This window comes from Fodinibius sediminis, from assembly GCF_900182555.1.
Classification (GTDB): Bacteria; Bacteroidota; Rhodothermia; order Balneolales; family Balneolaceae; genus Fodinibius; species Fodinibius sediminis.
This window is the reverse complement of record NZ_FXTH01000021.1, coordinates 1-53,968: the sequence shown is the minus strand read 5'-3', so window position 1 is coordinate 53,968 and position 53,968 is coordinate 1. Positions and strand designations below refer to the sequence as shown.

Below are 53,968 nucleotides of genomic sequence, written 5' to 3'. Positions count from 1 at the left end.
AATTCCGTTTTAATCATCGAAATAAAAACTTATATAACGTCTTACTGGATAAGCTCCGAGAGGACCCCCTTTGAGAGCTTAACTTCATAAGACCCTTATTAATTTATTCCTTTTAGACTTATTTGAGTTTGCGATTTTATCATCCTTTCCTTTAAAGAATTCCTTCTCCTGTAGTTTAATGCGTTCCCAAGGCGGATTCCCTAAAACAACATCAAAACCATTCTGGGCTTGCACTTCGGGGAATTCCAGCGGCCAGTGGAAATAGTTATCCTTCTGGGCTAACGAGTCCATTTTTCCCAAGAATCTGGCATCGGCCCCTCGGGGATTTGCCACATAAGAATGCAGTTTACGGCTTGTTGGTATCAGTTTATTGTCAAGGTTTTTCTGGGTTTTCTGTACAAAGAAAGCCCCTGTCCATATATTAGCGGCATGCAGGGCATCCCTGTATCCTTGTTCCTTTTTGAAGTGATTATAAGCTTTGGCTTTTTCATTAATATCTTCAACCGTTTGCTCTGGCATTTGGTCAATCTCTTTAAGTCGCTTCGCGAATTGATCCAATGCCTGTATCGCTGAACCTGAAGAAGCCTGTAGTTCCGTTTGCTTACCAGACTTTCTTTCTTTTCTATTTCGCTTCTTTAGCTTCTTAGCAATTCCTTTATCATCACCAATAACCGTCTCAAATGCACCGTCCGGGATTCCCTCATCCAATCGATCAAGATCATCAAGTCCCACCAAACTATTACCGCATTTGATATGATGATCGAGGAATGTCAATGGATATCCTACTGAATGGCTCTCTAACCAAAGGGCAACCTTACAAAGCTCCACGGCCATGGGATTCATATCCACCCCATAAATGCAGTGCTGGATAACCTCTCTGCGAGCCTCCTTGTGAGCATCAGGTCCCGGCTGATCTTCTCCCGTCCGTTCTTTGGCTAAATATTCGGCAATCTTTCGTGCTGCGGCCAGGAGAAAGTGCCCCGATCCCACCGCGGGATCGCAAATTTTCAGGTCGAGTAGCGTCTGAATTCGCTCATCTTTACTGTCTGCTTCTTCCAGCCGCTCTTCAATAACCGGAACAAGTGCTGATTTTATCAGTTCCTGCACCAGCTCGGTTCGTGTATAGTAAGAACCCGTTGTTTTGCGTTCTGTACCCTCAGCAAATTGAAAAGCCCATTCACTTCCTAAAGAAACATTAACGCCCTTCTTAATTTTGGGATCATAGTCCAGTAACGCTTCATAAACCGATCCAAACTCTTCCACGTCCAGCCCGCCGTAATTAACACGCGTTAACTGTCCGCTCTCGTTTTCAAAACGGGCAATAGCATCCAAGCTCCGTAGCAGTACATCATTCGTGAGCTTACATTCAGAAAGCGGATCTAAGGCCGCCGGGCTAAACAGGTCTCCGTTTAGTGCCTGAATACCTAAACGCTGACCAATGGCTTCTTTTTCAAAAAGAGCAAAGGTCTGTTTTAAACTTTCCCAGAGATCTTCCTCATCGGTATTGAGCTGATGTTTTCGCTCCGCTAACGACCGCAAGCGGTTAATGCTGTAATAGTTGTTATAAATAGCTCGATATTCCTGCAGCAGCTCCGCGTCCCAGTCAGTCTCCTTCGGTTTGGGATATATCATATTGCGCTCTTCCGATACCATCAAAAACAGCAGGCGGTAAATAATTTTCAGCAGTTTTCCATAAAACTTGGTGGCGTCTATTTCACCATCGGCAATAAGCTGACGAAGCTCTTCATTATCGGGATGTTTCAGAAAACCATTACCCAGCGTCTGCAAACTAATCTCAACGCTTCCACGCAACTTTTCACGAATGCGCGCCCCAGACTCAATTGCATCCTGGTGATATTGCTCAATAATAGAATCCGGACTCTCTTCGGGCTGTGTGGGCATTCGGCTAGCATGGATGAGTCGAAACATAACAGCAAAATCACTGTACAGTTCATCTTCAAACATGGCTTCCAAATCGAACTCTACATATGATAGACGCGAAAGTCGGGTAGAGTCCCGAAGAAGACGTAATTTAGAACCGTTCGTTACCAGTCCATAAAGGTGTTCAGTAAGATTCAGGTATTCCTGTACCAATCCGTGTGGAGACAGCCGGGATCCGCCATAATCACGCTTTTGTTCCAGCTTGTCTTTCGTACTCATGATATGAACCGGAAACCCGCCGCGATCCATACCACGATGACTGATATTATAGCTCTTGCCGTTCACCATTTCTGCTTTTTCAAAACTCAGCTCGTATCCCAGCGAATCCAGCAACGGTAGCATCCAATAGTTTCGGGTATCCGAGGTACCCCATTCCGATTCCTCCCAACGTGATTTCTTTTGCTTAAAAATTTCCCACTGCTGGCGGGCTAAACTATAGGCAAACTGAATTTCATCACGGAGTTTCTGATTTTCGCCCAATCCAAAGTCTTCAGGAGTTTGATAGTCATACCCCTCTTGACTCAGTTTTGAAAGTATTTCAGCACTTAGTATTTGGCCTTCAATAGTTATGCTTTGAAAGGAATCCATAAAATTAATCGTTGCTTAAATCAATGATACTTACACTGCCGGAAGTAGGATATACATACCCATCACATCGGGAGGCAGAACAGGTTCAACTCCCGTATATCTTCCCCCTCCTACAGCTTCATGATATTGGTCATGCGCCTCAATTAACTCTTCCGTTCGTTCACGGGTAAGTTCTTTTAAACTTTCTTCCATTTTTTCGCTTTTAAAATCTCGCAATTCAGCTTCTGCAAAATACTTTTTTTCCTGCTGAGAGAGGTTTGCGACTGCTTTTACTTTGTTCAGTAACTCTTTCACATGGTCATGATTCAGGAAATCCTCGTCCTCAGGATCCCCTCTATATCCCCAGAGCACCATTTCTTCAGCTACCAACTCATTATTTCGCTTTTTCTTGGAAATAACATTACGTACCCGGAGTAACAAAAGGGTTGTTTTAACATCTACCTGGTCCGTTCGGACAACCGACATTCTTGAAAACGGTGACTCCTCGTCCTGAAATGTCAGTCCCATAATTTTTTGTGATAATTGTTCAATAAAAGGATGGTTACGTCCCAGGTAATAGACATCTTCGGGCAAGGGCGCTTCAAATCCTACCTTAATTTTCTCTTTTTCTGGCAATAGTTCTCTAAGACGTTTTGAAAGCTGTGTCGTATTCAGATAGTACTGATCGGATTTGTTTGGTACCGGCCGTAGTTCAATCCCTATATAATCGGCGGCATCCTTTACGAATTTTTCTACATCAGCCGGACTTCCAAGAGCTTCATCAGAATCAACCAGGTACTCTTTAATTTCTTCTGGCTTGATAGCTCGCTGAGCAAAAATACTCCTGGTCGCTTCTTCACGACTTTTGGCACGCTCTATAGCCAAGCTTGCTTGATCCGCTCCCTTTTTAACCACCTCATTCTGGAATCCAAGCTGCAACTGGCTCATATCCGTATTCACGGAACCGGGATTCAGTAATACTGCATTTAAAACGGCTTCCATAATGGATTTACTGTCATCAGGAAATGGAATAGAAATTCCCGTATCCTTTTTAATCTGTCGGGCTTTTCTCAGTAGAACCTTTAACACCGTTGCATCAATTGGATTCCCTCCTCCATATAAGAGCGCTGTTTTTACCCTGGGAGCTATTTGTCCAAAGCGATCCACCCGACCTTCTCTCTGTTCAATTCTATTAGGATTCCAGGGTAAATCATAGTGTAATACAGCCGTAAAGTGATCCTGCAGGTTAATTCCCTCACTAAGGCAATCAGTGGCAACCAACACCCGATATTTCTGCTTGCCTAAAGCCTCAACCTTTTCTTTTCGCTGCTCATCAGCTAATTCACTGGTAACCGATTCGACTTCGGTATCACGAATATAGCCTGAGGGCAAGTTATCCCGAATTTGATCGGCCACATAGTGAGCAGTAGAAATATACCGGCAAAATATAATCGGATTGTATCCGTCCTGCAGCCACTCCCCAACGATGTCAATCGCTGCCTTCACCTTGTTATCCTTAGATGGCTTGCCTAAGTCTTCAAGTCGATTGGCATAATTTCTCAATCGTTGGGCTTCAGCTTGCTTTACTTCAAGTGATGAGGTCACGGCCGTCGGTTCCACATCTTCATCCTGCTCGTCATCATCTAAGACCAACATTTTGGCCGTTTCATCATCGACCTCGTCCAACTCATCTTCTTTTTTATTAGCTCGTTTTCGCAACATAGAAACCCCTGCCGTGGGACTTGAGATGATACCACGCAGCAATCCAAGTGCTGTCCAGTAATGAATATGCTTCGACTCGGTATCTGCCTGTATCATCTCTTTTGCATAACCAAGGAAATCTGTAAAAAGAACTTGGTAATCATTACCTAACTGGTACTCCAGCTCTTCAAAATCTCTATCAGGAAATTGCGTTTCTTCCCCCATCCATTTAGTAACATCACCACGCCTTCGCTGGACAAAATACTTTGCCAATTCTCTTCGGGTTTTTTGATCCGAGTTTGCTATCTCAACATCGGAGAATTCAGGTTTCAGCATTCCCAATATTGATTGGAAGGATGTTTCAAATCCCCGGTGAGGTGTTGCAGTAAGAAGTAATAATTCCTGTCCCTCCTTATTAGAAATATCCTTGATTAGAGAATGACGCATCTGTGTATTTCGGTGTTCTCCTGGTGGCTCTGCACAAGTATGGGCTTCATCAACAACCACCATTTCCGGACACTCATTGATAAAAGTCTGCCGATATTTATCCTGTTTTATATAATCAATAGATATAACCTGATACGGAAAATAATTAAAAATAATTGTATCGGGTGGCATCTTGCGCTCCAGGTAGGAGATAGACTCCGAGCGAATGACGACTGGATCGATATTGAATTTTTCTTCGAGTTCTTTAGCCCACTGATCACAAAGGTGCGGTGGACAAACCACAGAAAAACTATCGATATCCCCTCGTTCTAATTTCTCCTTAACAACGAGAAGGGCTTCGATGGTCTTACCAATACCCACATCATCAGCAATAAGTATTCGCGTTTTTTCTTGTCGCAACGCCATAATTAGAGGCACCAACTGATAGGCTCTGGGTCTAAAGGAGAGTTTACCAAAAGAACGAAACGGACCCGCTCCATTTCTAAATGATAATCTTATTGCATTGTACAATACATTGGTAGAAGAGATATCTCCAAACTTATCAGGTGAAGGTAACGGGAATTGAAATGGCTTGGGACGATCCTTCGCATCCAGCAATGGAAGGTAGATTCCCGTTTCTTCTGTTTCTGTACCACCAAGGGGACGTAATTTTAAAAGTTGTTCATTATTTGATGGCTGTACTACCCAATTCCTGTTTCGTACCGATACTAAGGTACCTGGTTTATAATCCATTCTTTGCTATTACTTAAAATCTAAATTTGAACTTCTTGAAATATATCCGGACGGCTTTCTACAAATGTATTAAGATCTTGATCATAACGATATACCAGTACCTGATATCCTTTTTTGCGAAGGGCTTTACGTTTCTTCTCGTCCCCACTCTGTACACCAGGCTTATCATGAACATTACCGTCAATAAAAATGACTACATTGGGTTCATAAAAGAAATCAGCATTGACATATAGTTCGCTCACATCATATTGGGCCTTATCAGGTAGAGAAAGACCGTTATCTGCAAGATAATCTAAGAACTCTTTTTCAAGGCTCGAGTTTGGATCTATTCGCTCCCGAAGGTATTCCAATTGCTCTGAATAATTTCTATTCGTTCCTTTCTTTTTCGGATCCGGCTCAGCCACTTTAAGCAGTTCCAAAGACCCTTTTATCTTATGACGATCTAATAGCTTATGATGGTATTGGTTATAATAGCTTAGCAAATCATCGTAAGATGCCTGAGGCAGCTCCTTTTCCTCTTTTTTAGGTTTGGTAAAGTGGCAAATTTCATATGCCTTTTCTACTACTTCCCTAAATTTCTTGGGTTGATCAGCCAGTGTTTTTAAAACACCTAAACTTCCTTCTGATGCTTCATACACAAGAATATTGGGAGCTTCTTTATCTCCCATAAGTTCCACACGAATTTCATTGGGCTCTACTCTAAACACTTGCTCAATAGCATTTTTTAAGGCGTATTGGAGTGTTATTACCCCTTCATATTCCAAACCAAGAGTTGAAGTAGGATGTAAATAAATAGCATCCGCAGTATCCCTTACATAAAGCTGTACATTCGCAAACTCATCAACTGATTCTTCTTTTTCTTTATCAGCTTTATTTCCTTTAGCCCATTCTCCCGTAGTTAGGTTAAGCAGGAATCCTTTCTCTGTAGATGTGCGCCACTTTCTATTAATAAAATAGAGTTGAGCTGCAGGAATGTATCTCATAGTCATTAAATTACCTTCACTGCCTTTAAGCTCAATATTTTTAACGCGATCCATACTTCCATCTACCTTAAAGTAGGTATCAATTTCATAACCGCGAGATTGTCTTTCTTCCTCATTACAAGAAATTCTTTTACGTGGCCTCGTTTGTACCTCTCCCATGTGGGTCAAATTATTGATAATCTCTCTGGAATTATCATCGTCAAGCTGTTCTTTCGTAAAGGGACAAAGCTCGTTTTCAAAATCTTTCCCATCGAGAATATAACCACTCTTCTTTGCTACTTTTGCCCTCGTTAGTTCTTTGGATGCATCATTGACATTCATCCTTGTAACTGAATAGGTAGAACCATTGTGATATATAATGTTTCCGGGTCCGAACTCCCTTAAAGCAATATTCCTTGGTCGAGACAAGTAGTCACCCTCCATACTAATGTCGTTTGAAGGCATATAGGCTCGAATAGGAAGTCTGGTAAAGTTATATCCCGGTAAAAACCCTTCTGAGGCTAAGTAGCGATAAGGATAAAACTCCGAAAGGCTCCCACCTTTGCGATATTCATTTTTCAGCAAAGAAATTTGTCGCCTTGCTTGATCTTCATTTATTCCTGCTAATTTCTTTTCGCTACTTCCTGCTTTATACGTAGGATTATCGAGGATATTTTGAGCCCTTCTCCGTTGTGAAACGGCATCTTTATATAGTGATCGCCATCGTTCCAGGGCCTCATTAAACCTGCCAAAGACATTATTTATCTTACTTTCCAACCATTCTTCAGAATACCAAGCTAAGTCATCTTTTATATCAGATATTACAAAATTGAATAGCTTTTTAATGTTACGTTTCTTTTTGTCAGATAGATCAAACTTTAACTTTACCTCTTCCTTTATCGGTAAAACATCTTCATCTCCCAAGTCAAGGACATTTGCTATTGAATCATTTAAATCTCTTAAACCTACCTCAGATAAACAGATAGCATTTAGATGACTCATTACAAGCTCCTCATTCTGCATATCCATACGAGGAGGCAACACTTCTCCAGCCACCATATCTTTTGAGTTTTTAAAATAGTGGCGATCGTGTGAAGAATAGTTTGCGCAGTAGGTGAATGCTAATGCTGCTTGTCCACTCCGGCCAGCACGACCACTTCTTTGTGCATAGTTTGCCGGGTTCGGTGGCACATTACGCATATGAACTACATTAAGATCAGCAATATCAATCCCTAACTCCATAGTGGGGGAACAAAAAAGAGCATTTATATCGCCTTTTTTAAATTCTCCCTCTCTATTTTGGCGCTGTTCATTATTAATTTGGCCAGTATGCTCAGAGCCGTTAAAAAATAGATCATAATTCAATTGGTTCTTATACAAGTCACGGAAATAGGTGTTTATCTGATCTTCCGTTTCTTTGTACGATCTGTTATGAACAGGGTCATCCATTAATGTTTCACCATCACCAAGTTCCCAAACTATAGGATCAGCCAACAACTGATAGAGTTTTTTCGTCTCTCCAGAACCTCTATCAGTAACCTCCTTAACAGAAAAATACGTACCACGGAGCTTATCTAATAGAGTCCCTAATAAGTTCTCATAAGAATCTTTATCAGTTATGTGATCTTCTAATTCAGGTAATTCTTTAAGATAGCGTCCTAATCTACTGAGATATCCAATACTTTCGGTGGGTATTTGACTGGGTTTTCTATCAAATGGACGAAAACGCATCCAATTTGGCCTTTCAATACGTTCACTCTTATCAAACCCCCATTCTTCGTTCAGAGTGTTTTTAATTTTCTTCTCGTTCTCTTCTATTGTGTCAGGATTTAATGCTTCATGGGCAACAGCAAATTTCTTTCTGAAATAGTCTAAAATTTGATATAGAATTTCGCGCCGTTGCTCCGGTATCATTTCAGAAAATCCGGGAATATCCTTCCATTGTTCTTGTTTACTTATTTCCTCTAAATGACCGTAGTCAATTTTAAGCAATCCACACTGTTCAAGGTTGGGTAATGTTACTTTCCATCCATACTTCAGATCATAAAGTAAATCATACAATAACTTCGTTTTAAGAGCCTCTTCATTCCTATTAACTACGTGAAAGGCATCAGGATCTATAGGATTAACAGCATACTCTTCCTCCCTTAAGTTTAGTGCTTTAAAAACAGATTGAGCTATAACAGCATGATCTAAAGTATTATTATCAGCTTCCTTTAATGCTTTGTGAATTGCTGCTCTTAAACGTATTGTTTTTGTAAAGTCATTAAAATGACCGGCCTGCAAAGAGGCATCTTGACGAACATCAGTAAAGCTTAATAGCTTACTCGCTTCTTTGTTATAATTCGCCTCTTTTAACGCCTTAATTGTCGCCTGGGATATTACTGAAGTAGCTGTACTTCTTGCCTCACTCCCTAACTTAGTAAGCTTTGTATATTCACTGGTACCCCCATGGAAAAACGCTCCAGCTGTAGGATCAAATGGCAATGGAGATCTTATAAACCAAGCTTTCTCGTAACCTTCCTCTTTGGTAAGCGAATAGTTTCCATATACATCTACCCATATTTCTTGAGGGACCTTTTCTTTATACTTCTTTCGAATCCCTCCTTTTTTTGTTTTCCAGGAATCTGGCAAATATACGATATCGTCATATGCCCACACCGGCTCTTCGTGGTCAAAAACAATATAACCACTACTCAAGTCATGCTCTTCATCCTCTTCTGAAGTTTGCTCATTGAAATCGTGTTGTTCCAATGTAAGGTCAACTTCATTTTTCTTTACGCAGATAAACTCGTGACCCGAAGCCCGACTAAATACCATAGGATACAATGGAACAGATTCCCCCTCTTCTACAGTAAAATAACCGGCATCTAACTTTATGTCTTCATCAATATCCCGTTTTGCTGGGCTTTTTAATTTTACATGGACTGAACCAGTTTGGGATATAAATTGGTGTAATTTATAGGGTAGCCATTTTTGTCGAACATTATTTTTTTCATTCTCTACATTTATACGCTCTGCCCATTTTAAAAACCTCCGGATTTTTTGAGTACATTGATCTACGTCAATCCCAGTAAGGTTTGATAACTCTTCAGAAATTTCATTAAGCGTCCTGGGTTTTTGACGAACATATTGACTTTCCTTCTTTTGTAGTCCGATATCACGTTCCAGCCAAGCCCCTAAAGCATTCTTTTTAAGCTTTTCTACCCCATCATTTATATCAATTTCTTCATTAAGGGCCTGTATCAGTTTATGTTTTTTCTCTTCGGGGTCAAGCTCTTCAAATCCCAATTCAAATGCCTCATCTATAACTTGATCTTCGGTAAACTTTTTCCCGAAAATAGTTTTACCTACATCTGCTACTGCCTCTCTTTGCTCTAACAGTGTACTACCGGTAGCCATGGTAGCTGAAGTACCTATACATACTAAATCGTTCTTACAAGCACTTCTAATTCGTCTAATTTGCATTGCTACATCTGAACCTTGACGCCCCCTATAGGTATGAAGCTCATCAAATACCAAAAACTTCAGTGACTGTTTAAAACTTTCTCTCAGATTTTTTTCTCTAAGCCTTGTCATGATGAGTTCCATCATCATGTAGTTGGTTAGGATTATATCTGGTTGTTCTTCAATAATACGTTCTCGTTCAGTATCACCTTCCTGACCCGTATATTGTGCAAACTGGATTGGAAACTCCTTGCCGGATTCTATGTAATTACTCTCATACTTTTCTATTTCATTATACTGAGAATTAATCAGGGCATTCATAGGATAAACTATAATTGCTTTAACCCCTCTCTCATTGGGATTACGCAATACATAATCAAAAATAGTACCCAAATAAGTTAATGACTTCCCTGATCCTGTACCCGAGGTTACAATGAAATCCTCAGCATTCGTCCCCAGCTTTAAAGCTTTAACTTGATGCTCATACAGATCGTAACCTTCAAAAATATTACTCAATTCTGGATGCAGAACCCCCTGCTTACAAAGGTTCTTTACGCTTTCACCTTTTTTATAGGAGGGATTAAATTGAATAAGAGGTTCAGGCCAAAGCTTCCCTTCACTTAGCTCTTGATCTACCTTTTGTCTTATTTTGTCATCTTTTAAATCAATAAAAGATTCTACAAAAGATTCGTATTCCCCGATTATCTGTTGATGAATATCAAATATGTCCACAACGAAGAGGTTAATTTAAATAAAAGCCAATCTGCTCAACAATATGTAAAATTTGAAGGATTGACTAAGAAAGATTTTAAATGTGCAATTAAATATTCCGAATTAATGAATTAAAAACATGTTCATAAGCTTTATCTTGGTCGTATTTAATCTCAGGACGCAATAAAGCCTTAATATCTCCGGTAAATTCTCGGTCTTGCATCTTTTCTTCCAAATTGAGTTCAAACTCTCTACCCGTGGGCGGTCGGTTGTCATTTTCTTCCATATATGCCTGGAAACAACGAATAATACTTCCAGTATCAACTTCAAGATGTGTAAGAGCATAATGGAGATCAAAAAGATCGCGCCCCTTTTTACGCTGATATAAAGCTCGAAGCTTGGTCCCCAACAGTTCTTCTGGCTGATAGGTCACGATATCTGCGGAACCGCTAAACCACCGATTTTCAACAGTAAATCTCTCTTCATTTAAATCTAATATATTTATGTGCTCCCTTGTATTAATCTCAATTTTAATACGCATCTCTGGTGGCGGCGGATATTCCGTTTCGAAGGAATAATACACAGTCCAATTATGATCAGCTGATTGCACGTCTCGGTCTTCTTTTCCTCCCAAGAATAACAATTGATCGTGGATAGCTTCGAGTATAGGTTTAATACGACCTTCCTTGAGCTGAACCAGATCAATGTCTTCTGAATAGCGAGCCTGAGGATGTAAGAATAATTTGTGTAGAGCTGTCCCACCCCGGAAGGCAAGATGTTCTCTTAAAAAATCATTTGAAAACAGTTCTACTAATGCTCTTGAAATAACCAGATCTTGTTCTATTTGTGCATCTTGTTGCCAAGGAGCTGTAGTACGCCAAGCATCTATATAAGCCTTCGGTATCATAATTCTGCTTCTATCTCTATGTTCGGTATTACTTTCCAACGATTTGGAGTGCGTTGATTATCGCTTTCTTCAGACGTACTTAGTTTAGTAGGATAAAATGTACGTTCATCAAGAGCTTCAAAAATAGCATCTGCTAATTTAGCTTTACTGAGCACCTCATCAAATATATATCCTAATCGTTGAAGGGTCGTGGTTTGGTTGAATCTTTGTGCTGCTTTAAAGAGATCTGACGATTCAATATTACTTTCTAATTCAGATAAAACGGTAGCTGCTCTATTAAATCCGCCAATCCGATCTACATAAAATAACAAGTCAAAAGCTGTTAGCTCAGGTGATGAAATATTTATAAAACCTGCATCTGTTTTTTGCTCTTGGATATCTTTTTTATCCCACTCTTTTTTTAAACAAAACACTATAGATTGACGCCGATTGTCTATAGGACGAAGGTAGGATGAATCATGAACGATAAATTGCTGCTGTGGTTGTTGATGGGCGGCCCCATGGTACATGGCGGCCGTTAATAGACCAACATAATATTCACGATCCAGAAAGGTCATTAGATCATCAATGAAATATCCAAGGGGAAGGGTCTGTCGCGTAGAATATTCAGGTGGTATTATTAAGTAGAACTTATTCCGTAGTCGAGAAATTTTGTTCTGTTCAAGTAATCGCTGAGTCGTTTTTTTAAAAGCATTTTCAGACAACTCAAACTCTTTCTTTACCTCATCTGCGGTAAAGGTAAAACGCCCCCGGCTTCTTTGCCGATCCAAAAATGAATCTAAGTATTCGTAGTGATTATTAGCCATAATTTTAGTTTTCACCTACAAAATGGGCGGAAGTTCGACCCCTTTTGCAGTTAATAACTAAAATATTATTTAAAAACAAACTATTATTGAATAGCCTAAATCTAAATTCATCAATCTGGCGATAGCCCCTTTCATTTAAGTTCGTGTAATGACATTACTTATATCATCATCAAAATATTATGTCATCGGAATAGCCAATCATATCTATATTTCGGCACTATTCTTTGTTTACTGCCAATAATTAGAAATATAATTGCCTAAAAAAGAATCTTGTCCCAATACTCCAGAATTTTATAAGAGGTTATGAGCTTGGGCCCCTGTCATTTTAATTGAAAAAAATGGACCTGAGCAAATGGGAAGAATTACCAACAAACAATAGCTTTAGCCCAATTCTAAATAACTATCAAAGATCATCCCAGGAAGCTGGATATCCCTTTTCGTTTAGTACAACTTCAACATTAGTGTTAATAGACTCTGCGGCTTTAAGAAATTCATCAACCTTATACTGAATCAAATAATCAGCTAAATCATATCCTTCTTCTTTGTCATTACTATCAGTACTTGCTTCAAGGATATCCGAAACTCTAATGTCACAAAAGTATGATAGACTTTTCGCTTTTTCTTGCCAATCCTGATAAGCTCCTAAATCAGGAAATAGCGTCACACTTCGTCCCATTAAACACTTACAAAGCTCTGGTTTTAAGTTGGACTTGGAGCCTGCAGCGAGCCACGTAAATTCAGGAAAGTAAGCACTACTAATTATAGCCGTTTTCTCACTCTCAACTATGGCCACAGGAATTCTTTTATCATCTGTTAACAGATGCTCACCATACAAACATTGCTGAAGATTATAACTCTCATACAATAAGCTATGCACCCAATTTATGTGTGGGTAAGGGTCTTTGACTCTACGGCCATAGGTATCATATAGCATTACTTTACCAGTGCGAATCCTACCCTGGATATCAATTTGCCAAAAGACCGTTGCTCCATCCCAGTGTTTGGAAGTGCCAATGTGGTAGGTGTTTATGAGCTCTTGAACAACCTCTCTGTCAAAAAGCGAGTGCAGATATTGGATAAAGTAATTTTGGTTATAGCCTTTTAAACTGGCCGTAAAAAACTTTTGAGGTATGTGGTCGATACGTTGGGGTTCTGCTTTTAAAACGCTTCCTTGGTGCCAATAGGAATCATCCTCTTGCCCATAGCCATTCCTGTACGGATCCTTAAAATACCCACAACTACCTTCACGGTCACAACGTCCATATTCATCATCAATATACTTACTGGTTTGATAGTCTTTATATCTGACAAACCTCTTCTTTCGGCATTGTGGACACTGGAACTTCTTACTACTCGCGTCAAGTCTGTAACGATATGTTGTAATATCCTGTCTCATAAAAAAGTTTTTTATAGAGCTACATTTCTTGCATTTCCTACATCCGAAAGGCTTCTACATCGTTTAAGTCAAGGTACTGTGTAGCTGATGTAACAAATGCAGGTTCAAAAGAAAAGTTTTTATTGTTGGGGCTTCCTTAGATAAACAACATTGCCAACCGATTTCCGCATCACCTTGATTCCACTATTTTCAAGTCGCTTTTTAAATTTACTCTTCCCTACCGGATAGTAACCGTCTTCACCGCAAAATCCTTTATATTCACTAAAGATCTTTGATAACCTTACATATAATTCAATAGACTTCACATATTCACTTTCATTCAAAAACTTCAGCACTGAATCTGACTCCATGCGATACTTTTCGTTTTGTTTCTCTACTGTTTCGCAGGAGGTGAATCCTCTTTGCTTTAAAAGCCGTTGAAGTCCATCCAAGACCCAATTAAACACCCCGGAAAGCTCATTTCGAATAATCTTCGCGGCTAACTCTTTGTCCTGATGGTCTTCGGGGATGGTTTTGTCAAAAGGAACAATCATAAATCGTCGAAAAAAGGCATTGGTATGTTCTACATCGGTAGGTAGCTCGTTGCAGTTAAAGATGAGCTTGGCATAGTCGGTGAGGGTGAAGGGCTCGCCGTAGGGTAAGCGAGCTTCAACAGGTTCTCCCGAGACCAGTTGCTTAAAAAGGGCCGTATCCATACTCCCATTGATCTCACTCGCATAATTAACTAGTCGGTTAGCCAACTTTGCCCGATAGTATCCAGATTTATCTGTTAACGACTGAAGAGTATAGGTGGAGACGTTTTCATTACCAAGGAGGGCATTGACAATCTCAAAAAACACGCTCTTGCCATTCCCGCCCGGACCAAGTAGTATTAACGCTTTTTCAAGCTTAAGTGTAGATGTATTAACAAAAACATACCCAACAAACTCAGCAAGCAACTGCTGCATATCCCTATCAGGTAGTACCTCATCCAAATACTTGGTAAATCTTGGCGAAGACGCCTTATTATCATATCTGAACGGTAGTTGATATGTTAAAAAATCCGCTTGCTTGGGAGGGCGAATCTTAACCGGCACTTTGCTCGCTGGATTAATTTCAACGGTTCCATTCTTAAGGTTTATAAGAACAAGCTCGTCCGGCTTTTCTGGAGTTGGTAGATGAGCAAAACTCATAAATTGCTTTAGCAACTTTTCACGAAATTGATAGTAATGGGCATCAAATTTATTGACCCCCATTTTTCGGGCTGCTTGACCTAAGAAAGTCTCCAATTGGTCTTCCTCAAGTTGGCTCCAATAAGCCCCATTGTACAGGTATATAAAGTCATGCTTTTTGCATAACCCCCAGTTATTATTCTCAGCGAGCTCTAATATTTTCTCAATCGCAATTACTACATAGTGCTTCTTATTGGGCTTATCGGTTCCAGCTTCCTGGTAAAAGTTCACGTCCTCTACCATACCAAGGAGCTTTTTGAGTACTTCTTCGTGAGGCGTAGGGGAGGGTGGCTTGGCGTGTTTTAACACACCATTCTTTAATATTTCAGGTGTTAATTGCTGCATTTTAAAAAGTAGTTTTGTATTAATTTTCTTGTTACAGGCCATTCAAAGGCAGGATACTTTTCCCTTACGTATGGTAGATTAGGCTCAAATGCATTAGGCTGGTCACCTAGTTGACGATATGACTCAGCAATACTTTGGGCATCCTTATGTACGTGATCCGGGAATTCAGGTAGGCATACCTCTTCACCATTTTTGTTGCTTGCCTCCATGGTGATGGTATTAGAGATCACACCTACCTCTAGTAGGTCTAACCTCATTACTCCACTAATTTATGGGTTGCTTTATTTTCGGTATTAGCTTCTATCCATTCCATGATTTCAGACTCACGGAATCCAACGGCATTTTTCGAGATCTGGACTTTTCGAGGAAAGTCAGGCTCCTTCATCCTGTCATAAAGGGTAGATAGGCCGATTCCTAATTGGTCTGCTAGTACTTGTGGGCGTATTAATTTTTCCATAACGGTCAATTACTTTTAGTGTTTTCGTTTGTAACTGACCGCATGTTACCGGTACTGCACGTAAAAGATTAAGAAGAGTAAGTACTATTCATGTACTCTTCATACCCTCGCTTATTTTTTTAATATGCCCATGAAGGCCCCTCTCCCCATAACCATGCTTATCGGCAAACCATTTTTGGGAAACAGCATATCCTGCTACGGTAGTATGCTTAATTGTACCATCTTTATGAAAAAACCGAGGTTGTGTCTGAATATTATGAATAACCTTCTTTAGGTCCTCAACTAACCCTTCACGAGTATTATGATGAGGCATGTACTCTTCAGAAATCTCTTTCTTTTCCTGTTCTTGCAGATCTCTATAATCCTTTAGCTCTGTAGGATAGTCTCCATCAATAATTTTATTCGTAACTGCCTTTATCCCTCTAAGATGGTAATAAGCTTGCTCATATTCCTTTCCGTAAAAAGTTATAGCTTCCAAGGCTCTTTTCGTTTTTTGCTCTTGTCCATGGCGTTGGTAAGCATTGAAAACTTTTTCAATCTGCCTGTAATTTTGATTGATAAAATCATTTGGTTGGGAAATATGTAAGAAGTGGCCTACTTCCCATTTGATATGCTCAATGATATTTTCTACCAGCTTCACATGGTTGGATTCTATCAAATCCTCTTCTATGTCTTTCCCGTCCGAAGAGGTAGTAGGATCATAAATTTTCTCCAAATAGTATTCAATATCCTCGATAAACAGGTCGAACTTTTCATTTAACTCTTGGAGTCGCTGTTGAAGACCTTCTTTTATTGTCAATAGCTCAGCATAAGTACCAATAAGATTGTTTGACTCATTGTAATGCTCCACATAGCGATCATATTTTTGCTGTATGATATCCCGATCAACTAAATCCATTCCTATCCCTGTTATCCTAATTTATGAATCTTTGTTTCTGCTTTTTCTCCAGATATGATACTCCTAACTCTCCAACTCCAGCGATTTAAGGCCTCAAGCTTTCTATCATTATAATTGTACCATTGGTAATGTCTGCCTGTAACTCCTTCAATCTTATGATTCATGATTTTTTGAATCACAATTTGATCAACAAGGCTTTCCTCCAATTTTGTTGCTACCGTACGTCTTAAATCATGAATTCGAAAATCTGAAATATCTGTTTCTTTTTGAATTTTCTCGTCCGTACTCTTGACACTATTTAATGGCTGACCTTTAATACGGGGTGACTCAAAAACATACTTACTATCTCCGGTAATCGGCTTTAGCTTTTCCAATATCTCTTTAACCATATCAGATAAAGGTACATCGGTCTCCTCATTATTTTTGGCCCTTTCTCCTGGTATTGTCCAAATATCCGCTAAAAAGGCTTCTTGTTTAGGCTTTCCATCTTCGCCGATTCTTATGCGCTTACACGCTTTATTCCAGCTTATTTCTGACCATTCCATGAGCATCGTTTCGGTTTTTCGCTGCCCTGTTAAAAGCAATATTTTATAATATGATTGGATCGGTTCTGGCTTCGTCTCCCAGTACTTCCATAGCTCCTTAATTTCTTCTTCGTTGTAAACTCGATCCCTCACATTCTCACCTCGGTCAAATACGGGCGTATTCTCTACTGGATTCCTTTCAAGCTTTATCCCCACATTGGTTAAACCGAAATCGAAAATTTTAGATGCAGTTGACCTAATGCGATTGGCCATAGTAAATTTACCCTCTATCTGACCCTTTTGATTTAGGACCTCTCGAACATGTTGGCTGGTAAATTCAGAAACAGGTATCTCACCCCAATTGTGATTGTCTATTAACTCAACATCAATATGGCGCTGATATTCGGCTTGTGTTCTTTCTGCAAGGGTAGGTAAGTGCTGTTTAGAAAAGATATCGGCAAGCTCCCGAAAAGTTAATTCGTTGGGCTTGTATCTGCGCTTCTCTTTTTCTGCCTGAGGATCCATGCCATCATTAACCTTGACCTTTAACTTCATCACCTTAGCCCTTGCATCAGCAAGACCAACAGCAGGAAATCTGCCAATAGTAAATCGCCTATTTTTACCAGCGAAACGGTATCTATATGCAAAGGTTTTAGAACCGGTTTTCGATAGTCTTAAAATTAATCCCGTCTCCTTTTCATCATAATATTCTATGGATTTTTTTGGGGGTTTTAATCCTTCGACAAATTTATGAGTAAGTTTTTTTGAAGGCATAGCAGTTTTAAAATTAATAACCCTGCCATGTCTGACCATAAATCAGACATGGCAGGGTACTAGTTCAGCGTTTTATTTCCTGTTACCCAAATCGAAATTTGGGTAACATTTGGGTAACAGAATACTTGGCTTGGCCCGTAAAAGACCGTAACCGCCCGGAAGTAGATTACGCTATAAAATCATGATATGCAACGATTTACCGAAATATTTGTACGTGCTCGGAAACCCACGGAAATGGCTTAAATCTGGCTTCGGATCAGAAGGCTGAGGGTTCGAATCCTTCCGGGCGTACTTCTCCACAAGCCCATGACTCGCTTATAGTTATGGGCTTTTTTTTGGCACAGAATTAGGTACAGGTAATCAAATAAGCATTTTGAGCGTGTATTCTTCCTCATTTTCTCAATCACTTTTCAGAGCCTTTTTCTTGTATCCAATTCCATGAGATACCATCGGCTCTTGCTGAACCAATAACCTCAGATACTGATATGAAGGCATGATAGTCATTATTATAGTGATTCACCACGTGGACACCGAACAACATCCCCTCCCAGGAATGACTCAACAGATAAATTTTTCCCGATCAAAACGATTTTTCAGGTAAAGCGTTAGCCGGTGGGTATCCTCAGATTCAAGGTCATTATTTCCTCCCTGTAGGTATTGTTATTGGACTTTCCTGTTCCGTGCTGATCCAACCCACCAATTTCTATAGAACGTAGATGTGTAACAGCGTTGGGGGGGCATCGATTTTATCTGCTGGGGATTTACAACCCGATAGCAATGTAAAAATCAGAAAAAACAGTCCATTTCATCGCAATTGATTACTATCAGTTGGTTCAACCGTTTGAACAACCGGTAAAGCAGCCGAAAGCAATAATACTACAGAAAATACCAGCAATGTCCACCCCAGCCATACAGTACCAATTGGGAATATGGACGTCAGAAACAAATAATCTCGGGTGATAGCCCACAAGAGAACACCTACTATTATAGTACCTATAAAGAACTCCATTACCCGCGTCTTGGTAACCAATTTCAGTGAAATTGTCAGTTTTCGTTTGCCGGCTAAGACTCCATTGACAAGATGTGCAGCGCACCATAGCGTAACAAGCAAAATAAGCCCGATAATAATTCTCAAGCCCGATACAGCCGTTGTGATTCGACTAAATTTTACAGGACCAACCCCCTGCCAACGCGACCAAGCACGTAAAATATGGCCTATAAACGGCCAACTGCGCTGACTATTGGTAAATATGACAATACCATCACCAGTTTCAGGTATCATATGGAAATGAGTCATCCAACCGTGTCCCTGTCCCCCATGCCAGACGGCCTTCTTCCCATCCGGCAGCGTTTCAATGAAGTGACCAAAGCCGTAATCCTCAGCCACAAACCCAAACATGCCTAAGATATTTATCTTAGGTGTGTGAATGTTTTGAATACTCTCCTTAGAAAGTATAACCTGATTCGCATGTGAGCCATTGACCATTTCAGCAATCGTAAAGCGAGCTATATCTTCAACCGTAGAAAACAAACCGCCGGATGCCTTGTAAGGATATACGTACGGAGCGACAGAATTCCCCTGTAGGTCATATCCCATGGGCACTCTTGAGGACCAATCTTCATCCCAGTCAAATCTTGAATTATGCATGCCAAGCGGGGTGAGTACCTCATTCACCATATAATCGCTAAAGTCACGTCCCGTCACCTCTTCGATTAACAATTCCAACAGGTTAAACCCGGGATTGGAGTATTCGAAATTTGAACCCGGTTCATAGGTTAGCTGTACTTCTTTGCTTAGGTATTGCCTCAGTGAGGGTTTCTCGCTATCTGGTGAATATTCTTCACCAAGTGATCCCAGTGGTATCCCGGAACTATTGCTTAACAGTTTTCGGATCGTTACGTCATTGAGATTGTATTCCGATTCAGGCAGGGACCAATTACGCAAGTATTGTTGGACAGGGTCATCTAGGTTTATCAGGCCGCGCTCTACTAATTTCATTACGCCCCAGGCTGTTACTGACTTTGAGATGGATTCTGTCCTGCAGATAGCGTCAAGGGTCATCTTCTTCTGCTGTTTAATGTCAGCGTACCCATAGGCATTGGACCATACTAATTTCCTATCCTGAATGAGTGCAATGGAAGTGCCGGGTATGTTGTACCAATCCATTAAAGACAAAATACGCACATCCAATTGTTGGGTAAAAGTATCAACAGGTAACCCTTGATCAATTGACTGATTTGAACACCCCGCACTTACTAAGAGTATAACCGAGAGTTCCAACAATTGATAGACTCTTTTTCTAACCCACTTTTCGATCGGTCTATTTAACCCATTCCAACTCATCATAGTTATAATTTATTTGCACAAGGTGTAATTTGGTGTAGGTATATTCGCCCTCAGGTTTGTGCCAAACCGCCTCACCATGAGATGCCAGTTTCCTTCCATCAAAATCTTGGTAATCACTTAAGGGGGTAGTCCATTTGTAGTTGGTGAAACTTTTACCATCAGCTGATTCAGATCTGTCTTGCGATGAAAAGTTGATTAATTCCCCATTCTCATTGAAAAATAGTGTAGCCTTAATTGTATTCCCTTGGTTCGTATACGTTGCGTTTACGGTAGTAGAGTCAATACCCTGCCATTGTATATTCTTATCAATTAGTGTGGCAGGTGCCAGGAAACACATATCATTGAACAAGGTGACAGTTTCACTCTTGTTCATTTCCGGCCCTCTGGCGTTTACAACCTCAATTAGAGAAGCCATTTTTATCTGCATTGAAGCCGTTGACCCTATATACATATGGAGCCCTTCTATGGGGATACCATACATCGAAGAGTCCATAAAAAAGATCCTGGAAGGTTGATCGAAAAAGTTGTATTGAATGGCCGTTACATCAAGGTATCCAGAACCTGGGCTGGGCTTAAACTGACCTTGAAAAACGGCCCGGAAATTATGGATTTTTTTCTTCCCAATGGCACCGGTATACCTGAGGTACTTTTGTACAGGAAGCGGAAGATGGGCAATATCCTTCTCACTCATAAAGACTTCGTCAGTATCTTGATTTAGCCTTTTTTCGACCTCTGTTTTGAATTGATTTTGATAGCTGCTCGGTAACTGACCGACAATAGCAATAATAATAGGTACTATTATGATGATATTGGCAATAGTGCCAAATTTGGTATCACCCCAGGAAAGAATAATAAGAATCTGGGACAGCGTTACGGTAATAGCTCCAACTTTCCACCACAACCCATTTTGGTTCAGATAAAAGAGCAGTACAAGAAGGAAAAGGATTGAAGACAACAACCAAAGTAATCCAACAGGTTTGGATATTTCCTGCGTAAGCTGGTCAACCTGGGCCAGGTTAAATGCCTTAACAAATCCCAAAAAATGGATCAATCCATGTATAAAAATAATTAGTGAAAAAATGATTTTAGCCATGAGATTCTTCCTTTTTGTTTATTAGCACCTCATCCACACCTCTTCTCAGGGAATAAGGCATTTTTTCAGAATACCCGAATCGAATTAACAAAAGAGGGTGCGTCGATCCTAGATTGAATCGCTTGACAAGTTGTTCTCTTACCTCCAACTCTTCACAGGGCATATTTACATGAGCATGACTGATGCCCAGCTTAGTTGCGGTTAGTCCAAACCGCTGAAAAGCGCGTCCCAGCCTAATCCAGTGAGCAATATCGTTTTGTACTGTGGTAAACAAAGCAAATCCCGCTGTTGCATCGATAAGTTTCTTCCATCGCTTGGCTTCACTTTTCGCCGACCTAAAGTATTTCATTACAATCTTACCTAAGAAGCGGGGAATGTTGGGCAGTCCCATGCATTTTCCCCACAAGCCATCAGCCTTTTGTTTGGCGTTTCGTTCAGAAAAACGTACCCATCGAACCAGTTCCTCAACAAATTTCTTGTTCTTAAACTGAAGATTACTTCCTTCGATGATAAGTGGTTCCAGATTATTAATTTCATTTTCTCCGGTTAGGATTATCAGTTCAATCCCCTCAAATTCAAAGGAATTTTTCAATATATTTAGATCAGCTTCCGACACTTTTTGGTCAGAATATTCATTTCTGGTTGATTGCCGCTTTTCGATATGATTCAATAGTTCATCTTCCTGAATGGAATCGTCCGAAGTAAAAGAAATTACAATAAACGATTCGTTATCTTTCCCCTCTTTAATAGTAACAATGGACCTAAGTCCATATTTGGTAGCAGCGATGACGATATTTTCAACAGCACAACCCAAGCTTGTATAAAGAGCATGACTGTCGCTGTCCACGACCAGTAACGCACGGCTGAAATCAGGATGGACCTCGATTTTATTTTCCTCAATGGAAAAAAGCCAAGGCTGGGTATTGTGTCCTGAGGGTGCCTTTATCCCGTAGTCTATAAGTTTTTCTAAATCAATGGTTGGTTTCATGATGAATAGGTTTTGATTGTAGTATTTTTCGTACAGCCGGCAGCTGGGTTAAAATCAATAATGCGATCCCCACCAACCCATAGATTAGCTGAAGCGGTGGTTCGGATGCATAACCGATCATTGCTATCTCTACTCCAATCCATATAATCAACGCTATACTTACCATAACAGCTCCCAGCCATGCCCACATTTTTCGCCGCCACAAGCCGACAAATACGATCAGTGGAAAGATCCCCAGAACAGTAAAAAGGATGATGCCGGGAATCAGAAAGTCTTGAAAGGGCGTCCCCTCAAGAAGGGCTGTTGGCAACTGCAGAAAATTGCCGGTCGTATCCAATATTAATGCGCCCCCGCCATAGAGTCCACTTGCTGACTGGAAAAACAGTAAAGTCAGAAGAGCATAAAAACTGATAGGTCTTTTGTCAGGCATATTCATGAGCTGGCTCCCTGATATTTTTAAAAATAAGAACCGAGCAGAAAATCGAGACCATTCCAAAGAATGGAATAATCACGATTGCCGGTACAATATGTTGCCCAAACATTCCCATGGCAATGACTTTCGCGGTCAGGGCCACCATTAATATAGACAGAAAAATAAAGTACATGGGGGTGAGTAAATACTCAAATGGCTTTCTCCTGATAAACAATAGCCCCGAAACAAATGAGAGCGGCAGCAGCAAGCCCAAGTCCAATCCTTGTACAATTAATGTTGTGTAATGCTCAACTTGGCCGGGGATGATCGATCCGTTCACCAGGGGCGGCACAACTACCTGCAGCCACATGAGCCCAATAGCCATGCTGTTGAATACCAGAAATCCGCCTATAAATTTTATTGGTGTGCTTTCGCTAAATCGTTCAGCAATATTGGTGAGATCGAAAGAAAGCAGCGTCTGGGCGAAGGCAAAAAAGGTGGTCCCAAGTAGAATGACGTAAACCAAAAATAAAACATTATACATCCCCATCACAAGGTAGAACAGATACGTCACCAGAAAGTAACCTAGCGTACCTGCCAAGAGGAATCGGCCTTTCAGAGAACCTCTGCGTGCCCAAACTAACGATAGTATCAGTAGTGGCACTCCAACAAACAGGGTTATATAACCCTGGGCGATGCCTTGCGGAGCAACATCCTCTGACATGTGTTTATAGGGTCCTTTCCCGTAAACGGTCACTGTTTCTCCTCTTACCGTTTCGATGTCATAGGGGCCGGGACTACCGGTCGAAAAAACACTCATTGACGCAGCGACAACAGCCAGAATAATTATTATCGAGGACAAGATAGTTATGGATTTCCGGTATTTCATAGCGAATCAATTGTATATCTCTGCCAATTATACGTATATACCGAAAAGATTGTGCCAATTTGATACCCTCTCATTTCATTTAATCGAATTCCATTTGGCTGTCTCACTATTGCAACCTTGCAATAAATTCAAGGGTGAATTCGCGAATTTGCATGTGCTTCCAACGGTAGAAATACTATTTATTAATTCTGAATATCCCCGATGGGCATCGTGCTAATCTAGCATTCGGGATACATTATTTGCATTGGTAAAAGAAGTGCTGAGCTCTGGATTTTTCAGAGAAATACACAATGACTTTAATCTAAATGAAAATGTATCATAAAACGAATAATATCACTTTTATCAATCATTGGGACGGTACTGATACTAATGGTACAAATAACTAGTGCTCAAAGCCGTATCAGCTGGGAACTACGGACAGGTATTGACCTTGCTACCCAGGAACTAGGCAATACAGATCTTAACACGGGATATACTTTTGGCCTAGAGTACCTGCATCTCCTGGGTAACTCAACGTTAGATTTTTATATCCACGGCGGTAGGATCTACAATCACATCGAAGTAGAGAGCAGCGACGGAGATATCATTGCAGGTTCCCAACACCAATTGGGAGTAGGTTAACCTCGAAGCAATACGGTAGCAGCTGCTGGATATGAAAACCTTTACCGAAGAGGTAATAGAAAGAAAGTCCATAGAACAAGGAGTTGAGCTTCAGGCACGCCCATCAATAGAACGAACCACCTTAGCTCTAAAACGCGTGTTGGCCATGCATCCATCCATGCTCAAAAAAGAAAAAGAATGGACCATGGAATCCGAGCAGAAAAATGAACTATCCCCAAAATTAAAAGAAGGGCTATCTCTCAATACCGGCAGTTTCCTTAGACTGGCCATCACCCCATTTAGATAATCCCAACTGAAATCCATCCATAGGTTTGTGATAATCATAAGGTCCATGAACAACCACGGGTATATGTTCAAAGTTATGAGGCGGCGCAGGAGAAGATATTTGCCACTCTAACCCTCTGCTCTTCCAAGGATTTGCCGGCGCCCTTTCACCACTAAACAAGGATTTAATTAAGTAGTACATGACCAGGAACAATCCTATTCCAAGAACATAGGCACCTATGGTAGAAAGCTGATGAAATCCCCGAAATTCTTCTATATAGTTATAATATCTTCTGGGCATACCCAGCATTCCCATTGCAAATTGAGGGAGAAAAGTAACGTTAAATCCAATAAAAATGATAATGCTGGCAATTTTAGCCTGCATTTCGTTAAACATTTTTCCCGTCATTTTAGGCCACCAGTAGTGTAAACCACCCAGAAATGCCATCAGCATTCCACCCACCATCGTAAAATGGAAATGGGCAACAACGTAATAAGTGTCATAAAGATGGACATTGAGTGGAATAGTACCAAGCACAATGCCGGTAAGGCCGCCGACCAGGAAAAGAAAGAAAAATCCGAATACATAAAACAGGGGTGATTTTAGATCTATTGAGCCTTTATACATAGTGGCTGCCCAGTTAAACATTTTGATACCTGTAGGAACACCCACTAAAAATGTTAGGAATGAAAAAATCACTGAAGCTAAGGGCGCCTGGCCGGATACAAACATATGGTGTCCCCAAAGGAGGAAGCTAATAAAAGCAATCGCCAACGATGAAAGCGCTATAGCCCAGTAGCCAAATATATGTTTCTTAGAGAAGGTTGTAACGATCTCAGAAACGATGCCAAAACCGGGAACGATCATAATATAAACGGCCGGGTGGCTATAGAACCAAAAGAAATGCTGGTACAGCACCGGGTCACCCCCAAGGGCAGGATCAAAAATACCAATCCCCAGGATTCGCTCCATTGCCACAAGTGCCAGTGTGATCGCAAGCACCGGGGTAGCTAATATCTGCATTATGCTTGTTGCATAGAGGGCCCAACAAAACAAAGGTAATTTATCCCACGTCAGGCCAGGTGCCCGCATCTTGTGAATGCTTGTAATAAAGTTGACGCCAGTGAGAATGGAAGAGAAACCAATGACAAAAATCCCGAAAACAACTGTAGTAACGGCCCCACCTATATAACGGCCCCACCTATAGTCGAGGAGTAGGACATATAAAAAGTCCAACCAGTATCTACACTTCCATTAATGATTCCCAAAAGCATAATTCCAGCACCTAATAAGAAAATATAGTAACTGGACAAGTTCAGTCGTGGAAATGCCAGGTCTTTTGCGCCCAACTGAATAGGGAGAATAAAGTTACCCATTACGGTGGGTACAGAGGGCACAAGAAAAAGAAATATCATTATCGCCCCATGCAGGGTAAAAAGCTGATTGTAGGTGTTTGCTTCAATAAAAGTTTTGACAGGGGTCCAAAGCTCGGAGCGAATAAACAGAGCCATAATACCACCTATTATAAAAAAGACAATAATACTGACAAGGTAGAGTACTCCAATTCTCTTGTGGTCCAGGCTGATCAGCCAAGACCAGATCCCCTTTTCTGAATTGATGTAGTGCTCTTTGGGAGTAGGGGCAGGCTTATACCTTTTTACACTAACTTTATTTAAAGAAGTTGCTGTTATAATTCCATCGGACTTTTCCACTTTACCATCCCCTTTTTCTATTCTTTACTATCAAAAAGAATACATCAACTAACTTCCAGAAGTCTAAAGGTCATTCTTAAATTATGTGTAGGAAAATACCTTACAACTGGATCCCGGTTACTACTTGCCCACTACTCCGTTTTGTTTTCTATGCTACTTATCAAAACAGGTAATGAGGATGAAATACGTCCGGGTAGTACTGTTTATTCTCAATAACTATTGGATTGATTTCAGAAAGCATACCAGAATAAACTATGAAGGTTACCATTATTTATGATAACACGAGCTTTAGGGATGATTTAGAGTCTGACTGGGGTTTTTCAGCTTTAGTTGAAGTTGTCGAAAGGAAAATTCTATTCGATACAGGTGCGAATGGGTCCATTTTACTTTCCAATATGGAAAAATTGGGTGTTGATCCCCGGCAAATAGATGATGTGTTTATCTCTCACAGCCATCATGATCATACCGGTGGACTTTCGGCATTTCTTGAACAAAATGAAGACGTAAAAGTTTGGGTTCCGATTTCATATGGTGGAGTTAAACATGCAAAAGAAGTCATTAAAATAGAAAAAGCACAAAGCCTATATAAAGGCATCTATTCAACGGGTGAATTGGATGGCATAGAGCAATTTTTGTGCATTAAAACAGGAAAGGGACTTGTAGTTATCGCGGGCTGTTCCCATCCCCAAATGGAACATATCCTGGACGTAGCAGCACAATTCGGTTCTGTTTACGGCATCATAGGTGGGCTCCATGGGAATAAAGCGGGATCCCTGGAAGGATTAGATTTAATTTGTGCCACACACTGCACTCAGCATATCTCCGAAATAAAATCGCAATATCCACAAAAATATGTAGAAGGGGGAATTGGTCAAATTATTGAATTACAATAATCACGAATTAAGTTTTTTCATAACCTCTTTACGTAACTTGCTTTGTTAGCATATTTTTTAATTTCCCATTGCCGCAGAAAAATTCCCTAGCCCTTATTCTTATACACTGGCCTGTTGATATCAAAGCTATCATTTAAACATCAGTCCCTTTTTTAACATTAGGGGGAAACTCTACACTGTGTATGCAGTTCTTCCCTACAAATTTCCAGCCCGAAGTCAATTATAATAATATTAGAATTTTGACATACTGATTTGCACAGACTCAAAACGTACTACGGTACGTGAGAGAAAAGCCTTAAACCATAGTGACCATAGGCTTCTTTTCTGATCCCTGCCTAATCAAAGGTACTATCAAAGAGTGTGCAATGGTATTTGTCGGTACCCTGACCGGTACCGGCGATGAAGCCGACGGTTGAGGGTGTCTCGTTTAGCGAGACTGAGATTATACCTCCACAACTTGAACCGGGTAATACCGGCGAAAGGAAATCGTTGGCTTTTTTTATTCCTGAAATTGTTTGTCTGGCCGATACTGCCGGCACTCAAACCGAAACAATTATGGTCCGAGGCTTATCAATTCAGGTGGGATAAGTATTAAAAAAGCACTGTGCCAAAAGTTGCTTATGGGTATAAACGATAGGATTGGTTTTAGCTATGATCTCTTATCCTGTATTAATTTGGGATTGGAATGATGTGAGCCTGGCCTTTTCTCCTGAATTATCGAGTCGCCGGCTGAAGGGAATTTATTCATTGATAATGCGATCCATTCCCGACGAAGATTACTGCTTGGGTGCAAAAAAAGCATTCCTGCCTGATTAGTTGGCCCATAATCTATACTCTTTAATTTGTAAGATTAAAAAATTCCCATTCTCATAAATCTACGTGACAGAGAATTGTATAAATAGGTATCAACCACCAGGAAAGGTGAAATAAAAGGAAGGGTTAGCTTTCGGCCACTAGCCCTACTGACTCTCAGGCAGGGTCAACTGATTAGCTGGTGATTAATGCCCAAAGATCACCTTGATTATCCACATAAGAAAAATGCCCGTGGCAAACGACAGGAAGTGAATGAAGTTGAAAAATAGACTTTCATGCTTGTTCACTTCAGGGACCAAGTCGGATGCTCCTATATAAATAAAATTGCCAGCGGCAAAGGGAATTAGAAAATCGACGTCTATTTGTTGAGAAACAAAAAAAGCAATAATGCCGCCAAGCAGGAAAGTAAGACCCGATAACACATTGAATAGCAGCGCAGCAGACTTTTTCCAGCCTCCATGAACCAGAACGGCAAAATCGCCAAGCTCCTGCGGTATCTCATGTGCTGCAGCTGCAAGCCAGGCCATCAGGCCGAGCTTACTATCTATCAGGAACGTTCCGCCGATAGCCAGTCCGCCGATAAAATTGTGAAGACCGTCACCGATCAGTATGAGATAGGTCAATGGTTTGCGTCTATCTTCTCGATCCAGTTGACAATGTCGCCAGTGCAGAAACTGCTCAAGTACGAAGAACAATCCAAATCCTGTCAGTATCCATAAAAAAAAGGAGTCCTCTTTATATTCTGTGAGTCCAGCGGGAATTATATGAAGGAAAGCCCCACCAATTAGTGATCCAGCGGCGAAAGCCACCAACGGAGTCTGAATCTTCCGCAGGGTCTTCTCTTTTAATATGAGGGTGACGCTACCCACCATAGCGATAGCACTCATAAGAAGCCCTGTAGTGATGATCCACCATAATGCTTCCATAATATTAACCCTCCCCTAAGATGATGTACTCTATCAACATCACTTAATCTACACAAATATCAGTGTTTTCACATCATCCCAGTTGCACATAGCATTTTAAAAATTGACCCATAATATCAAAACGCAAAATAAATGACAGCTTTGGAAACACCGATACTGCACCTAGCAGGTTGAAATGTTTTCATAACCCCATTTCCCATAGCTCCCCCTCGGTACTACAAATAGTGCTACCTGAAATTCCAATAATCGAAGGCCGGGAATCTACTTGGGATAACATTTGGTTTAACTATTTCGATCAACGTTAAAAATTTTCAAGTTTCATGCTAAAACAGTACTAGCAATCTTGTTCGAGAAGACTGGTGTTTTCAGCTTAATTTAAGCCTTTCATCTTTATAATACCTAAAACCCCAGGCTGAGAACCTTTTGGATCACCCAAAAATAGTTTAAGGATGGTATTATGGAACATTCCCACAAAGAAACCGAACACGCTCATCATAAAGAGCGTCATTCCAATCACGATCCTAACCATAAAGAACATACCCACTCCGGTGATCATGCCGAACATCATGCCCACATGGCCAAGGATTTCCTGAAGCGGTTTTGGATATCCATTGCCCTAACCATTCCTATCCTGATTCTTTCTCACATGATTCAGGAACTGCTGGGATTGGGGGATGCCCTCCAGTTTTCAGGTGATACCTATATCTCATTTGTACTTTCAAGTGTCGTCTTCTTTTATGGCGGTTGGCCATTTCTGAAGGGCCTCTATGACGAGCTGAAAAAAAGCCAGCCAGGGATGATGACGCTAATTGGCGTTGCCATCACGGCCGCTTACGTCTACAGTACCCTGGTCGTCTTTGCCGTAGAGGGACAGGTCTTCTTCTGGGAACTGGCCACGCTGGTGGATATCATGCTGATTGGTCACTACATCGAAATGAAATCCGTGATGAGTGCTTCCCGGGCCCTTGAAGAGCTGGCCAAACTCATGCCTTCGGAAGCCCACGTCGTGCAGGACGATGGATCAACCCGGGACGTCCCGCTTGAAGAGTTGCATAAAGGATTTAAAGTGCTGGTCAAACCCGGAGAAAAGATTCCGGCCGACGGCTTAGTCGTTGATGGAAAAAGTTCGGTCAATGAGTCCCTGATGACCGGAGAATCCAAGCCCGTGTCCAAAAAGCAGGGCGATGAAGTGATCGGAGGATCCATAAATGGAGAAGGATCTCTTACTATTGAAGTAAATCGGACGGGTGAAGACTCATTTCTTTCCCAGGTCATTGATCTTGTGCGACAGGCCCAGGAAAGCAAGTCACGCACCCAGGATTTGGCAAATCGTGCCGCATTTTGGCTGACAATCATTGCGTTAGGTGCTGGTACGCTTACGTTCTTTGCGTGGACCTTCTTTACCACCGAAGATTTTGTATTCGCCTTGGAGCGAACCGTTACGGTGATGGTCATTGCCTGTCCGCATGCGCTGGGTCTGGCTGTCCCGCTGGTTGTGGCCGTTTCTACCAGCCTGGCAGCCCAAAACGGATTCCTGATCCGCAACCGTACCGCTTTTGAAGAAGCCCGTAACCTTGAAGCCATCATCTTCGATAAAACGGGAACACTCACCCATGGTGAGTTTGGAGTAACAGATATCCTGACATTTAATGGCTTCGACGATAAAGAACAACTGTTGATCCTTGCCGGCTCACTGGAGCAAAACTCAGAACATCCCATTGCCCGGGGCATCGTAAAAGCTACAGACGGGGTGATGAAAGTAGAGGAGTTCAATTCTATTACTGGCAAAGGTATTGAAGGCCGTGTTGATGGAAAACAAGTCAAGGTGGTAAGCCCCGGCTATCTGCGTGAAAACAACATTGACCTTCCAACAGAACAGTATGAACAGCTTTCAGGGCAGGGGAAAACCGTTGTCTTTGTATTGATTGACAACCACTTGCAGGGAGCGATCGCCCTAGGCGATAATATCCGGGAAGATTCGCGCGAGGCTATTCAAAGCCTCCACGACATGGGTATCCAGTGTATCATGTTGACCGGCGATAACCAGCAAACAGCTGCCTATGTTGCCAACGAACTGGGACTGGATGATTTCTTTGCCGAAGTGTTGCCCGAAGAAAAAGCTGCTAAGATAAAAGAAGTTCAACAGCGCGGACTCAACGTAGCCATGACCGGCGACGGGGTAAACGATGCTCCTGCTCTGGCACAGGCTGATGTGGGTATTGCCATCGGGGCCGGATCGGATGTGGCTGTGGAAACAGGAGATATCATCCTGACCCAGAGCAACCCGAAGGATGTGGCTTCGCTCGTCCGGCTGGCCAGGGCCACCTACCGAAAAATGGTGCAGAACCTCTGGTGGGCCACCGGCTACAACGCCTTTGCGATACCATTGGCCGCAGGGGTTTTATACACCTACGGCATTATTCTGAGCCCTGCCCTTGGCGCTGTGTTAATGTCGCTCAGTACGGTAATCGTAGCTATCAATGCGCGTTTTCTTAAACTTGAACGCTGAACCCAGGGTTATTGTGAAACGTGTCAAAGCATATATCCGACCCAAGCTACAGAAAGAAGGATATTGCTGTATGACCGTTTTGAAGGAGAAGGAACCGGCCGGTACAGTGATCCTGATCATCAACATGGTTCACTTAGTTTTCCTGCCTTGCATACGCATGTGGCAAAGGCTGAAATTACAGTGGAATCAGAAGATGTAGCCGCTGTTATCGACATTATTAAGAAGCATGGGAAAACAGCTCACAAAGGAGACGGCATACTCTTGATCTTCCCCATTGAAAAGATAACATGAATATGTGACGGTAAGGAGGGTGCTGAATTCTTACATAACTCTTGCGCACTTTAAGGTTGCTTTAAGGGAGGTTGTTGTATGTTGCAGTAGAACATAAAAACCTATTGAATCTTAAAAGACCAAAAAACTATGGAGTATTTCACTTCACAGACAGTCGACCTTTCCTATGATCAGGCCATCAAGAAAGTTACTGATCTTCTAAAAGAAGAGGGATTTGGGGTATTGACGGAAATCGACGTCAAGGACACGCTGAAAGAGAAGCTGGATGTAGAGTTTAAAAAATATAAAATCCTGGGAGCCTGCAATCCAAATTTTGCCCACAAGGCCCTTCAGGCAGAAGACAAAATTGGCGTGATGCTCCCCTGTAATGTCATTGTAGAAGAACATGAAGATGGCACGGTAGAAGTTTCAGCTGTCAACCCGGTGGCTTCGATGCAGGCCGTATCCAACGATGGGCTGCAGCCTATTGCTGTCGAGGTCCGAAAGAGATTAGAAAAGGTAATCAGCAACCTGTAACAAGAAATTCAACTGAAATTAATCCAAATAAAAGGTGACTACTATGAAACGTTTAACAATGATTCTATCCTTCATGCTACTCTTTACAACCATGGGTATGGCCCAGCAGAAGCAGGGAGACATGACTCAAAAAAGACAACAGATGATGGAGATGATGCAGGATTCCACCATGCGCGCCATGATGATGGATCATATGGCCCAAAACCCCCAAATGCGTCAACAAATGATGCAGCAGATGATGGGCTCTATGGACATGGACAGCACCATGATGATGGGGAATATGCAGAAGATGATGAATAATCCCCAGATGAAGCAGCGCATGCAAAAACACATGAATATGATGCAGGCTATGATGGACGGCAATATGAATCACTCAAAAATGATGGAAATGATGGGTGACTCATCCATGGTGAAAATGCAGATGATGTGCATGCAAATGATGCAGGGTAAGATGATGGATGGCCAGGGAATGATGAACAAAAAGAATGGCATGAACGGCAATAGCCATCAACAACGTCACAACTGATTATGGACTGGCTACATGCCTTGAATGCCCATTGGGCCCCGGTACTGTGTATGCTAGTGGCCGGGGTCTGATTTCTTACCCAGCGCGGTAAGCACCGGCTTGAAATCTGACGTGCAGCCGTCGAAGTTCACCGGGCACGATTACAAACCGGTGAAATATCAAAAGAAGAGTTCAACAGGCTCAAAAATTCGCTTAGTAAAAACTAACCATATTACATAAAAATGAGCAAGCACACGCTTTGGATGATCATTGGATGTGGTGTTCCACTTCTGCTCCTGTTTTTCGCTCCTCTGCTGGGGCTTAGCAGCAGCTTAACTTTTTTTCTGTTTGTCGCAGCGATGTTTGCCTGTCACATCCTGATGATTGGTCACCATCGGAAAGGATCCGGACATCAGCATCACCAATATTAAATTCGCAGGTCACCATGAGAACGCTAAACATCAAAAAAATGGGACTGGCTGTTGGCGCTACTGGCGCTGTTCTATATATCGGTTGTATTATCCTGATGGTTTCGGTGGGAAGAGAGGGAACCGTCTTTTTCTTTAACAGCCTGTTGCAAGGAAAGTAAGCCATTGTATCATGGCCGCTATTGATCGGCAAACTATTACAACGGTCCCATAAACTGAAGAATAAAGGGAGATCATTTTTAACTTTAAGGTTGTTTTAAGGCTCCTCTTCTATCTTGGATATAACGTAAATACAGTCATTACGGTATTTACAAACTGTTAAATAAATATCAGTATTATGTTCTATGAACATCATTTTATTGGCCTGCATTGGCTGTGGTGGATCGTCATCGTTGGTACTATCCTGTTGCTTGTTTTCGATATCATTCCGTATCGCCCCCGGGAAGAATTGGAAAAAGATGCCATGGAAATATTGAAAAGAAGGTATGCCCGTGGTGAAATAGAACGGGAAGAATTTGAAGAGCGAAAGCAAATTCTAAAACAACATGATTAGCTTTGCGTGCATTTCTTCAGAATGAATCATGGACTGAATAAGAGAGGTCATGACAATGCTCAACGTCACAAAAGCCTCCGGAGAAAGAGAACCTTTCGAAGAAGCTAAAATCCGTCGAATGCTTGTTGCTACCGGTGCTGATTCCGAAGTAATTGAACAAGTAATTAGCTCGATAGAGGACAAACTCTATGACGGAATCTCCACGCAGCGAATAACTCAGGAAGCCTTTCGCCAACTTAACAGGATATCAGGAAATTATAAGTTCAAGATCCCCTCACCAGAACATGCCAACCCACCCGGGATGGATGATCAAATAATCGATATGCTGCAGCGCCATGCTTTCAATTATTTCTTGCACGAAACCAATCCGAATAACGGACTGGTCGCAGACAACTCGCAGCTGGGGGCGGCGGCCAGCATCGCATCGGTCGGCTTTGCACTGGCTGCTTATGTAGTAGGAGTCGACCGCGGCTGGATGAGGCGAAGTGATGCGATTCAACGTACCTTGATTATTCTACGCTTCTTTTGGACCAGCAAGCAGAGTCCCACATCAAATGGTGCCGGCTACAAGGGGTTTTACTATCATTTTCTGGATATGGAGACGGGCAAACGTTCCGGTAAGTGTGAACTCTCAACAATCGATACCGGGATCCTGCTGGCCGGCATGCTTGTAGCCGCCGCTTTTTTTGACTGCGACAGTGAACAGGAACAGGAGATTCGCACCCTGGCCGATGCCATCTATCGTCGGGTCGATTGGAAATGGGCATGCGCCGATGGAAACACGATCACCCACGGTTGGACCCCTGAAAATGGCTTCCTGCCGTACCGATGGGAAGGTTATGATGAAGCCGGTCTCCTGTACATTCTTGCGCTTGGCTCTCCATCGCAACCATTACCAAAGGAGAGCTATGCCGCCTGGACCTCTACCTATGAATGGAAAGATATTTATGGCTATAAGTTCATTTACGGAGGTCCACTGTTCATCCACCAATATTCCCATATATGGATCGATTTCCGCGGAATCCAGGACGCCTTTATGCGGGAAAAAGAGATTGATTATTTTGAAAACAGCCGCCGGGCAACCTATATCCAGCAGGAATACGCCATACGAAATCCACTGGATTTTAAAGGCTACGGGGAAAACTTCTGGGGTATAACAGCCAGTGATGGTCCCGGCTGGATAATGAGAAAAGTCAACGGCATTGAACGCTCCTTCTTCGGTTATGTGGCTCGTGGCGCTCCCTACGGACCCGATGATGGCACAGTTGCTCCGTGGGCCGTCCTCGCATCGCTACCTTTCGCCCCGGAAATTGTGTTGCCAACCATTCAAAATTTCCAGCACGTACACCCCCGGATTACAGGCAAATATTGTCTGAGGTGCAGTTTTAATCTTAGCTTTCCCAATAGTCAAAAAACCCGGGATGGATGGACCTCTTCCTATCATTATGGTATTAATCTTGGTCCTGTTGTATTGATGTGCGAGAATTATCGATCGGACTTAATCTGGCGACTCATGAGAAGCTCTGAATACCTCAGGAATGGATTAACAAAGGCAGGATTTAGAAACGGTTGGCTATAAACCCCGATTAAAGCCATTTTATAGTAAGTAAATATTAATCAAAGAAGGGAGTTGTGATGAATAGAATAAACATTGGATTTTTTCTGATATCAATAGGACTCCTCGTTTTTCTATCCTCCTGTCAGATGGGACGCTCTAATTACATGAGTGAAGAACAACGGAAGGAATTAGAAGCCGCCTATGATTCATTGCAGGCTAATTACAAAATGCTGCTAACAAACTACGAAGCTGAAACGGACACCCTTCCCCCGGAATTACAATCGCTCTACAGCCAGATGCAGAAGATGCACCGCGATATGGATGTCAGCCATCGACAGATGATGGCTGGAAACAGAGGACGTCGTATGCAGGGCGATAATATGATGGCTGAAGGTATGGGCATGCACATGCAGGGTCATATGACCGGTGAGTGGTACAGTCAGATGATGGGCATGCACGATCAGATGGCACGGATGCACCAACGAATGGGGCAGCAAAATATGGCGCGGATGAATCGTCGTCTCTCCGACGAGTATGGCACGATGAGAAAGATGGTTCCCGGACTGGATGAGCCCAGCGAGACACCTTTCAATGAGGAGGGGGATCCGGCGTTATTGAATGGTAAAAACCTATATTCTCAAAACTGTGCCTCCTGCCACGGAAGTAATGCCAAGGGTGTATCAGGCGTTTTCCCACCACTGGTCGATTCAGAGTGGGTCACCGGCGACAAATCCATCCCTATCCGTATTCTGCTTCATGGCCTGCAAGGCGATATTGACGTACAGGGACAGACTTATCAGGGCATTATGCCCTCATTTAAGGCACGCCTGAGTGCAGCGGAAATAGCCTCCATACTTAACTATCTCCGCACCCGAAATCAGGGAGATTTTTCAAAGATTACCCAGGATGATGTCGTACGGGTATCTAAGGACTATAGCAATCGCACCCGTCCCTGGACTGCATCAGAACTTCAACCAACAATAGAGGAATAGACCGACCCATCGCCGGAATTTTTCTTGTAGGTATTTGTATGACGTACCAATGAGACAGAGCCTTAGCTCTCAACTGAATAAAAATGGGTATGTTGAAAATTAAAAAGAAGGTTCAATCGTACTTAATAACAATTATACTGAAAGGAACAAGATGAAAAATGTAACCATTTATCTCGTATTTACTACGGCCCTGCTGCTGTTTAGTGGTTGTGGTACTACCGATACCCGGCAAGAGGAAAAAGCTGTATATCCCATGTATGTGGATGAAAACAAAAACAGTGTCAACGACTATGTAGAACAGTCAACTCATGAAGCAGGTTTGAGCAGCACCTCAAAGAGCAATAAAAAGAAGGGGATGCAAGATCAACATTTCGGTGAACGGGGCCATGATTTTATTGATCAGGATGGTGATGGCATCTGTGACTATGCCCAAAATGGCAGTCCAAGCTGGCACGGACCCGGGTTTGTGGATGACAACAATAACGGAATCTGTGATTATTGGGATTCCTCACATGCTATGCATCGACGTCATGAAGGCATGAGGTTTCACGATGAGAACAGTAATCACATCAATGACTATTTTGAAAGAGAAACGCATGTGGGATCCGGCCATAATTTCACCGACCAAAACGGAGACGGAATTTGTGATTACGCCCAGGACGGCAGTCCCACCTGGCACGGGCCGGGATTCACCGATTCAAATCAAAATGGGACCTGTGACTATTGGGAGGAAGGGGGGCGCGGCCATGGCCGTGGACATGGCATGGGAGGAGGACATCATTAACCCATTCTTTTTCATTGCTGTTTAAGATGCTAATGAAAGAGATTGAACCTTCAATCCTCCTGTCCTCCTTCTCCAGAGCTTGTCCCGAAAACTATCGGTAGAGGAACGCACCAATTACGTCTCCAGCCCCAAAAGTCCATCCTGGAGAAGAGGGATGCAGGGAGATTGATTATCTCACACCCCGAATCGCTACAAAAAAATAGACAGTACGTTACGTTAAGCCATTGATCCAGCCTGCTTGTCTTCTGCCAGTGGAAACTCGACGACAAACGTACTTCCTTCTCCCTTCCCTTCACTGTAGGTGCGAATTTTTCCGTTATATAGTTCTACAATCGCTTTTACGAGTGGCAGTCCCAGCCCACTACCGGATTGCTCCTGCACGTCTGACTCACTCGCGCGGTAGAAGCGTTCAAATAGATGTTTTTTGGTTTCCTCATCAAAACCGATGCCGGTATCACTCAGGTGGATGACCGCCTTGCCGCTGCTTCGCTGTAGTTGCAGATTCACCTGCCCCCCTTCCGGCGTGTATTTTACCGCATTTTCCAGCAGATTATTAATAACCTCTTCAATATAAGCCCCATGTGCCTGCACCTGCAGGTTGGGATCAATCTGCGTTTGAATACTGATGTTCCTGGCCTTGGCATGTTCCCGGAAATTACCCGCCACTGTTTCTGAAATGCGACTGACATTCACGATATCCGGCTTGGAACGATGTACTGATTCCACTCTCGAAAGCTGCAGCAGCAAGTGTACCATTTCACTCATTTTGCGCACTTCTGCCAGCATCCGTTGTATCGTTTCCTGGTACTCCTCTTTGGAACGGGGTTTGCGAAGCATGATCTCGGCATCGCTGCGCATCGACGACAGAGGCGTCATAAGTTCATGGGCGGCATCCGAGGTAAACCGTTTCTCACGCTCAAAGCCCTTTTGAAGGCGATTAAGCATCATATTGAAGGTTTCCGCCAAGTCGGTCAACTCATCTTTGACCTGGTAATTAACAGGAATCCGCTTGTCCAGGTCGGTGGCTGTTATAGATTTGGCCGCATCAATAACCGAGGCCACAGGCGACAAGGCTCTTCTTGAAAGCCAATATCCGCCTAATATTGCCAGAAAAACGCTCAAAATGACAAAAATAATAATATAGTTCTGGAAGCGATTTATTTCTTCGTGCTGAGTCCACTCAAAGCCGGTAACTTCCAGCCACCCGCGAAGCTGTCTGTTGTCATCCCTGATAGGATAAAAAAGCGTTCGGGCGGGAAGATCCTGCCACTGGCTGCTGAACGAATATTCCTCGGACTTCTCGGGTATATCGGTGGTCAGCGGCTGTGTAACAGCTGAAAAATTTCTGCTTTTATAGATTAAGGTTCCCCTCTGATTATACAATCGAACATAGGTTCCATATTCGATCCCGCTTCTTAATGCCTCATTTCGACTGTATTCAGACAAATCAATGGACAGTGTATCCTCAGTATGAATAAAGGGGAGCAGCTGTTCTGCTTCGAATCGCAAATGTCGATCATAATTATGATGGATGGATTGATGAAAGGTTTCATATAAAAAATAGCCGAACAGACTGAGCATCAGGAAAAGACTGAATCCATACCAGAATGCCAGTTTCTTGGAAATTGAAAGCCTGTCAAAAAAGGAGGTAATCCGTGCCACTATATTATTCTTCTGTCTTTGTTAAGCTGCTGTTGAGGCGATAACCTGCTCCACGTATGGTTTCTATAACCATTGCATTGTCTTCCAGGAAGATGTCCTCACACTCCTCAAACGATTCAGCCAGTTTCTGTCGTAGGGTAGAAATGGTAGCTTCAATGGTATTATCACTGACATAGTACGCCGATCCCCATACGCGCTCGGCAATTTGTGTTTTGGAAAAAACGGTCTCCGGTTCATTGAGCAACAGTTCTAACAAAATAAACTCCTTGGGCCGCAATGAGCGTTTCATGCCGCATACCTTGACCCAGTGCTTGCGAGAATCCAACTCAATAGGACCCGCTGATACGGTTTCCAAATGAGTAATTTCCGATGCCCTGCGTCCCAACGCCCGGATGCGGGCAAGCAGTTCTTCAAAGGAAAACGGCTTACTCATATAATCATCGGCGCCGGCATCCAATCCTGAAATTTTATGATCCAGATCACCAAGGGCCGTAAGCATAAGCACGGGAAATGATCGCTCTTCGGCCCTCCAGGATTGCAAAATTTTCTTTCCATCCCTGTTGGGTAGTCGCCAGTCCAATACAACCAGATCGTAATCGTTTACTATTCCCTGAAGCTCCGCCTTCTCTCCATCGTGTATGACTTCGACTACATGTCCTTCCTCTTCCAAGCCTCGTTTTAAGGAATTGGCAAGTTGTTTTTCGTCTTCAACTAACAGTATCCACATAAAACAGCAATTTTATTTTATGATATAACACCTCCAAGATAAAAGACACAGACCAATAATGTTTTAAGCTAAATTTAAGGTTCGGTTCGTATATTTCGGTTCGACATTTAAAACCAACGCTTTAGATAAATAAAAACAACAAGTTACACTGATTTATGAGTGACAACAATTATAACATGAGCCGCCGAAAATTCCTGCGCTATTCGGCTTCGATGGCTGCCATGGCCGGGATAAGTTCTGTTCTCCCCACCTACGCCTTTGCCGGATTTGACAACCGGGAAGTGCTTACCCCCAAAGGACCCGATAATGTCATCGATCTGACCATTGGGAAAATGCCTCACCAGGTCGACGGGAAACAGGGTAATGCCATTGGCATTAACGGTACGGTTCCCGGTCCCCTGATCCGGCTTCAGGAGGGACAGGATGTACTCCTCCGGGTAAAAAACGAGCTGGAGGATACCACCTCCATTCACTGGCACGGGATCCTGCTGCCCTTCCAGATGGATGGCGTGCCCGGCGTCAGCTTTGACGGCATTCCCGCCGGAGAAACCTTTGAATACCGGTACCCGGTGCGGCAGAACGGCACCTATTGGTATCACAGTCACTCAGGGCTCCAGGAACAGCTGGGCCACTACGGGCCGCTGGTTATCGATCCGGCCGGGGAAGATCCGGTCGAATATGACCGCGAATACCCGATCGTACTTTCTGACTGGACTTTTGAGAATCCCTACGATGTGCTGGCACACAGCGTTAAAATGGAGGGATATTATAATTATCAGAAGCGGACACTCGGAGAATTTTTCAGGGATACCAAAGAGAACGGCTTGGGAGATGCTGTTAAGGATTACTTGTCTTTTGGCAAGATGAGGATGAGTGCCACGGATCTGCTTGATGTCACAGGGGCAACCTATTCCTATCTTATGAACGGTCGTGGCCCCGATTCCAATTGGAATGCCCTCTTCAGGAAAGGCGAAAGAGTGCGTCTGCGGTTTATTAACGCCTCAGCCGGTACTTCCGCTTTTGATGTTCGTATTCCCGGCCTGGAGATGACGGTCGTACAAGCCGACGGCCAAAATGTGGAACCGGTCTCCATTGATGAGTTTCGCATCGGTATTGCCGAAACCTATGATGTGATCGTAGAGCCGAAAGAGGAAAAACCCTATACCATTTTTGCCGAATCGCTGGACCGGAGCGGCTATGCACGCGGCACCCTCGCACCCCGTAAAGGCATGTCCGCCCCGGTGCCCGAACTACGCTCGCGCCCCAAACGCAGCATGAAAGATATGGGCATGAAAATGGATATGGCCGGCATGGATATGGACAGCGAAGAAACGGGTATGAACAACATGAATCACGACGGTCATGACGACATGAACATGGACAACGGAAAAATGCCGATGCCCGGCATGCCTGCCCCGCCCGTCAGACACGGACCGGACCATCACGGCATCGGTGCCGCAGCAATCGCCAGCTACCAATTCGACCGGCTGGATGAACCGGGCATCGGCCTAGGCAAGGACGGACGCAAAGTATTGGTATACCGGGATCTTAAGAAGTTGAAACCGAATATTGACAAGCGGAAACCGCAACGCGAAGTTGAGCTGCACCTGACCGGCAACATGGAACGCTATATGTGGTCCTTTGACGGCAAACAGTTCCATGAAGTTGACGGGCCTATTGAATTTAAACACAATGAGCGCCTGCGACTCACCCTGGTCAATGATACCATGATGGAACACCCCATACACCTGCACGGTATGTGGATGGAGCTGGAAAACGGCAACGGGCAGTACAATCCTCGCAAGCACACCCTGCTTTTACAGCCGGCCCAACGCATCTCGGCCCTTATTACCCCACGCGACAAAGGGCGCTGGGCCTTCCACTGCCACATTCTCTATCACATGGAGCGCGGCATGTTCCGCGTCGTCCAGGTAGCCGATGAAGACGGCGGCATTTACGGGCAGGATTATTCATAGATAGGTATCCATAACCAATGACCTTTAAACAACCTAAAACAGGTATGGGAAATCAATCCTCCTGTCCTTCTTCTCCAGAGCTTGTCCCGAAAACTATCGGGAGAGGAACTCCACGTTTACCGGTCCCTCAATCCCAAACGCCTTCCTGGAAAAGGGGAATTCAGGGAGATTGAACCGCCGTAAAAGCCCATAATCCATTTGGGGGCATTAACCCTTCACGAACGAATTCTATCTGACATACAAATTTGCATGATCATGACCATAATAAAACGCGCATTAACATTCATTCTCACTGTTCTAGCTATCACTGTAATCGCCGGCAGCTCAGCTTTTGCTCAAAAGGCGCCTGAGTTCAGCAACGACCTGATGATGGACAATAAAACCTACGTTTACCTGATTGCCGAAAAGCTGGAGTACCGGAGCTTGAACGGCATAGATCCCCTTATGTGGGAAATTCAGGGATTTGTGGGCAAAGACATCAACAAATTCTGGTTTAAAACCCACGGTGAGGCACTGACCACCGAAAGTGAAGCGGAGATGGAGTTCCAGGGCTTATACAGCCGGGCCATTGATCCTTACTTTGATATTCAGGGGGGCATCCGCTACGATCTGGCCTATGAAGGCGGTGCCAACAAGTCCAGAGGTTTTGCTGTAATCGGTCTGCAGGGCATGGCACCCTACTTTTTTCATGTGGACGGTGGGATGTTTATCAGCGAAGATGGCGATATTTCTGCCTCACTGGAAGCAGAATATGATCTGCTATTCACGCAGCGGCTTATTGGTCAGCCAATATTTGAAACCAGTATTGCCATACAAGAGGTACCCGAGTGGGGCGTCGGATCCGGGTTTAATAATATTGGGCTTGGATTTCGACTCCGCTACGAATTCGTACGGGAATTTGCTCCGTACATCGGCTTCAACTGGGAACGCAAGCTGGGCGAAACCGCCGATATGGCTCGCACCGGAGGACATGTCAGCAACCTGAGTTTGCTGGGGGGCGTTCGGATGTGGTTTTAATCGTTTATCCTATTACTTTAACAGGTAAGCAGAATCAATATATACCATAAGTAATATGCATGATTTTAATTTCTTTGGAGGCGGATGGATGATGGTTTTCTGGTGGCTTTTAATTTTCGGTCTGATAGTATTTGCCATTCGAGCCCTAATGAACTCGAACCAAAACAAGCAGCAAAAAGAAACGCCCATGGACATACTCAAACGGCGGTATGCCGAGGGTGAAATTGACGAGGAAGAGTTCAACAAACGGAAACAGGAATTGCTCAAATAGTGAGCATGGATAGAAAAACCTTTTTGAAATATGCGGGGACTGGTGCCGGGGGATTACTGGCTCCTTCCATCATCACCTCCTGCACAAATTCCGTCCCTAAACAGTCAAATACCTATCGCTATCCTCTGCAATTCCCGGAAAAGCTGGATACTGATCAACTGCGGGCCTCCCGGGGCAGCCTTGCCATCGGTGAAGAATATACCCTGGATGGCTTACACTTTAACGGAAGCTTACCGGGACCCACCGTCCACGTAAAAAAAGGAGAGCGTTTTCAAGTTCAGTTTCATAACGATATCGGGGAGGAAAGCATTATCCACTGGCACGGCATGATTGTGCCGCCAGATATGGACGGACATCCCAAAGATGTAATTTCGGAAGGCCGTTATTCCTATGATTTCAACATCAATCAGCGAGCAGGCACCTATTGGTATCATCCCCACCCACACAAAATTACGGGTCCCCAGGTTTACCGGGGGTTAGCAGGATTTTTCATCGTAACTGATGATGAAGAGGAAGCGTTGAACCTGCCTTCAGGAAAATACGAACTGCCTTTAGTTATTCAGGATCGAAAAATAGACGACACTGGTCAAATCTACTATGACCCTTCTATGCCGGAACGCATGATGACGGGCTATTTAGGAGAGCATATTCTGGTTAACGGCATTCCCAATCCCTATCACGAAGTACAGCCCCGTCCATACCGGTTACGATTGCTCAATGGCTCAAATGCCCGCATTTATAATATCGCTTTCCGAAACGAGCACTTATTTACCGTCATTGGTTCTGACGGGGGACTTTTACCCAAGCCTGTTGAAACAACTGAATTACTGCTGGCTCCCGGTGAACGGGCAGACATACTGGTAGATTTCTCAAAGGGATTCACCGGTAAATCTGCAGAATTAATCAGCAGGAAATTTTCGATATCTTCAGACGGCGGAATGATGGGAGGCATGGCTCAACTGATGGGCCAAGAAGGCCCGGACCAAGGCAGTGAATTCCCATTGATGGAGTTTCGAATAGGTAATGAAGCCGATTCTTCCACTTCCGTTGATCTTCCCCAGCAACTGTCTAACGTCAATTTCCCCTCCCGGACTGATGCTGTACGAAAGCGAACCATCGAACTGAACATGGAAATGATGAGGGGACATACCATAAACGGGCGCCTGTTTGAAATGCTTCGCGTTGATGAAGAAATAACCCAGGGAGATACCGAGATATGGGAATTCATCAACAACTCTCCTGTTCCCCATCCCATGCATATTCATGCAGTACAATTTAAAGTCCTAAACCGAAGTGGAAACCGGGGCCTGATCCCAACCGAAACCGGGTGGAAGGATACCGCCCTGGTTATGCCAGGAGAACGAGTTCGTGTAATTATGACTTTTAATGCCCCCAAAGGGTTGTATGTCTTTCACTGCCATAATCTCGAGCACGAAGATGCCGGAATGATGGCGAATTTGGAAATCACTTGAGAACCGACAAGAAGTACCAGGCATCATGGATGAATTCTTCCATTAATCTCCAACTATTCTGAACATCCAAAATGGAAACTTTTATTAAATTGCCAGAGAATCGGCAAAAACAGCATTGCGCTTCTTTTGGAAACCCAGCGGGGCTATGCTGTGCGTTTGCACGGGAATCTGCTCCGTTATACCGGTATCAACCGGGAACCCAAGCTGGACAAAACGGCAGATAGGGATAGCGCCGGTGGTGGGACTATCAGGAACATGAACCTGCCCGATGGGGTTCAAAAGAAAACTTCCATGCCCTGCTGGTATCACTTGAAACTTTACTCATACTAGTCATCTATCAAGATGAGCAATAACCTAAATATAAAGAGAGGAAAACTTCATTATGGAAAATAATCACAGCAACGCTGCAAACTACTTCAAATTCTTCGCAATGATTGTGACCGCGATGGTTGCGATGTTCTTTCTAATGTATACAAACTCCTATCAAATTTTAGATCACGCATGGTTCAGCGAAGAACGGCTGTTTATGACACTAATCATGGGGGGGTCCATGATGATTATTATGCTGGCTTTTATGCTACAAATGTATAAAAACAGCAAGATGAATATTGCCATTTTCCTCGGCGGTGCATTATTGCTGGCAGGTTCAATCTGGCTGTCACGAAGCCAGGCAACGATCGATGATGTTGACTATATGGAGGGCATGATTCCACATCATTCAATCGCGATTATGACCAGCGAACGTGCCGGTATAACAGACCCCCGGGTGCAAAAACTGGCAAAGGCTATTATGGATGCTCAACGCAAAGAAATTAAAGAGATGGAATGGCTGATCCATGATATCCGGGAAAACGGAATTGCAGAAACGGAAGAAGAGGCCAAGGCACGAGCAGTGCCAAAATTTGAGCCAACACCGGAGTAGCTATTTTTGCCAGGCGGAATATGTGGCTACCCTGCCCCTGACATTCGAATATCATATTATGATACACGAACTATATCTTGTCGCCGGCATCTTTACCGTCCTGGTTACGGCCTGCGACTTCTTTTACACGACAGTCTCATTTAACGGAGCCGGTGTCTTGGCAAAATCCATATCGAATGGAATTGCCTCCCTGTTTCTCTGGACAAATAAAAAGACCAGCAGCCGGTACCTGTTGAAGTTTTCCGGAGTAACACATATCCTCGCGCAGGTAGCATTATGGATTAGCCTGCTGTGGTTCGGGCTTTTCCTGATAATGATGAGTGACCCTTATTCTGTACTTCTTGCCCCGGGCGGAGAGCCCGCCAGTGCCATCAACAAGTTATACTTCAGCGGCTATGTCTTATCCACACTTGGCAATGGTCAATACATTCCCAACGACGGGGGATGGCAAATTATGGTAGCGGCATTCTCTTTTGCCGGCTTTATTTTTATCACCACCGCAATGACCTACCTTATGAATCTGACGTCGGCGGTCATTCATAAGCGCAAGCTAAGCCTGTTCATCTCCAATTTGGGAGAAACGCCTGAAGAGATACTTGCAAATAGTTATACCGGCAACGGATTTGACCGATTAACCAGCGTGGCTCCCAATCTGCAACAAATGATCAATGAACACAGCCAAAATCACTATGCGCACCCCGGCGTACATTACTTTTACAGTATTCCCCGCTCAGAGTCCCTTTCCCTTAATCTAACAAACCTCGATGAGGCACTAAGCCTTGCACAGACACATATCAAAATGGACACACCTTTTGATCAGGATTTACGCCCGCTGCGCGATACCATTGATAAATTTTTAAACACCGTTCAGCATCATTTTATTAAAAAGGCCGAAGCTGAGGCCGATGCCGGCCCGGGCATCCAGTATTTACAGAAGACCGGCATCCCCCTGGTAAAGCAGCCTCGAGAACAGCCTGGTGGTCATGAAAGAAGAGTTCTCCTGGGCGGACTCTTGCAAAGCAGCGGCTGGAACTGGAATAACATTTATAATCCGGATGGAAATTAACATTTGATCAACCAATAATATAGCGCCATGGAACTGATCCCCGATTGGGCCCCCAACATACACCCGATACTTGTTCATTTTCCCATTGCGATTATTTTGCTTGCATCATTGATGGACTTGCTAAGCTTTTTTTTGCCAGATAAATGGTGGGATAGTCTTAAGACAACCATCCTTTATGGCTTTGGGGCTGCGTCGGCCATCGCGGCTTACTATACGGGTACCCTGGCGGCTGACAGCGTATTTCTACCGTCTGGAGCCCAATCAGTTTTGAATGAGCATGCCGACTGGGCATTATGGACGGTCTGGTTCTTTGTAGTCTATGTAGTGGTACGGGTGCTGCTTCACTGGTACCAGAAAATGGATCAACAAGCGATTCGAGTTGGGGTGTTCATCATTGCCTTGCCCGGAATTTTCTTTTTATATGAAACAGGGGACCACGGGGCCGAAATGGTCTTTGGTTATGCGACGGGCACGGGTCAGCTGGCCGAAAACCAAAGCACTACCCCGGTTACCTCAGACAGCCTGCAACAAAATGAATCAACATTCACCGTTAGTGATAATGGCAACTGGTCCTGGGAAATTGGACCTAATGGTACAGGTACACTGCTTTCCCGGTTCCGCTGGCTGGAAGGATCTGCCTCAGGTCTGCAGCCCACCGTTGTTACCAATAACAACAATCGCCTTCTTAAGATATCTGCTGATTCCACTACTAACTTCTTTACCGGGAAACGTTCATTTAAAAACGTACAGGTCGATTATTACCTGGATATTTCTGAATTTGAGGGGGATATTTCTCTCGTTAATCACGTGCAGGACGCCCAAAACTACGACTTCGTTACCTTATCTTCCGATGGAACCATATCCCAGGGGCGCGTAACCGGAGGCAACCGTGAAGTCTTTGCCGAAGAATCCTACTCGGCCTCGGGAATGCTGTTTATTCGTACAGTCGCCAACGGCACACATTTCCGCGGTTATATCAACAAAGAGATGGTGGTGCATGGACATGGCGATGTCCCAGAGGCTGGAAGTTTGGGACTTGGATTGGATGGAAACGGGACCGTGATTATCGATCGCATGGCTGTAACACAACTCAATAATCATTAAAAACTGTGTTCTGAATACTCGGATATCATTACGGGCAGTCTTTCTTCTTACAATCGAACCTTTCATTTCTATAAGCCGGCATCCTGTGAAGAGAACATGCAATAAAATTGCTCAAAGCATTCCACCAGCCGACAGACAACGACAGCCAGAGAGGCCAAAAAATACCCTCAGATCCTGGGAGAGGGTATATTGAAACAACTATAATATTTACCCTGCTATTTTTATTCCAATGGGAAAGTCTGAGTTCCATGAAATGTGAATTTGAATCGTGCACTATTACGACTGAGGGAAATACCGTCTGGTATCACCCAGTCACCTGCCTGGCCACCTACAGCGATAGAACATCAGGTCTTAACAGTCTCGAACTGGCTCTTCGTAACAACAAAGAAAAAACTGGAAAATCACAGCATGGCACTGGTCATCCATCAGTGGAAACTAAATCTTAACTCACACTTTCCCTTCGTGCCCAGCAATACAGGTGCAGGTCTTTTTATTGAAAACCCCTGGATGATTTAAGGTTCATTTAAGGGAGCTGGTGTTAGTTTAGTCAGGAATAAGATAAGAAACTCTTTTTAATAACTGATTGAACTAAATACGCAGCAATAACAATGAACAAAATCATTTTTGCTCCCCTGATATTAGTCCTTTCTCTGTTTTTGATATCTCCTTTTGAAGCAGCAGGACAAGCCAGGGATCCTATGCTCGTCCTGGATGAACTTATCCAAAAGGTAGTAACCCAGAATCCCGAACTGCAATCTTCTTTTCAGGGATGGGAGGCAAGCAAAACCCAAATAACGCAGCAGGAGGCATTGCCCGACCCGACAGTTGGTTTAAATCTCATGAACATTCCTGTGAATAGTTTTACCCTGGACCAGGAACCCATGACCGGCAAGCAGATCTCCCTGATGCAGCCATTTCCCTTTCCGGGAACACTTAGCCTGAAAGGAGATATTGCGCGTAGTTCCTCGGACATCACCCTCCACCAGCACCAGGAACTCAAAAACCAGCTCATTAAGAAAACGAAACAAGCCTATTACGACCTCTATTACATAGACCAGGCCCTGACCACCGTTACCGACAATCAGGAAGTGCTCAAGGAATTCGTGAAAATTGCCGAAACGCGATATGGCGTGGGCAAGGGCTTACAACAAGACGTATTACGGGCTCAGGTAGCACTTTCCAAGATGATTGACCGAGAGCTGAAGCTTCGCCAGCAGCGCGAAGCTATTCAGGCCCAAATTAATACGCTGATAAATGAACCAGCTGATGCTCCGCTTGGAAAAGCTTTGGCTTCCGAACCGGAACCGTGGAGATACGAATTAACCACACTTATCCAGCAGGCCGACAGCACCAGTCCCATGCTCGCTGCATGGAAAACCGTAGTTAAACAAAGCGGTCAACAGGTAGATCTGGCTCTCAAAAACCGCTATCCCGATTTCGCGGTAGGCGTGGCCTACACCCAGCGGAATGAGCTTCAAAACGGGATGCCTGGATATGACTTTATTTCAGCTATGTTCAATGTCAAGATCCCGCTCTTTCACAAAAAGAAACAGGCCAAAAAGGTGCAGGAGACCCGAATCAGGAAATCTTCCATGGAGTATCGCTACCGGAATTTGACGAACTCTATTGAACAGATGCTCCAACAGTCGTTGACCAACCTTGAGAAAAACCGACGGCTAATCGACCTCTATAAAACCGGCATTATTCCACAGGCAGAAGAATCGCTGGAGTCGTCGATGGCAGGATATCAAAACGATAAAGTGGACTTCCTATCGCTGCTCGACAGCGAACTGACCCTCTTCCAATTCCGGCTGGATTACCACCGTTTTTTAGCCGACTACCACAAAGCATTGGCAGAAATAGAAGCCCTTACCGGCACTGAGTTTTAAACCATTTTCGAAATACAAATTATGAGGACAAGCATCATGAATACCAAATCCATACTTCTCTCCCTCGGGGTCATTGCCACTTTTACCCTAGGTGGCTACTGGCTGGGGACCCAAACGGGCAACATGTCAATATCGACTTCTGAGGCGCCCAAAGACATACAGCATCAGGACATGCAGGATGCACCAAATTCGGATACCAAGAAGCAGGAAGATAACGAGATCCTGTATTGGCAGGCCCCGATGAATCCCAGTGAAATCTATGACGAACCCGGAAAGTCCAAGATGGGGATGGATCTGGTGCCGGTCTACGCAGATGAAGCCAACAGTTCAGAAGGGATGGTTAAGATCAATCCGGTGGTTGTCCAAAATATGAATGTACGTACGGCCACGGTTCAGCAAAAAGATCTTTCCACTGCGGTCAATGCTGTAGGAAAAGTAGACTACGATGAGCAAAAGCTCTTTAACGTAAATCCTAAAATTTCCGGCTGGGTAGAACAACTGCATGTTGACTATACCGGAAAAATGGTCCAGCGGGGACAACCCCTATTCAGCATCTATTCCCCGGAATTGGTTACTACGCAGCAGGAATACCTGCTGGCCCTTAAAACGAACGATAAAATTCGTTCCAGCAGTTTTGAGCAAATTCGAGCCGGGGGCAACAGCTTGCTTGAGGCCACCCGAAAGCGGCTGGAATACTGGGGTATACCCGTCTCGGTTATCCAGCAACTGGAACAAACCGGTGAAGTCAAGAAAGCAGTAACACTAACATCGCCGGCGACTGGTGTTGTGCTTCACAAGAATGCCGTGGAGGGTGAATTTATCAAAGCCGGTACCCCGGCCTATAAGATCGCCGATCTTTCAACCGTCTGGGTGCAAACCAGCGTATATGATTACGAAGTCCCCTGGATCCGGGAAGGCCAACCTGCCCAGATGGAGCTTTCCTACCAACCGGGCAAAACCTATCGTGGATCCGTGGCCTACGTGTACCCGAGCCTGGATCAAAAGACGCGAACAGTACAGGTGCGTCTGGAATTTCCCAACCCCAACCTGGAACTGAAGCCCGGGATGTTTGCCAATGTCCGTATTCACTCACGTCCCAAGCGCGATGTTACCGTCATCCCGAATGAGGCTATCATCAGAACCGGGGAACGGAACATCGTATTTGTTGCCAAGGGAGAAGGGGCCTTTGAGCCACGCGAGGTGACCCTGGGCGTGGAAGGCGGGCAGCGCAATAACGAAATCGAAATACTGGAAGGCGTTCAGCCGGGCGAAGAGATTGTGACCTCAGCCCAGTTCCTCTTCGACAGCGAAAGCCGCCTGCAGGAAGCTATACAGAAAATGCTCCAGCAAAAACAGGATACTTCTGATATGGAGATGGAAAAAAAGGATACCACCCCTGGAGAAATGAACCATCGCACAGAACCTGCCGATACGACCGACCATTCAAGCATGAACATATAACCGACGCAGCAGGCAATAGTACAAATCCTATTAACGATTTTGGAGATTTAAGCAATGCTACAGAAAATAATTGAACTATCCGTCAACAACCGCATTATGGTAATTATCGCCAGCATCCTGCTGCTGGCGGGCGGTACCTATGTAATGTATCAAACCCCGGTGGATGCGATTCCGGACCTCAGTGATGTCCAGGTTATCGTATTTACCAAATATCCCGGACAGGCCCCACAGGTCGTGGAAGATCAGGTGACCTATCCGCTGACCACCACCATGATGTCAGTACCGAAATCCAAAGTGGTTCGGGGCTACTCCTTCTTCGGGCTCTCGTTCATCTACATCATCTTTGAGGATGATACCGATATGTACTGGGCCCGCAGCCGGGTGCTGGAATACCTCAATACCGCCGGCAGCAACCTTCCGGAAGGCGTTACACCCACACTTGGCCCGGATGCCACCGGTGTAGGCTGGGTTTATGAGTATGTTTTGGACGGCGGAGATCAATATGATCTCCAGCAGCTGCGCTCCATCCAGGACTGGTTCCTGAAATACGAACTGCTCAGCGTGGAAGGCGTAGCCGAGGTCGCCAGTATCGGCGGTCATGTCAAACAATACCAGGTAGAAGTCGATCCCGACAAGCTGCTTGCCTACGATATTCCACTCTCGAAAATCAAAATGGCACTTAAACGCAGCAACAATGATGTGGGAGGTCGCATCGTGGAAATGAGCGAAACCGAGTTTATGGTCCGCGGCAAGGGATATATACAGACCGTAGCAGACGTGAAAAATGTGCCCATCGGCACCGATGGAAACGGTACCCCGGTGACCATTCGCAATGTGGGCAATGTGAACATTGGTCCGGACCTTCGACGAGGCGTAGCTGACTGGAACGGCGAGGGAGAAACCGTCGGGGGCGTGGTCGTAATGCGCTACGGCGAAAATGCCCTGCAGACCATCGACAATGTGAAGGACAAACTGAAGGAGCTGGAAAGCGGCCTGCCAGAAGGTGTGACCATCAAAACCGCCTACGATCGCTCGAGCCTGATCAACCGGGCCATTGCATTCCTGGAGCACAAACTCCTGGAGGAAAGCATTGTGGTGGCCATCATTGTGATGATATTTCTGTTGCACTTCCGGAGCTCGCTGGTAGCTATCATCAGCTTGCCGATTGGTATCCTGGCAGCCTTCCTGGTGATGTACTTCCAGGGCATCAACGCCAATATCATGTCGCTGAGTGGCATTGCCATAGCGATTGGGGCGATGGTTGACGCAGCCATCGTCATGGTGGAGAATGCCCATAAACACCTGGAGAAAGACAAGGGGCAAAAGGAGCACTGGCGTATTATTGTGGATGCCTCTAAAGAGGTGGGACCGGCCCTGTTTTTCTCGCTGCTGATTATCACAGTCTCGTTTCTGCCAATATTTGCCCTGCAGGGTCAGGAAGGACGATTGTTTAAGCCCCTGGCCTTTACCAAAACTTATGCCATGGCGGCAGCGGCATTGCTCTCAGTAACATTGGTTCCCGTATTGATGGGTTACCTGATCCGTGGAAATATTCAGCCTGAACATAAAAATCCGGTCAACCGCTTTTTAATCTGGATCTATCGCCCCGTGATCAATTGGGCCTTGCGTTTTAAATGGACCACCGTCATAGCCTCCATTGCGATATTGGCCATTTCCATTGTGCCCCTGCAGCGACTTGGTTCTGAATTCATGCCTCCCATTGAAGAGGGCGACCTGCTCTACATGCCCACCACTGATCCCGGCATTAGTATCACCAAGGCGAAGGAGCTGCTGCAACAGACCGACAAAATGATCGCCAGCTTCCCGGAAGTGAAATCGGTATTTGGTAAATCGGGACGGGCGCAGACTTCTACCGACCCAGCCCCGCTCTCCATGTTCGAGACCATTATCCAATTGAAGCCCGAAGACCAGTGGCGGGAGGGCATGACGATGGACAAATTAAAACAGGAGATGGACGCGGCCATCAAGATTCCGGGCCTTACCAACGCATGGACCATGCCGATTAAAACACGGATCGATATGCTATCGACCGGGATTAAGACGCCGATCGGCATTAAAGTGACCGGCCCCGACCTGCAGAAACTTTCCGACCTCAGCCAGGATATCGCCTCGGTGGTGCGCGACGTGCCCGGAACCCTGAGTGTGTTTGCCGACAAGACGACCGGTGGCAATTACCTGGACTTCAGCATCAACCGCAAGGAAGCGGCCCGCTATGGACTGACGACCGGGGACGTGCAGGACGTGATTCAATCGGCCATCGGTGGCATGAACGTAACGGAAACGGTGGAGGGGCTGGAACGCTATCCGGTGAATGTGCGGTATGCCCGGGAAGTTCGTGAAAACCTTACGGACCTCGGACGAGTATTAGTACCCACCCCATCCGGCGCTCAAATACCGATTGAATACGTGGCCGACCTGCAGATCCGCAAAGACGCCCCGGTGATCAAAACCGAGAACGCCCGCTATTCCAGCTGGATCTACGTAGATCTCACCACCTCTGATATCGGAAGCTATGTTAACCAGGCCCGGCAGACCGTAGACGAACGCCTGGACCTGCCCTCCGGCTACAGCCTGACCTGGAGCGGTCAGTACGAGTACATGGAACGTGCCAAAAAGCGCCTGCAGGTAGTGGTGCCGATCACCCTGCTGATTATTTTTCTGCTGCTGTACTTTAACTTTAAAAACCTGCAGGAAAGTCTCATTGTGCTGATGACACTGCCCTTTTCGCTAGTGGGTTCCTTCTGGCTGATGTATATCCTGGGGTATAATCTTAGTGTGGCCGTGGGAGTTGGCGCTATCGCCCTTGCCGGGGTGGCTGCCGAAATCGGAGTGATCATGCTTACGTATCTGGATAACGCGTATAACAATAGAAAATACAATGGCAAGATGAATAACCTTGACGACCTCAAACAGGCGATATTTGAAGGATCCGCCCAGCGCATCCGACCGATATTCATGACCGTCTGTGCCATCACCGGTGGACTGTTGCCTATCATGTGGGGTACGGGAACCGGCGCGACCGTTATGAAACGGATTGCGGCCCCGATGGTGGGAGGCATGGTATCAGCGACGATTCTTAGCCTTGTCGTAATACCTGTCATCTACTACCTCTGGAAAAGCCGGGAAGTGAAAAAATTAGCAACAACAAGCGAAGACCGATAAACAACAAATAAACAAACAGGAAAAAATTGTGGTGAATGACGTATTCAAGAGCTGGATTACGAATAATTTTAAGCCTAAGGGACTATCCGATGGACAGGTCAATCCTCCTGTCCTCCTTCTCCAAAGCTTGTCCCGAAAACTATTGGCAGAGGAACTCCTGGCTTACGTTTACGTACAGGATGGCTAACGTCCCTCTTGAAGGCCTTAGGTTATCTTTAGTGACAATATCAGCAAATTTTTGCAGATATTGTCGATAACCAAGCCGTCGGGTAGTGACCCAACCTCTTGGATAGGCAC

The 53,968-nt window shown here is 44.0% G+C and carries 42 protein-coding genes, 1 tRNA gene, 1 pseudogene and 1 riboswitch; of the genes and pseudogenes, 24 read left to right on the top strand and 20 right to left on the bottom strand.

What is annotated here, in order from left to right; all coding sequences use genetic code 11:
* Positions 1 to 84: 84 nt before the first annotated feature.
* From FN808_RS17195 to FN808_RS17150, 10 genes are all read right to left on the bottom strand, one after another.
* Positions 85 to 2,529 carry an Eco57I restriction-modification methylase domain-containing protein gene (locus FN808_RS17195; RefSeq protein WP_142715857.1) on the bottom strand — a complete coding sequence of 815 codons (2,445 nt, stop codon included), beginning with the start codon at positions 2,527 to 2,529 and terminating at the stop codon, positions 85 to 87.
* A gap of 30 nt (positions 2,530 to 2,559) precedes the next feature.
* Positions 2,560 to 5,388, bottom strand: coding sequence for a DUF8741 domain-containing protein (locus FN808_RS17190; RefSeq protein ID WP_142715856.1), 2,829 nt, complete (start codon positions 5,386 to 5,388; stop codon positions 2,560 to 2,562).
* Between the two features lie 20 nt (positions 5,389 to 5,408).
* Positions 5,409 to 10,529 (bottom strand): DEAD/DEAH box helicase, encoded by a 5,121-nt coding sequence (locus FN808_RS17185; protein WP_142715855.1) that lies wholly within the window; start codon positions 10,527 to 10,529, stop codon positions 5,409 to 5,411.
* 88 nt (positions 10,530 to 10,617) lie between these two features.
* Positions 10,618 to 11,415 carry a nucleotidyl transferase AbiEii/AbiGii toxin family protein gene (locus FN808_RS17180; RefSeq protein WP_142715854.1) on the bottom strand — a complete coding sequence of 266 codons (798 nt, stop codon included), beginning with the start codon at positions 11,413 to 11,415 and terminating at the stop codon, positions 10,618 to 10,620.
* Positions 11,412 to 12,221 carry a type IV toxin-antitoxin system AbiEi family antitoxin domain-containing protein gene (locus FN808_RS17175; protein ID WP_142715853.1) on the bottom strand — a complete coding sequence of 270 codons (810 nt, stop codon included), beginning with the start codon at positions 12,219 to 12,221 and terminating at the stop codon, positions 11,412 to 11,414. The genes FN808_RS17180 and FN808_RS17175 overlap by 4 nt, the downstream gene beginning before the upstream one ends.
* A gap of 403 nt (positions 12,222 to 12,624) precedes the next feature.
* Complete coding sequence (locus FN808_RS17170; protein ID WP_142715852.1) at positions 12,625 to 13,617, bottom strand: DUF6371 domain-containing protein; 993 nt, start codon at positions 13,615 to 13,617, stop codon at positions 12,625 to 12,627.
* A 119-nt stretch (positions 13,618 to 13,736) separates the two neighbouring features.
* Positions 13,737 to 15,173, bottom strand: coding sequence for a DNA primase family protein (locus FN808_RS17165; RefSeq protein ID WP_185958475.1), 1,437 nt, complete (start codon positions 15,171 to 15,173; stop codon positions 13,737 to 13,739).
* A gap of 256 nt (positions 15,174 to 15,429) precedes the next feature.
* Entirely contained in the window at positions 15,430 to 15,630 is a 201-nt protein-coding gene (locus tag FN808_RS17160; protein ID WP_142715850.1) for a helix-turn-helix transcriptional regulator, read from the bottom strand.
* A gap of 88 nt (positions 15,631 to 15,718) precedes the next feature.
* Positions 15,719 to 16,528 (bottom strand): hypothetical protein, encoded by an 810-nt coding sequence (locus tag FN808_RS17155; protein WP_142715849.1) that lies wholly within the window; start codon positions 16,526 to 16,528, stop codon positions 15,719 to 15,721.
* Positions 16,529 to 16,539: 11 nt separating this feature from the next.
* On the bottom strand, positions 16,540 to 17,826 hold the full coding sequence (locus tag FN808_RS17150; protein ID WP_185958474.1) for a tyrosine-type recombinase/integrase: 1,287 nt from the start codon (positions 17,824 to 17,826) through the stop codon (positions 16,540 to 16,542).
* Between the two features lie 228 nt (positions 17,827 to 18,054).
* Here FN808_RS17150 and FN808_RS19025 point away from each other — a divergent pair.
* Positions 18,055 to 18,117: transfer RNA gene (locus tag FN808_RS19025), tRNA-Ser, on the top strand.
* Positions 18,118 to 18,631: 514 nt separating this feature from the next.
* Here the strand turns inward: FN808_RS19025 and FN808_RS17145 are convergent.
* The 5 genes from FN808_RS17145 to FN808_RS17125 are packed head-to-tail and all read right to left on the bottom strand — an operon-like array spanning position 18,632 to position 23,555.
* Positions 18,632 to 20,173: a serine hydrolase domain-containing protein gene (locus tag FN808_RS17145; protein ID WP_142715847.1), complete on the bottom strand. Its 1,542-nt coding sequence runs from the start codon at positions 20,171 to 20,173 to the stop codon at positions 18,632 to 18,634.
* Positions 20,148 to 21,266, bottom strand: coding sequence for a DUF6544 family protein (locus FN808_RS17140; protein ID WP_142715846.1), 1,119 nt, complete (start codon positions 21,264 to 21,266; stop codon positions 20,148 to 20,150). Before FN808_RS17140 ends, FN808_RS17145 begins: the two co-directional genes overlap by 26 nt.
* Positions 21,259 to 22,254: an Acg family FMN-binding oxidoreductase gene (locus FN808_RS17135; RefSeq protein ID WP_142715845.1), complete on the bottom strand. Its 996-nt coding sequence runs from the start codon at positions 22,252 to 22,254 to the stop codon at positions 21,259 to 21,261. Before FN808_RS17135 ends, FN808_RS17140 begins: the two co-directional genes overlap by 8 nt.
* Positions 22,238 to 22,684, bottom strand: coding sequence for a hypothetical protein (locus FN808_RS17130; protein WP_142715844.1), 447 nt, complete (start codon positions 22,682 to 22,684; stop codon positions 22,238 to 22,240). The genes FN808_RS17135 and FN808_RS17130 overlap by 17 nt, the downstream gene beginning before the upstream one ends.
* The gene (locus tag FN808_RS17125) at positions 22,677 to 23,555 is read right to left on the bottom strand and encodes a hypothetical protein (protein ID WP_142715843.1); all 879 of its coding nucleotides are present in this window, start codon (positions 23,553 to 23,555) and stop codon (positions 22,677 to 22,679) included. The genes FN808_RS17130 and FN808_RS17125 overlap by 8 nt, the downstream gene beginning before the upstream one ends.
* 369 nt (positions 23,556 to 23,924) lie before the next feature.
* Between FN808_RS17125 and FN808_RS17120 the strand changes: the two genes are divergently transcribed.
* The gene (locus FN808_RS17120) at positions 23,925 to 24,176 is read left to right on the top strand and encodes a hypothetical protein (protein WP_142715842.1); all 252 of its coding nucleotides are present in this window, start codon (positions 23,925 to 23,927) and stop codon (positions 24,174 to 24,176) included.
* Positions 24,177 to 24,207: 31 nt separating this feature from the next.
* Entirely contained in the window at positions 24,208 to 24,462 is a 255-nt protein-coding gene (locus FN808_RS17115) for a hypothetical protein (RefSeq protein ID WP_142715841.1), read from the top strand.
* Here the strand turns inward: FN808_RS17115 and FN808_RS17110 are convergent.
* Positions 24,409 to 26,060, bottom strand: a pseudogene (locus FN808_RS17110) (cytochrome c oxidase subunit I). The gene FN808_RS17115 and the pseudogene FN808_RS17110 sit on opposite strands and share 54 nt — an antisense overlap.
* A gap of 347 nt (positions 26,061 to 26,407) precedes the next feature.
* On the opposite strand from FN808_RS17110, the gene FN808_RS17105 reads away from it, so the two are divergent.
* Positions 26,408 to 27,046, top strand: coding sequence for an MBL fold metallo-hydrolase (locus tag FN808_RS17105; protein WP_142715840.1), 639 nt, complete (start codon positions 26,408 to 26,410; stop codon positions 27,044 to 27,046).
* A gap of 404 nt (positions 27,047 to 27,450) precedes the next feature.
* Positions 27,451 to 27,547, top strand: a riboswitch (TPP riboswitch).
* Between the two features lie 497 nt (positions 27,548 to 28,044).
* Here the strand turns inward: FN808_RS17105 and FN808_RS17100 are convergent.
* Entirely contained in the window at positions 28,045 to 28,785 is a 741-nt protein-coding gene (locus FN808_RS17100; protein WP_142715839.1) for a ZIP family metal transporter, read from the bottom strand.
* A gap of 457 nt (positions 28,786 to 29,242) precedes the next feature.
* Between FN808_RS17100 and FN808_RS17095 the strand changes: the two genes are divergently transcribed.
* The 10 genes from FN808_RS17095 (at position 29,243) to FN808_RS17055 (ending at position 36,921) form a co-directional block, all read left to right on the top strand.
* Complete coding sequence (locus FN808_RS17095) at positions 29,243 to 31,294, top strand: heavy metal translocating P-type ATPase (RefSeq protein ID WP_142715838.1); 2,052 nt, start codon at positions 29,243 to 29,245, stop codon at positions 31,292 to 31,294.
* 63 nt (positions 31,295 to 31,357) lie between these two features.
* Positions 31,358 to 31,585: a P-II family nitrogen regulator gene (locus FN808_RS17090; RefSeq protein ID WP_185958473.1), complete on the top strand. Its 228-nt coding sequence runs from the start codon at positions 31,358 to 31,360 to the stop codon at positions 31,583 to 31,585.
* 129 nt (positions 31,586 to 31,714) lie between these two features.
* Entirely contained in the window at positions 31,715 to 32,101 is a 387-nt protein-coding gene (locus FN808_RS17085) for a DUF302 domain-containing protein (protein ID WP_142715836.1), read from the top strand.
* A gap of 43 nt (positions 32,102 to 32,144) precedes the next feature.
* Entirely contained in the window at positions 32,145 to 32,627 is a 483-nt protein-coding gene (locus FN808_RS17080; protein WP_142715835.1) for a hypothetical protein, read from the top strand.
* Positions 32,628 to 32,848: 221 nt separating this feature from the next.
* Positions 32,849 to 33,037 carry a hypothetical protein gene (locus FN808_RS17075; protein WP_142715834.1) on the top strand — a complete coding sequence of 63 codons (189 nt, stop codon included), beginning with the start codon at positions 32,849 to 32,851 and terminating at the stop codon, positions 33,035 to 33,037.
* Between the two features lie 14 nt (positions 33,038 to 33,051).
* Positions 33,052 to 33,195 (top strand): DUF5676 family membrane protein, encoded by a 144-nt coding sequence (locus FN808_RS19020; RefSeq protein WP_185958472.1) that lies wholly within the window; start codon positions 33,052 to 33,054, stop codon positions 33,193 to 33,195.
* A gap of 176 nt (positions 33,196 to 33,371) precedes the next feature.
* Complete coding sequence (locus tag FN808_RS17070; protein ID WP_142715833.1) at positions 33,372 to 33,587, top strand: SHOCT domain-containing protein; 216 nt, start codon at positions 33,372 to 33,374, stop codon at positions 33,585 to 33,587.
* 55 nt (positions 33,588 to 33,642) lie between these two features.
* Complete coding sequence (locus FN808_RS17065; RefSeq protein WP_185958471.1) at positions 33,643 to 35,166, top strand: glucoamylase family protein; 1,524 nt, start codon at positions 33,643 to 33,645, stop codon at positions 35,164 to 35,166.
* A 143-nt stretch (positions 35,167 to 35,309) separates the two neighbouring features.
* Positions 35,310 to 36,137 (top strand): c-type cytochrome, encoded by an 828-nt coding sequence (locus FN808_RS17060; protein WP_185958470.1) that lies wholly within the window; start codon positions 35,310 to 35,312, stop codon positions 36,135 to 36,137.
* 151 nt (positions 36,138 to 36,288) lie between these two features.
* The gene (locus FN808_RS17055) at positions 36,289 to 36,921 is read left to right on the top strand and encodes a hypothetical protein (protein WP_142715830.1); all 633 of its coding nucleotides are present in this window, start codon (positions 36,289 to 36,291) and stop codon (positions 36,919 to 36,921) included.
* A 216-nt stretch (positions 36,922 to 37,137) separates the two neighbouring features.
* Here FN808_RS17055 and FN808_RS17050 read toward each other — a convergent pair whose 3' ends face one another.
* Together FN808_RS17050 and FN808_RS17045 are read right to left on the bottom strand one after the other, a co-directional pair.
* Positions 37,138 to 38,583 carry a sensor histidine kinase gene (locus FN808_RS17050; protein WP_142715829.1) on the bottom strand — a complete coding sequence of 482 codons (1,446 nt, stop codon included), beginning with the start codon at positions 38,581 to 38,583 and terminating at the stop codon, positions 37,138 to 37,140.
* A 4-nt stretch (positions 38,584 to 38,587) separates the two neighbouring features.
* The gene (locus tag FN808_RS17045) at positions 38,588 to 39,310 is read right to left on the bottom strand and encodes a response regulator transcription factor (protein ID WP_142715828.1); all 723 of its coding nucleotides are present in this window, start codon (positions 39,308 to 39,310) and stop codon (positions 38,588 to 38,590) included.
* A 155-nt stretch (positions 39,311 to 39,465) separates the two neighbouring features.
* Here FN808_RS17045 and FN808_RS17040 point away from each other — a divergent pair, with 155 nt between their 5' ends.
* From FN808_RS17040 to FN808_RS17025, 4 genes are all read left to right on the top strand, one after another.
* On the top strand, positions 39,466 to 41,286 hold the full coding sequence (locus FN808_RS17040; RefSeq protein WP_142715827.1) for a copper resistance system multicopper oxidase: 1,821 nt from the start codon (positions 39,466 to 39,468) through the stop codon (positions 41,284 to 41,286).
* Positions 41,287 to 41,541: 255 nt separating this feature from the next.
* Positions 41,542 to 42,303 carry a copper resistance protein B gene (locus FN808_RS17035; RefSeq protein ID WP_142715826.1) on the top strand — a complete coding sequence of 254 codons (762 nt, stop codon included), beginning with the start codon at positions 41,542 to 41,544 and terminating at the stop codon, positions 42,301 to 42,303.
* Between the two features lie 55 nt (positions 42,304 to 42,358).
* Positions 42,359 to 42,574 (top strand): SHOCT domain-containing protein, encoded by a 216-nt coding sequence (locus FN808_RS17030; RefSeq protein WP_142715825.1) that lies wholly within the window; start codon positions 42,359 to 42,361, stop codon positions 42,572 to 42,574.
* 5 nt (positions 42,575 to 42,579) lie between these two features.
* The gene (locus FN808_RS17025) at positions 42,580 to 44,046 is read left to right on the top strand and encodes a multicopper oxidase family protein (protein WP_142715824.1); all 1,467 of its coding nucleotides are present in this window, start codon (positions 42,580 to 42,582) and stop codon (positions 44,044 to 44,046) included.
* Positions 44,047 to 44,130: 84 nt separating this feature from the next.
* On the opposite strand, the gene FN808_RS17020 is transcribed toward FN808_RS17025, so the two are convergent.
* The gene (locus FN808_RS17020) at positions 44,131 to 44,355 is read right to left on the bottom strand and encodes a hypothetical protein (protein ID WP_142715823.1); all 225 of its coding nucleotides are present in this window, start codon (positions 44,353 to 44,355) and stop codon (positions 44,131 to 44,133) included.
* Between the two features lie 73 nt (positions 44,356 to 44,428).
* Here FN808_RS17020 and FN808_RS17015 point away from each other — a divergent pair, with 73 nt between their 5' ends.
* The 6 genes from FN808_RS17015 (at position 44,429) to FN808_RS16990 (ending at position 53,671) form a co-directional block, all read left to right on the top strand.
* Positions 44,429 to 44,968, top strand: a complete 540-nt coding sequence (locus FN808_RS17015) for a DUF305 domain-containing protein (RefSeq protein ID WP_142715822.1) — start codon at positions 44,429 to 44,431, stop codon at positions 44,966 to 44,968.
* A 58-nt stretch (positions 44,969 to 45,026) separates the two neighbouring features.
* Positions 45,027 to 46,034, top strand: a complete 1,008-nt coding sequence (locus tag FN808_RS17010) for an ion channel (RefSeq protein ID WP_185958469.1) — start codon at positions 45,027 to 45,029, stop codon at positions 46,032 to 46,034.
* 27 nt (positions 46,035 to 46,061) lie between these two features.
* Positions 46,062 to 47,138 (top strand): DUF2231 domain-containing protein, encoded by a 1,077-nt coding sequence (locus FN808_RS17005; protein ID WP_142715820.1) that lies wholly within the window; start codon positions 46,062 to 46,064, stop codon positions 47,136 to 47,138.
* Positions 47,139 to 47,746: 608 nt separating this feature from the next.
* Positions 47,747 to 49,027 carry a TolC family protein gene (locus tag FN808_RS17000; protein WP_142715819.1) on the top strand — a complete coding sequence of 427 codons (1,281 nt, stop codon included), beginning with the start codon at positions 47,747 to 47,749 and terminating at the stop codon, positions 49,025 to 49,027.
* Between the two features lie 36 nt (positions 49,028 to 49,063).
* On the top strand, positions 49,064 to 50,488 hold the full coding sequence (locus FN808_RS16995) for an efflux RND transporter periplasmic adaptor subunit (protein WP_246068385.1): 1,425 nt from the start codon (positions 49,064 to 49,066) through the stop codon (positions 50,486 to 50,488).
* Between the two features lie 54 nt (positions 50,489 to 50,542).
* Entirely contained in the window at positions 50,543 to 53,671 is a 3,129-nt protein-coding gene (locus FN808_RS16990) for an efflux RND transporter permease subunit (RefSeq protein ID WP_142715818.1), read from the top strand.
* Positions 53,672 to 53,968: the final 297 nt, after the last annotated feature.

What these genes read in the sequence shown, in the direction of transcription:
- FN808_RS17195 (WP_142715857.1), bottom strand. Translation starts at nt 2,529, where the DNA reads ATGGATTCCTTTCAAAGCATAACTATTGAAGGCCAAATACTAAGTGCT.
- FN808_RS17190 (WP_142715856.1), bottom strand. Translation starts at nt 5,388, where the DNA reads ATGGATTATAAACCAGGTACCTTAGTATCGGTACGAAACAGGAATTGG.
- FN808_RS17180 (WP_142715854.1), bottom strand. Translation starts at nt 11,415, where the DNA reads ATGATACCGAAGGCTTATATAGATGCTTGGCGTACTACAGCTCCTTGG.
- FN808_RS17175 (WP_142715853.1), bottom strand. Translation starts at nt 12,221, where the DNA reads ATGGCTAATAATCACTACGAATACTTAGATTCATTTTTGGATCGGCAA.
- FN808_RS17170 (WP_142715852.1), bottom strand. Translation starts at nt 13,617, where the DNA reads ATGAGACAGGATATTACAACATATCGTTACAGACTTGACGCGAGTAGT.
- FN808_RS17165 (WP_185958475.1), bottom strand. Translation starts at nt 15,173, where the DNA reads ATGCAGCAATTAACACCTGAAATATTAAAGAATGGTGTGTTAAAACAC.
- FN808_RS17160 (WP_142715850.1), bottom strand. Translation starts at nt 15,630, where the DNA reads ATGGAAAAATTAATACGCCCACAAGTACTAGCAGACCAATTAGGAATC.
- FN808_RS17155 (WP_142715849.1), bottom strand. Translation starts at nt 16,528, where the DNA reads ATGGATTTAGTTGATCGGGATATCATACAGCAAAAATATGATCGCTAT.
- FN808_RS17150 (WP_185958474.1), bottom strand. Translation starts at nt 17,826, where the DNA reads ATGCCTTCAAAAAAACTTACTCATAAATTTGTCGAAGGATTAAAACCC.
- FN808_RS17145 (WP_142715847.1), bottom strand. Translation starts at nt 20,173, where the DNA reads ATGATGAGTTGGAATGGGTTAAATAGACCGATCGAAAAGTGGGTTAGA.
- FN808_RS17140 (WP_142715846.1), bottom strand. Translation starts at nt 21,266, where the DNA reads ATGGCTAAAATCATTTTTTCACTAATTATTTTTATACATGGATTGATC.
- FN808_RS17135 (WP_142715845.1), bottom strand. Translation starts at nt 22,254, where the DNA reads ATGAAACCAACCATTGATTTAGAAAAACTTATAGACTACGGGATAAAG.
- FN808_RS17130 (WP_142715844.1), bottom strand. Translation starts at nt 22,684, where the DNA reads ATGCCTGACAAAAGACCTATCAGTTTTTATGCTCTTCTGACTTTACTG.
- FN808_RS17125 (WP_142715843.1), bottom strand. Translation starts at nt 23,555, where the DNA reads ATGAAATACCGGAAATCCATAACTATCTTGTCCTCGATAATAATTATT.
- FN808_RS17120 (WP_142715842.1), top strand. Translation starts at nt 23,925, where the DNA reads ATGGTACAAATAACTAGTGCTCAAAGCCGTATCAGCTGGGAACTACGG.
- FN808_RS17115 (WP_142715841.1), top strand. Translation starts at nt 24,208, where the DNA reads ATGAAAACCTTTACCGAAGAGGTAATAGAAAGAAAGTCCATAGAACAA.
- FN808_RS17105 (WP_142715840.1), top strand. Translation starts at nt 26,408, where the DNA reads ATGAAGGTTACCATTATTTATGATAACACGAGCTTTAGGGATGATTTA.
- FN808_RS17100 (WP_142715839.1), bottom strand. Translation starts at nt 28,785, where the DNA reads ATGGAAGCATTATGGTGGATCATCACTACAGGGCTTCTTATGAGTGCT.
- FN808_RS17095 (WP_142715838.1), top strand. Translation starts at nt 29,243, where the DNA reads ATGGAACATTCCCACAAAGAAACCGAACACGCTCATCATAAAGAGCGT.
- FN808_RS17085 (WP_142715836.1), top strand. Translation starts at nt 31,715, where the DNA reads ATGGAGTATTTCACTTCACAGACAGTCGACCTTTCCTATGATCAGGCC.
- FN808_RS17080 (WP_142715835.1), top strand. Translation starts at nt 32,145, where the DNA reads ATGAAACGTTTAACAATGATTCTATCCTTCATGCTACTCTTTACAACC.
- FN808_RS17075 (WP_142715834.1), top strand. Translation starts at nt 32,849, where the DNA reads ATGAGCAAGCACACGCTTTGGATGATCATTGGATGTGGTGTTCCACTT.
- FN808_RS19020 (WP_185958472.1), top strand. Translation starts at nt 33,052, where the DNA reads ATGAGAACGCTAAACATCAAAAAAATGGGACTGGCTGTTGGCGCTACT.
- FN808_RS17070 (WP_142715833.1), top strand. Translation starts at nt 33,372, where the DNA reads ATGTTCTATGAACATCATTTTATTGGCCTGCATTGGCTGTGGTGGATC.
- FN808_RS17065 (WP_185958471.1), top strand. Translation starts at nt 33,643, where the DNA reads ATGCTCAACGTCACAAAAGCCTCCGGAGAAAGAGAACCTTTCGAAGAA.
- FN808_RS17060 (WP_185958470.1), top strand. Translation starts at nt 35,310, where the DNA reads ATGAGTGAAGAACAACGGAAGGAATTAGAAGCCGCCTATGATTCATTG.
- FN808_RS17055 (WP_142715830.1), top strand. Translation starts at nt 36,289, where the DNA reads ATGAAAAATGTAACCATTTATCTCGTATTTACTACGGCCCTGCTGCTG.
- FN808_RS17045 (WP_142715828.1), bottom strand. Translation starts at nt 39,310, where the DNA reads ATGTGGATACTGTTAGTTGAAGACGAAAAACAACTTGCCAATTCCTTA.
- FN808_RS17040 (WP_142715827.1), top strand. Translation starts at nt 39,466, where the DNA reads ATGAGTGACAACAATTATAACATGAGCCGCCGAAAATTCCTGCGCTAT.
- FN808_RS17035 (WP_142715826.1), top strand. Translation starts at nt 41,542, where the DNA reads ATGACCATAATAAAACGCGCATTAACATTCATTCTCACTGTTCTAGCT.
- FN808_RS17030 (WP_142715825.1), top strand. Translation starts at nt 42,359, where the DNA reads ATGCATGATTTTAATTTCTTTGGAGGCGGATGGATGATGGTTTTCTGG.
- FN808_RS17025 (WP_142715824.1), top strand. Translation starts at nt 42,580, where the DNA reads ATGGATAGAAAAACCTTTTTGAAATATGCGGGGACTGGTGCCGGGGGA.
- FN808_RS17015 (WP_142715822.1), top strand. Translation starts at nt 44,429, where the DNA reads ATGGAAAATAATCACAGCAACGCTGCAAACTACTTCAAATTCTTCGCA.
- FN808_RS17010 (WP_185958469.1), top strand. Translation starts at nt 45,027, where the DNA reads ATGATACACGAACTATATCTTGTCGCCGGCATCTTTACCGTCCTGGTT.
- FN808_RS17005 (WP_142715820.1), top strand. Translation starts at nt 46,062, where the DNA reads ATGGAACTGATCCCCGATTGGGCCCCCAACATACACCCGATACTTGTT.
- FN808_RS17000 (WP_142715819.1), top strand. Translation starts at nt 47,747, where the DNA reads ATGAACAAAATCATTTTTGCTCCCCTGATATTAGTCCTTTCTCTGTTT.
- FN808_RS16995 (WP_246068385.1), top strand. Translation starts at nt 49,064, where the DNA reads ATGAATACCAAATCCATACTTCTCTCCCTCGGGGTCATTGCCACTTTT.
- FN808_RS16990 (WP_142715818.1), top strand. Translation starts at nt 50,543, where the DNA reads ATGCTACAGAAAATAATTGAACTATCCGTCAACAACCGCATTATGGTA.